The sequence below is a fragment of the Rhodococcus indonesiensis genome (assembly GCF_047782815.1).
Lineage (GTDB): Bacteria > Actinomycetota > Actinomycetes > Mycobacteriales > Mycobacteriaceae > Rhodococcus > Rhodococcus indonesiensis.
Map to the genome: position 1 here is coordinate 3,416,102 of NZ_CP180630.1, position 55,753 is coordinate 3,471,854.

At 70.1% G+C, this 55,753-nt stretch carries 54 protein-coding genes, 3 tRNA genes, 1 other RNA gene and 1 pseudogene (2 of these 59 cut by a window edge); 20 read left to right on the plus strand and 39 right to left on the minus strand.

Annotated features, from left to right (window positions below):
• The 8 genes from nrdF to ACM26Y_RS15770 form a co-directional block, all read right to left on the minus strand.
• Window positions 1–446, minus strand: the beginning of a protein-coding gene (nrdF, locus tag ACM26Y_RS15735; RefSeq protein WP_416061332.1) for a class 1b ribonucleoside-diphosphate reductase subunit beta. It extends 562 nt beyond the left edge of the window; only the first 446 of its 1,008 coding nucleotides appear in the window; its start codon is at window positions 444–446; its stop codon lies off the left edge, out of view.
• Window positions 447–490: 44 nt separating this feature from the next.
• Window positions 491–2,656, minus strand: coding sequence for a class 1b ribonucleoside-diphosphate reductase subunit alpha (gene nrdE / locus ACM26Y_RS15740; RefSeq protein ID WP_054373946.1), 2,166 nt, complete (start codon window positions 2,654–2,656; stop codon window positions 491–493).
• 98 nt (window positions 2,657–2,754) lie between these two features.
• Window positions 2,755–3,183 carry a class Ib ribonucleoside-diphosphate reductase assembly flavoprotein NrdI gene (nrdI, locus tag ACM26Y_RS15745; RefSeq protein ID WP_003936943.1) on the minus strand — a complete coding sequence of 143 codons (429 nt, stop codon included), beginning with the start codon at window positions 3,181–3,183 and terminating at the stop codon, window positions 2,755–2,757.
• Between the two features lie 69 nt (window positions 3,184–3,252).
• Window positions 3,253–3,483 (minus strand): redoxin NrdH, encoded by a 231-nt coding sequence (locus ACM26Y_RS15750; protein WP_003936942.1) that lies wholly within the window; start codon window positions 3,481–3,483, stop codon window positions 3,253–3,255.
• Between the two features lie 193 nt (window positions 3,484–3,676).
• Window positions 3,677–5,791, minus strand: a complete 2,115-nt coding sequence (locus ACM26Y_RS15755; RefSeq protein ID WP_416061333.1) for a xanthine dehydrogenase family protein molybdopterin-binding subunit — start codon at window positions 5,789–5,791, stop codon at window positions 3,677–3,679.
• A complete protein-coding gene (locus ACM26Y_RS15760; RefSeq protein WP_289378572.1) occupies window positions 5,788–6,777 on the minus strand; it encodes an FAD binding domain-containing protein in 990 nt (329 codons plus the stop codon). Before ACM26Y_RS15760 ends, ACM26Y_RS15755 begins: the two co-directional genes overlap by 4 nt.
• Window positions 6,774–7,322 carry a 2Fe-2S iron-sulfur cluster-binding protein gene (locus ACM26Y_RS15765; protein ID WP_289378571.1) on the minus strand — a complete coding sequence of 183 codons (549 nt, stop codon included), beginning with the start codon at window positions 7,320–7,322 and terminating at the stop codon, window positions 6,774–6,776. The genes ACM26Y_RS15760 and ACM26Y_RS15765 overlap by 4 nt, the downstream gene beginning before the upstream one ends.
• A gap of 140 nt (window positions 7,323–7,462) precedes the next feature.
• On the minus strand, window positions 7,463–8,023 hold the full coding sequence (locus tag ACM26Y_RS15770) for an NAD(P)H-dependent oxidoreductase (protein ID WP_289378570.1): 561 nt from the start codon (window positions 8,021–8,023) through the stop codon (window positions 7,463–7,465).
• 87 nt (window positions 8,024–8,110) lie between these two features.
• Between ACM26Y_RS15770 and ACM26Y_RS15775 the strand changes: the two genes are divergently transcribed.
• Complete coding sequence (locus ACM26Y_RS15775; RefSeq protein WP_371383643.1) at window positions 8,111–8,740, plus strand: TetR/AcrR family transcriptional regulator; 630 nt, start codon at window positions 8,111–8,113, stop codon at window positions 8,738–8,740.
• Window positions 8,741–8,745: 5 nt separating this feature from the next.
• Window positions 8,746–9,534: an META domain-containing protein gene (locus ACM26Y_RS15780; RefSeq protein WP_040782647.1), complete on the plus strand. Its 789-nt coding sequence runs from the start codon at window positions 8,746–8,748 to the stop codon at window positions 9,532–9,534.
• Between the two features lie 9 nt (window positions 9,535–9,543).
• Here ACM26Y_RS15780 and ACM26Y_RS15785 read toward each other — a convergent pair whose 3' ends face one another.
• Entirely contained in the window at window positions 9,544–10,092 is a 549-nt protein-coding gene (locus ACM26Y_RS15785; protein ID WP_003936935.1) for a nucleosidase, read from the minus strand.
• A pseudogene (locus ACM26Y_RS15790) lies at window positions 10,089–10,854 on the minus strand (fructosamine kinase family protein). Before ACM26Y_RS15790 ends, ACM26Y_RS15785 begins: the two are co-directional and overlap by 4 nt.
• A gap of 75 nt (window positions 10,855–10,929) precedes the next feature.
• Between ACM26Y_RS15790 and nadE the strand changes: the two are divergent.
• Entirely contained in the window at window positions 10,930–11,769 is an 840-nt protein-coding gene (nadE, locus tag ACM26Y_RS15795) for an ammonia-dependent NAD(+) synthetase (protein ID WP_054373953.1), read from the plus strand.
• Window positions 11,770–11,801: 32 nt separating this feature from the next.
• Here nadE and ACM26Y_RS15800 read toward each other — a convergent pair whose 3' ends face one another.
• Both ACM26Y_RS15800 and moaA read right to left on the minus strand, forming a co-directional pair.
• The gene (locus ACM26Y_RS15800) at window positions 11,802–12,059 is read right to left on the minus strand and encodes a MoaD/ThiS family protein (RefSeq protein WP_289377614.1); all 258 of its coding nucleotides are present in this window, start codon (window positions 12,057–12,059) and stop codon (window positions 11,802–11,804) included.
• Window positions 12,052–13,113 (minus strand): GTP 3',8-cyclase MoaA, encoded by a 1,062-nt coding sequence (gene moaA, locus ACM26Y_RS15805; protein ID WP_003936931.1) that lies wholly within the window; start codon window positions 13,111–13,113, stop codon window positions 12,052–12,054. Before moaA ends, ACM26Y_RS15800 begins: the two co-directional genes overlap by 8 nt.
• 119 nt (window positions 13,114–13,232) lie before the next feature.
• On the opposite strand from moaA, the gene glp reads away from it, so the two are divergent.
• The 4 genes from glp to ACM26Y_RS15825 all read left to right on the plus strand — a co-directional run bounded on the left by glp (window position 13,233) and on the right by ACM26Y_RS15825 (window position 17,508).
• Window positions 13,233–14,423: a gephyrin-like molybdotransferase Glp gene (gene glp / locus ACM26Y_RS15810; protein WP_416061334.1), complete on the plus strand. Its 1,191-nt coding sequence runs from the start codon at window positions 13,233–13,235 to the stop codon at window positions 14,421–14,423.
• The gene (gene moaCB / locus ACM26Y_RS15815) at window positions 14,420–15,466 is read left to right on the plus strand and encodes a bifunctional molybdenum cofactor biosynthesis protein MoaC/MoaB (RefSeq protein WP_416061335.1); all 1,047 of its coding nucleotides are present in this window, start codon (window positions 14,420–14,422) and stop codon (window positions 15,464–15,466) included. The genes glp and moaCB overlap by 4 nt, the downstream gene beginning before the upstream one ends.
• Window positions 15,459–15,905, plus strand: coding sequence for a molybdenum cofactor biosynthesis protein MoaE (locus ACM26Y_RS15820; RefSeq protein ID WP_416061337.1), 447 nt, complete (start codon window positions 15,459–15,461; stop codon window positions 15,903–15,905). Before moaCB ends, ACM26Y_RS15820 begins: the two co-directional genes overlap by 8 nt.
• Before the next feature lie 175 nt (window positions 15,906–16,080).
• Window positions 16,081–17,508 (plus strand): DEAD/DEAH box helicase, encoded by a 1,428-nt coding sequence (locus ACM26Y_RS15825; RefSeq protein WP_416061338.1) that lies wholly within the window; start codon window positions 16,081–16,083, stop codon window positions 17,506–17,508.
• Between the two features lie 28 nt (window positions 17,509–17,536).
• Here the strand turns inward: ACM26Y_RS15825 and ACM26Y_RS15830 are convergent, their stop codons facing one another.
• From ACM26Y_RS15830 to ACM26Y_RS15840, 3 genes are all read right to left on the minus strand, one after another.
• Window positions 17,537–18,559: a CobW family GTP-binding protein gene (locus ACM26Y_RS15830; RefSeq protein WP_416061339.1), complete on the minus strand. Its 1,023-nt coding sequence runs from the start codon at window positions 18,557–18,559 to the stop codon at window positions 17,537–17,539.
• A 61-nt stretch (window positions 18,560–18,620) separates the two neighbouring features.
• On the minus strand, window positions 18,621–19,271 hold the full coding sequence (locus tag ACM26Y_RS15835) for an MBL fold metallo-hydrolase (RefSeq protein ID WP_416061340.1): 651 nt from the start codon (window positions 19,269–19,271) through the stop codon (window positions 18,621–18,623).
• Entirely contained in the window at window positions 19,268–20,353 is a 1,086-nt protein-coding gene (locus ACM26Y_RS15840; protein ID WP_003938108.1) for an S-(hydroxymethyl)mycothiol dehydrogenase, read from the minus strand. The genes ACM26Y_RS15835 and ACM26Y_RS15840 overlap by 4 nt, the downstream gene beginning before the upstream one ends.
• Window positions 20,354–20,601: 248 nt before the next feature.
• Here ACM26Y_RS15840 and ACM26Y_RS15845 point away from each other — a divergent pair, with 248 nt between their 5' ends.
• Both ACM26Y_RS15845 and ACM26Y_RS15850 read left to right on the plus strand, forming a co-directional pair.
• Window positions 20,602–20,916, plus strand: a complete 315-nt coding sequence (locus ACM26Y_RS15845; protein WP_416061341.1) for a WhiB family transcriptional regulator — start codon at window positions 20,602–20,604, stop codon at window positions 20,914–20,916.
• A gap of 40 nt (window positions 20,917–20,956) precedes the next feature.
• Window positions 20,957–21,505: a gluconokinase gene (locus ACM26Y_RS15850; protein ID WP_416061342.1), complete on the plus strand. Its 549-nt coding sequence runs from the start codon at window positions 20,957–20,959 to the stop codon at window positions 21,503–21,505.
• On the opposite strand, the gene ACM26Y_RS15855 is transcribed toward ACM26Y_RS15850, so the two are convergent.
• A complete protein-coding gene (locus ACM26Y_RS15855) occupies window positions 21,489–22,736 on the minus strand; it encodes a LuxR C-terminal-related transcriptional regulator (RefSeq protein ID WP_416063687.1) in 1,248 nt (415 codons plus the stop codon). The two genes, ACM26Y_RS15850 and ACM26Y_RS15855, sit on opposite strands and share 17 nt — an antisense overlap.
• Window positions 22,737–23,007: 271 nt before the next feature.
• On the opposite strand from ACM26Y_RS15855, the gene ACM26Y_RS15860 reads away from it, so the two are divergent.
• Window positions 23,008–23,793 (plus strand): IclR family transcriptional regulator, encoded by a 786-nt coding sequence (locus ACM26Y_RS15860; protein ID WP_416063688.1) that lies wholly within the window; start codon window positions 23,008–23,010, stop codon window positions 23,791–23,793.
• Window positions 23,786–25,288 (plus strand): AMP-dependent synthetase/ligase, encoded by a 1,503-nt coding sequence (locus tag ACM26Y_RS15865; RefSeq protein ID WP_416061343.1) that lies wholly within the window; start codon window positions 23,786–23,788, stop codon window positions 25,286–25,288. The genes ACM26Y_RS15860 and ACM26Y_RS15865 overlap by 8 nt, the downstream gene beginning before the upstream one ends.
• On the opposite strand, the gene ACM26Y_RS15870 is transcribed toward ACM26Y_RS15865, so the two are convergent.
• The 17 genes from ACM26Y_RS15870 to prfB all read right to left on the minus strand — a co-directional run bounded on the left by ACM26Y_RS15870 (window position 25,289) and on the right by prfB (window position 37,593).
• A complete protein-coding gene (locus tag ACM26Y_RS15870) occupies window positions 25,289–25,705 on the minus strand; it encodes a hypothetical protein (RefSeq protein ID WP_416063689.1) in 417 nt (138 codons plus the stop codon).
• A gap of 403 nt (window positions 25,706–26,108) precedes the next feature.
• Window positions 26,109–26,181: transfer RNA gene (locus tag ACM26Y_RS15875), tRNA-Ala, on the minus strand.
• A 76-nt stretch (window positions 26,182–26,257) separates the two neighbouring features.
• Window positions 26,258–26,333: transfer RNA gene (locus ACM26Y_RS15880), tRNA-Ala, on the minus strand.
• 146 nt (window positions 26,334–26,479) lie between these two features.
• Window positions 26,480–27,226, minus strand: coding sequence for a DsbA family protein (locus ACM26Y_RS15885; protein ID WP_003938115.1), 747 nt, complete (start codon window positions 27,224–27,226; stop codon window positions 26,480–26,482).
• 37 nt (window positions 27,227–27,263) lie between these two features.
• On the minus strand, window positions 27,264–27,752 hold the full coding sequence (locus tag ACM26Y_RS15890) for a MauE/DoxX family redox-associated membrane protein (RefSeq protein ID WP_003938116.1): 489 nt from the start codon (window positions 27,750–27,752) through the stop codon (window positions 27,264–27,266).
• A gap of 26 nt (window positions 27,753–27,778) precedes the next feature.
• Window positions 27,779–28,987 carry an MFS transporter gene (locus tag ACM26Y_RS15895; protein WP_054374280.1) on the minus strand — a complete coding sequence of 403 codons (1,209 nt, stop codon included), beginning with the start codon at window positions 28,985–28,987 and terminating at the stop codon, window positions 27,779–27,781.
• Window positions 28,988–29,049: 62 nt separating this feature from the next.
• Window positions 29,050–30,681 (minus strand): phosphoglucomutase (alpha-D-glucose-1,6-bisphosphate-dependent), encoded by a 1,632-nt coding sequence (gene pgm / locus ACM26Y_RS15900; protein WP_416061344.1) that lies wholly within the window; start codon window positions 30,679–30,681, stop codon window positions 29,050–29,052.
• Window positions 30,682–30,759: 78 nt separating this feature from the next.
• The gene (gene crcB, locus ACM26Y_RS15905) at window positions 30,760–31,104 is read right to left on the minus strand and encodes a fluoride efflux transporter CrcB (RefSeq protein ID WP_054374313.1); all 345 of its coding nucleotides are present in this window, start codon (window positions 31,102–31,104) and stop codon (window positions 30,760–30,762) included.
• Window positions 31,101–31,457: a fluoride efflux transporter FluC gene (locus ACM26Y_RS15910; RefSeq protein ID WP_416061345.1), complete on the minus strand. Its 357-nt coding sequence runs from the start codon at window positions 31,455–31,457 to the stop codon at window positions 31,101–31,103. Before ACM26Y_RS15910 ends, crcB begins: the two co-directional genes overlap by 4 nt.
• 67 nt (window positions 31,458–31,524) lie before the next feature.
• Window positions 31,525–31,893, minus strand: a transfer-messenger RNA (tmRNA) gene (gene ssrA / locus ACM26Y_RS15915).
• 101 nt (window positions 31,894–31,994) lie between these two features.
• Complete coding sequence (locus ACM26Y_RS15920) at window positions 31,995–32,825, minus strand: EamA family transporter (RefSeq protein ID WP_416063690.1); 831 nt, start codon at window positions 32,823–32,825, stop codon at window positions 31,995–31,997.
• A gap of 20 nt (window positions 32,826–32,845) precedes the next feature.
• On the minus strand, window positions 32,846–33,319 hold the full coding sequence (gene smpB, locus ACM26Y_RS15925) for an SsrA-binding protein SmpB (RefSeq protein ID WP_010594668.1): 474 nt from the start codon (window positions 33,317–33,319) through the stop codon (window positions 32,846–32,848).
• Window positions 33,320–33,413: 94 nt separating this feature from the next.
• The gene (gene ftsX / locus ACM26Y_RS15930; protein WP_416061346.1) at window positions 33,414–34,319 is read right to left on the minus strand and encodes a permease-like cell division protein FtsX; all 906 of its coding nucleotides are present in this window, start codon (window positions 34,317–34,319) and stop codon (window positions 33,414–33,416) included.
• 55 nt (window positions 34,320–34,374) lie between these two features.
• Window positions 34,375–35,064, minus strand: coding sequence for a cell division ATP-binding protein FtsE (gene ftsE, locus ACM26Y_RS15935; RefSeq protein WP_054374284.1), 690 nt, complete (start codon window positions 35,062–35,064; stop codon window positions 34,375–34,377).
• A 31-nt stretch (window positions 35,065–35,095) separates the two neighbouring features.
• A complete protein-coding gene (locus ACM26Y_RS15940; RefSeq protein ID WP_416061347.1) occupies window positions 35,096–35,557 on the minus strand; it encodes a hypothetical protein in 462 nt (153 codons plus the stop codon).
• Window positions 35,554–36,375, minus strand: coding sequence for a mechanosensitive ion channel family protein (locus ACM26Y_RS15945; protein WP_238586405.1), 822 nt, complete (start codon window positions 36,373–36,375; stop codon window positions 35,554–35,556). Before ACM26Y_RS15945 ends, ACM26Y_RS15940 begins: the two co-directional genes overlap by 4 nt.
• 93 nt (window positions 36,376–36,468) lie before the next feature.
• Window positions 36,469–37,593, minus strand: coding sequence for a peptide chain release factor 2 (gene prfB / locus ACM26Y_RS15950; protein ID WP_416061348.1), 1,125 nt, complete (start codon window positions 37,591–37,593; stop codon window positions 36,469–36,471).
• Between the two features lie 79 nt (window positions 37,594–37,672).
• Here prfB and hisN point away from each other — a divergent pair, with 79 nt between their 5' ends.
• From hisN to ACM26Y_RS15965, 3 genes are all read left to right on the plus strand, one after another.
• Window positions 37,673–38,467, plus strand: coding sequence for a histidinol-phosphatase (gene hisN / locus ACM26Y_RS15955; protein ID WP_289377632.1), 795 nt, complete (start codon window positions 37,673–37,675; stop codon window positions 38,465–38,467).
• A gap of 90 nt (window positions 38,468–38,557) precedes the next feature.
• A complete protein-coding gene (locus ACM26Y_RS15960; RefSeq protein ID WP_416061349.1) occupies window positions 38,558–39,952 on the plus strand; it encodes an acyl-CoA dehydrogenase family protein in 1,395 nt (464 codons plus the stop codon).
• 43 nt (window positions 39,953–39,995) lie between these two features.
• On the plus strand, window positions 39,996–41,204 hold the full coding sequence (locus tag ACM26Y_RS15965) for an acyl-CoA dehydrogenase family protein (protein ID WP_054374296.1): 1,209 nt from the start codon (window positions 39,996–39,998) through the stop codon (window positions 41,202–41,204).
• Window positions 41,205–41,287: 83 nt separating this feature from the next.
• Here ACM26Y_RS15965 and ACM26Y_RS15970 read toward each other — a convergent pair whose 3' ends face one another.
• Window positions 41,288–41,773: a potassium channel family protein gene (locus ACM26Y_RS15970; RefSeq protein ID WP_416061350.1), complete on the minus strand. Its 486-nt coding sequence runs from the start codon at window positions 41,771–41,773 to the stop codon at window positions 41,288–41,290.
• Between the two features lie 143 nt (window positions 41,774–41,916).
• On the opposite strand from ACM26Y_RS15970, the gene ACM26Y_RS15975 reads away from it, so the two are divergent.
• Entirely contained in the window at window positions 41,917–43,560 is a 1,644-nt protein-coding gene (locus ACM26Y_RS15975) for an acyl-CoA synthetase (RefSeq protein WP_289377634.1), read from the plus strand.
• Window positions 43,561–43,612: 52 nt separating this feature from the next.
• On the opposite strand, the gene ACM26Y_RS15980 is transcribed toward ACM26Y_RS15975, so the two are convergent.
• Window positions 43,613–43,689, minus strand: a tRNA-Met gene (locus ACM26Y_RS15980).
• A 434-nt stretch (window positions 43,690–44,123) separates the two neighbouring features.
• Here ACM26Y_RS15980 and ACM26Y_RS15985 point away from each other — a divergent pair.
• Complete coding sequence (locus tag ACM26Y_RS15985; RefSeq protein ID WP_416061351.1) at window positions 44,124–44,648, plus strand: transglycosylase family protein; 525 nt, start codon at window positions 44,124–44,126, stop codon at window positions 44,646–44,648.
• Between the two features lie 65 nt (window positions 44,649–44,713).
• On the opposite strand, the gene ACM26Y_RS15990 is transcribed toward ACM26Y_RS15985, so the two are convergent.
• The gene (locus ACM26Y_RS15990; RefSeq protein ID WP_416061352.1) at window positions 44,714–47,710 is read right to left on the minus strand and encodes a UPF0182 family protein; all 2,997 of its coding nucleotides are present in this window, start codon (window positions 47,708–47,710) and stop codon (window positions 44,714–44,716) included.
• A gap of 156 nt (window positions 47,711–47,866) precedes the next feature.
• Between ACM26Y_RS15990 and ACM26Y_RS15995 the strand changes: the two genes are divergently transcribed.
• The gene (locus ACM26Y_RS15995) at window positions 47,867–48,472 is read left to right on the plus strand and encodes a PPA1309 family protein (RefSeq protein WP_416061353.1); all 606 of its coding nucleotides are present in this window, start codon (window positions 47,867–47,869) and stop codon (window positions 48,470–48,472) included.
• A gap of 14 nt (window positions 48,473–48,486) precedes the next feature.
• On the opposite strand, the gene ACM26Y_RS16000 is transcribed toward ACM26Y_RS15995, so the two are convergent.
• Window positions 48,487–49,512 (minus strand): PDZ domain-containing protein, encoded by a 1,026-nt coding sequence (locus ACM26Y_RS16000; protein WP_040782872.1) that lies wholly within the window; start codon window positions 49,510–49,512, stop codon window positions 48,487–48,489.
• 88 nt (window positions 49,513–49,600) lie between these two features.
• Here ACM26Y_RS16000 and ACM26Y_RS16005 point away from each other — a divergent pair, with 88 nt between their 5' ends.
• The 3 genes from ACM26Y_RS16005 (at window position 49,601) to ACM26Y_RS16015 (ending at window position 53,419) form a co-directional block, all read left to right on the plus strand.
• Window positions 49,601–51,097 (plus strand): zinc-dependent metalloprotease, encoded by a 1,497-nt coding sequence (locus tag ACM26Y_RS16005; protein WP_289377637.1) that lies wholly within the window; start codon window positions 49,601–49,603, stop codon window positions 51,095–51,097.
• Between the two features lie 95 nt (window positions 51,098–51,192).
• Window positions 51,193–52,041 carry a TOMM precursor leader peptide-binding protein gene (locus ACM26Y_RS16010; protein WP_416061354.1) on the plus strand — a complete coding sequence of 283 codons (849 nt, stop codon included), beginning with the start codon at window positions 51,193–51,195 and terminating at the stop codon, window positions 52,039–52,041.
• Between the two features lie 46 nt (window positions 52,042–52,087).
• Window positions 52,088–53,419: an ABC1 kinase family protein gene (locus ACM26Y_RS16015; protein WP_416061355.1), complete on the plus strand. Its 1,332-nt coding sequence runs from the start codon at window positions 52,088–52,090 to the stop codon at window positions 53,417–53,419.
• A gap of 16 nt (window positions 53,420–53,435) precedes the next feature.
• On the opposite strand, the gene ACM26Y_RS16020 is transcribed toward ACM26Y_RS16015, so the two are convergent.
• Window positions 53,436–53,714, minus strand: coding sequence for a WhiB family transcriptional regulator (locus ACM26Y_RS16020; RefSeq protein WP_003937333.1), 279 nt, complete (start codon window positions 53,712–53,714; stop codon window positions 53,436–53,438).
• Between the two features lie 384 nt (window positions 53,715–54,098).
• Window positions 54,099–55,753, minus strand: partial view of an ATP-dependent DNA helicase UvrD2 gene (locus ACM26Y_RS16025; RefSeq protein ID WP_416061356.1) — the 3' portion only. It continues 478 nt past the right edge of the window; only the last 1,655 of its 2,133 coding nucleotides appear in the window; its start codon lies off the right edge, out of view; the stop codon is at window positions 54,099–54,101.

Consider the following 55,753-nt stretch of genomic DNA (forward strand, 5'->3'; position numbering starts at 1 on the left):
CGCTGCAGGTGCTCGTTCTCCTCGGACCAGCGGAAGGCGTCGTCGATCTGCCGGCTCGAGCACAGCGTCGAGAAGATCTGCGAGTAGCTCTTCGCGTGCACCGACTCCATGAAGGCGATGTTGGTCAGCACCGCTTCCTCGTGCGGGGTGGCCGCATCGGGGATGAGCGAGACCGCACCGACCGTGCCCTGGATGGTGTCGAGGAGCGTCAGGCCCGTGAAGACCCGCATCGTCAGCTCTTGCTCGTATTCGGTGAGGGTGCCCCACGACTGGATGTCGTTGGAGACGGGCACCTTCTCGGGCAACCAGAAGTTGCCGGTGAGACGGTCCCAGACCTCGGCGTCCTTGTCGTCGGGAACGCGGTTCCAGTTGATCGCGGAGACGCGATCGATGAGTTTGACGTGGGCGCCGTGGGACGGGGAATGCGCGCGGGGTGCGGAGGTCATCTGTCTTTCCCTACCTGAGTTTCGATGTGTACCGGCAAGATTCGTCACAGCATGCAGGACACGCAGTTCTCCACCTCGGTGCCCTCGAGCGCCATCTGCCGCAGTCGGATGTAGTACAGCGTCTTGATTCCCTTGCGCCAGGCGTAGATCTGGGCCTTGTTCACGTCGCGGGTGGTGACGGTGTCCTTGAAGAACAACGTCAGCGACAGGCCCTGGTCGACGTGCTGGGTGGCCGCCGCGTAGGTGTCGATGATCTTCTCGTACCCGATCTCGTACGCGTCCTGGAAGTACTCCAGGTTGTCGTTGGTCAGGTAGGGAGCCGGGTAGTAGACGCGACCGATCTTGCCTTCCTTGCGGATCTCGATCTTCGACGCCACCGGGTGGATGGAGCTGGTGGAGTTGTTGATGTACGAGATCGACCCGGTGGGCGGCACGGCCTGCAGGTTCTGGTTGTAGATGCCGTGCTCCTGGACCGACGCCTTCAGGGCGCGCCAGTCGTCCTGCGTGGGAATCGCCACGCCGGCGTCGGCGAAGAGCTGCCGCACGCGGGCGGTGGCCGGCTCCCACACCCGGTCGGTGTACTTGTCGAAGAACTCGCCCGAGGCGTACTTCGACTCGGGGAAGCCCTTGAAGTACGTACCCCGCTCGACGGCGAGCCGGTTCGACGCGCGCAGCGCGTGGTAGAGCACGGTGTAGAAGTAGATGTTCGTGAAGTCGACGCCCTCTTCGGAGCCGTAGAAGATGCGCTCCCGGGCGAGGTAGCCGTGCAGGTTCATCTGCCCGAGTCCGATCGCGTGGGAGTCGTTGTTGCCCTGCTCGATCGACGGCACCGAGTAGATGTGGGTCTGATCCGACACGGCGGTCAGCGCCCGGATCGCCACCTCGATGGTGTGCGCGAAGTCCGGCGAGTCCATGGCCTTGGCGATGTTGAGCGATCCCAGGTTGCACGAGATGTCTTTGCCCACATGGCTGTAGGACAGGTCCTCGTTGAAGGTGGAGGGCGTGGAGACCTGCAGGATCTCCGAGCACAGGTTCGAGTGGGTGATCTTGCCCTTGACGGGATTTGCCCGGTTGACGGTGTCCTCGAACATGATGTACGGATAGCCGGATTCGAACTGCAGTTCCGCGACGGTCTGGAAGAACTCGCGGGCCTTGATCTTCGACTTGCGGATGCGCTTGTCGTCGACCATCTCGTAGTACTTCTCGGTGACGTCGATGTCGGCGAACGGCACACCGTAGATGCGCTCGACGTCGTACGGCGAGAACAGGTACATGTCCTCGTTGCGCTTCGCGAGTTCGAACGTGATGTCGGGGACGACGATGCCCAGCGACAGGGTCTTGATGCGGATCTTCTCGTCCGCGTTCTCGCGCTTGGTGTCGAGGAATCGGTAGATGTCGGGGTGGTGCGCGTGCAGGTACACCGCGCCGGCACCCTGGCGCGCCCCGAGCTGGTTGGCGTAGGAGAACGAGTCCTCGAGCAGCTTCATGATGGGGATGACGCCGGAGGACTGGTTCTCGATCTGCTTGATCGGCGCACCGTGCTCACGGATGTTGCTGAGCAGCAACGCTACTCCGCCGCCACGCTTGGACAGCTGCAGCGCCGAGTTGATCGAGCGGCCGATGGACTCCATGTTGTCCTCGATCCGCAGCAGGAAGCAGGAGACGGGTTCGCCGCGCTGCTTCTTGCCGGAGTTGAGGAACGTCGGGGTGGCGGGCTGGAAACGGCCCGAGATGATCTCGTCGACCAGGTGGGTCGCGAGCTGCTCGTCACCGGCGGCCAGGGTCAGCGCGACCATGCAGACGCGGTCCTCGAACCGCTCGAGGTAGCGCTTGCCGTCGAACGTCTTGAGCGTGTAGGAGGTGTAGTACTTGAACGCGCCCAGGAACGTCGGGAAGCGGAACTTCTTCGAGTAGGCGTGTTCGAAGAGTTGCTTGACGAACGGCCGGGAGTACTGCTCGAGCACCTCGGGTTCGTAGTAGTTCTCCTCCACGAGGTAGTCCAGCTTCTCGTCGAGGTTGTGGAAGAACACCGTGTTCTGGTTGACGTGCTGCAGGAAGTACTGGCGGGCGGCGGCGACATCCTTGTCGAACTGGATCTCGCCGTCAGGTCCGTACAGGTTCAACATCGCGTTGAGCGCGTGGTAGTCGAGTCCCTTGAGGGACTCGTCGATCTTGGCGCTCGCTGCCGGCGCGGCATCGGTGACGGTCACGGTGCTTGCTCCCACTGTGAGTAGACGGGTTCGCCGCGCCCGTATCCCCGACGGTGGCGCAGCGTTGATGGAGTGGACGTTGTGTGGGTGGGTCGCGGTCAGGCCGACTGCAACGACTGCGCCCAGAACTGTGTCAGGCCCTCGCGGACGCGCTCGACGTCCTCGGCGGTACCCATGAGTTCGAACCGGTAGAGGTACGGAACTTTACACTTCTGGGACACCACATCTCCAGCGTAACAATAGGATTCGCCGAAGTTGGTGTTGCCGGCGGCGATGACCCCGCGAATCAGCGCACGGTTGTGCGGATTGTTGAGGAACCGGATCACCTGCTTGGGAACGAAATTCGTGTCCCGGCCGGTTGCGGTGGTGCCACCGCCGTAGGTCGGCAGGATCAGCACGTACGGTTCGTGCACCGCGAAGGCGCCGTCCCGGTCGTGCAACGGGATCCGGGTGGCCGGCAACCCCAGTCGCCGGACGAATCGGTGCGTGTTCTCCGATGCGCTCGAGAAATACACCAACGAGGTCATGGATGTCTCACATCACTTCGCTCGGGTCCGGCGACCGGCCGCAGGGGCGGTGGGTCGGCTCGCGACGGGTCAGGCGGCGACGGCGAGGGCCTTGATGCGGTCCGGACGGAAGCCCGACCAGTGCTCGTCACCGGCGACCACCACGGGGGCCTGCAGGTAGCCGAGGGCCATCACGTAGTCCCGCGCTTCGGGGTTCTCCGAGATGTCGACGACGGAGTACTCGATACCGGCCTTGTCGAGGGCTCGGTAGGTGGCATTGCACTGGACGCAGGCAGGCTTGGTGTAGACGGTGATGTTCATGACTTCCCCTTTTCGGCAACCTGACGACTGACTGCACAGCAGTGCCTCGAGGCCCGTCGTATCACTGCGATCCCGCTTCCCCGAGGGACCGGAAACGATCAAGCCTTCCAGCGCTCTAGACACTACACCTAGTGGCCGACAGAATCATAGAACGCGAGATGTTGTGAGTTACAGCCGTGATATTCCCAGGTCGTCACTCGCCCGCAGCGCTGTCGGGCAGGTGCGCGAGCACGTCCTCGAGGTGCGCCGGCAGCCGGCGCACCCGCGCCCCGGTGGCGTGCCACAGGGCGTTGACGACCGCCGCCGCGCTGCCGACGATCCCGATCTCCCCGACCCCGCGTGACCCCATCGGGGTGGCGTGCAGGTCGTCCTCGTCGAGCCAGGTTGCGTCCACGTCCCCGATGTCGGCATGGGTGGGGATGTGGTACTCCGCCAGATCGTGGTTGACCACGTGCCCGGTGCGGGCATCGCGGATGCTCTCCTCGTGCAGCGCCATGGAGATGCCGAAGCACATCCCGCCGATCAGTTGCGAACGTGCGGTGCGGGGATTGACCACCCGCCCTACCGAGAACACGCCGTGCATCCTCGGTACCCGGATCTCGCCGGTGTCGACATCCACCCGTACCTCGGCGAAATGCGCACCGAACGACTGGATTCGGTAGTGCTCGAGCGCGGGATTCTCCTCGGCCGTCGCCGAGGCCTCGGCACCGGGTTCCGGCCGGTCACCGTGCCGCTTGCGGAAGGCGTGGGCCGCGGCGACGATCGCGGTGCCCCACGACGAGGTGCCGGAGGACCCGCCGGCGACCGTGGCGTTCGGCAGGGCCGAGTCACCGATCTCGAGATGGATGTCCTCGGGCCCGCATCCGAGCGCGTCGGCCGCGATGAGGGTGAGCGCGGTCCACGCACCGGTCCCGATGTCCGCGGCACCCGTGCGCACGGTGTAGCGACCGTCGCCGTCGTGGCGGATCTTGACCTCGGTGCCGGGGTTGAGCAGGTGCGGATAGCTCGCTGCCGCGACTCCGGTGCCGACGAGCCACCGGCCGTCGCGGCGGGTGCCGGGAGTACGGTCGGCCGGATCCCAGCCGAACACCCGCGCACCTTCACGCAGGCACTCCACGAGCCGTCGCGACGACCACGGACGCCCGGATTCGGGGTCGGCGGGCGGGTCGTTGCGCACTCGCAGCTCGATGGGGTCGAGCCCGCACGCCACCGCGAGCTCGTCCATCGCGACCTCCCCCGCGAACATCCCCGGCGCTTCCCCCGGCGCCCGCATCCAGTAGGGAGCAGGCACGTCGAGTGCGACGATGCGGTGCGAGGTACGCCGATACGGGGCGGCGTACATCCCCCGCGACGACACCGCCGTCTGCTCCGCGTACTCGCGCACGTGCGAGGACTGCGAGAAGGCCTCGTGCACCACCGCCTCGAGCCGCCCTTCCCGACTCGCCACCAGCCGGACGTGCGAGACGGTGGGCGGTCGGTAGCCGACATAGCCGAACATGTCCTGCCGGGACACCGCGAACTTGACCGCCCGACCGGGCAGCAGCCGCGCCGCCATCGCCGCTACGACGTCGTGGGCATGCGGTGCTCCTTTCGAGCCGAAACCGCCGCCCACGTAGGGACTGACAACCCGCATCTGCTCGGGGCGCAGCCCGAGCACGGGCGCCAGCGTGGAGACGACGCCGTGAGGGCTCTGCGTGGAGTCGTACAGCGTCAACGACCCCCGGGACCACAGCGCGACGACGGTGTGCGGTTCGAGCGGGTTGTTGTGCTCCTCGGGCGTGGAATACCAGCCGTCGACGACGACGCCGTCGCGTTCCGCGACCTCGACGGCCGCGGCGTCGCCCTGTTCCGCGTCGGTGGGGTAGCCGCCGTTGGCCTGTTCGGGGGCGTAACTGCGCGGATGATCGGGCCGGAATACGACGTCGTGCGGTGCGGACTCGTACTCGACCTGCACCAGTTCGCTTGCGTGTCGCGCGACCTCGGGTGTCTCGGCCACCACGGCGGCGACGATCTGCCCCCGGAAGGCGACGGCCGGGTCCTGCAGGACCGCGTACTCGGCCTCCGAGGTGTCCGCCAGCCTGGGGGCACTCCAGGGGGTGAGGACGGCGAGCACGCCGGGCAGGGCCTGCGCCGCGGCGGTCTCGACGCGGGTCACCGTTCCCCGCGCCACGGTTGCCGTGATCGGGACGAGGTAGGCGGGGTCGTCGAACGGGTGCTCGTACGCGTAGGGTGCGGCGCCGGCCACCTTCAGCGGGCCGTCCACCCGCGCCGTCGACGTGCCGATCGGGCGCTGGGCCGAGGGGGTCATGCGACTGCCTCCGAAGTGAGTTCGCGCAGTACCGACACGAGGGTGCGGCGCAGCAGCGGCACCTTGAACTCGTTGCCGTCGAGGGGCCGGGCATCGGCGAGTTCCGCGTCGGCGGCCGCAGCGAAGACGGCGTCGACGGGGGCGCTGCCCAGCAGGACGTGCTCGGCCCGATGGGCGCGCCACGGCCGGTGCGCGACGCCGCCGAGAGCGATGCGGCATCCCGTGATCAGCCCGTCGGCGACCGTCAGGTCCGCCGCCACCGAGACGAGCGCGAACGCGTACGACGCCCGGTCGCGCACCTTGCGATACGTCGAGACGGCGCCCTCGGGGGCGGGGATCTCGACGTCCAGGATCAGCTCCTCGCGCTCGAGCACCGTGTCGCGCTCGGGGCTGTCGCCGGGAAGCCGGTAGAGCTGCTCGACGGGGATGCACCGCTCCCCCTGCGCGCCGAGCACCGTCACCTCGGCATCGAGCGCGAGCAGCGCCACCGCCATGTCCGACGGATGGGTGGCGACGCAGTGTTCGGAGGCGCCGAGCACGGCGTGGTAGCGGGTGTAGCCACCGAGTGCAGTGCAGCCGCTGCCCGGGGCACGCTTGTTGCACGGAGTCGACGGGTCCCGGAAGTACACGCAGCGGGTGCGCTGGAGCAGGTTGCCGGCGGTGGTGGCCATGTTGCGCAGCTGCGGGGACGCACCGGCCAGCAGGGCCCGGGACAGGACCGGGTACCGACGGCGCACGACCGGGTGGGCAGCCAGGTCGCTGTTGCGCACGTTGGCACCCACCCGCAGTCCGCCCTCGGCGGTCTCCGCGACGACGTCGAGCGGCAGACGGGAGACGTCGACGAGCACGTCGGGCGCGGTGACACCGAGTTTGAGGTGGTCCACCAGGTTGGTGCCGCCGGCAAGGTAGGCGGCACCGGGGTGGCCGGCGACCGCGGCAACCGCGGCGGCGGGATCGGTGGGCGTCTCGTATCGGAACGTCTTCACGAGCAGTGCCCCTCCCCGCTCGCGACGTGCCGGAGCGCTTCGACGATGTTCGGGTAGGCCGCGCACCGGCACAGGTTTCCGCTCATGCGTTCGCGGATCTCGTCGTCGGTGAGTTCCGGATCCTGGGTGAGGTCCGCGGTGACATGGCTCGGGGCGCCCTTGGCCATCTCGTCGAACATGCCGACGGCGGAGCAGATCTGGCCCGGCGTGCAGTAGCCGCACTGGAACGCGTCGCATTCGACGAACGCCTGGGGCAGATGCGACGGCCCGTCGTCCGCGATTCCGGCGGCGGTGACGACGTCGGCGCCGTCGTGCGCGACCGCGAGCGACAGACAGCTCACGATACGTCGGGAGTCGAGCAGGACCGTGCACGCGCCGCACTGACCGTGGTCGCAGCCCTTCTTCGGGGAGTAGATCCCGAGCCGGTCGCGGAGGGCGTCGAGGATCGTCGTGCGCACGTCGACGGTGCAGCGGCGCTCACGGCCGTCGACGCGCAGGGTGATCGTGTGCTCGTGTTCGCCGGGACTGTCGCTCTCGTGCGCCATGGGCTCCTCCGTCGCGATGGGGACTGGCGAGGTATTCCCCGCAGCATGCCCCGGCAATCACGACCGCGGGCGCGAATCGGGCACGGACACCGACGGCCCCGGACCGTGCGCGGTCCGGGGCCGTCCGAGACGTGGTCGGCTCAGGCGTCGACGAGCTCCCGGCGGGCGGCGGCGAGCTCGGACAGCAGCGCGGAGATCTGCTCGGCGACCTCGGCGTTCTCCTTCGGGTGGGCGTCGCCGAACTTGTCGAGGGTGCCCGCGATGGACAGCTGCAGGCCCGTCCGGCCGCCGGCGATGCCGAGCGCCTTGACAGTCTCCTCGAGCGCCCACTTGGCGCCGTTGCCGCTCGGCGAGGCACTGATCACGGCGGCGGGCTTGCCGGCCAGGGCACCGGCGCCGTACGGGCGGGAGAGCCAGTCGATGGCGTTCTTGAGCACGGCCGGGATGGTGCCGTTGTACTCGGGGGTGACGAGCAGAAGAGCGTCGGCCTCGCTCGCCGCGACGCGCAGCGCCTCGGCGGCGGTGGGGGCGCCCGTCTCGCCGTCGAGGTCCTCGTTGTAGAAGGGCACCTCGGCGAGGCCTTCGTACACGGAGACCTCGACGCCCTGCGGCGCGACGGCGGCCGCGGTCTCGGCGAGGCGGCGATTGACGGAGCCGGAGCGCAGGCTGCCGACGAGAGCGAGAACGCGGGTCTGGGACATGGGAGTGTTCCTTCGGTTCGGGTGTCCGTGTCTGACTCCACTCTAAACGGACTACGGTCCACTTATGTTCCCGGGCGGTACTGTGACGTGGTGAACATTCCGCTGCTGCCGCTCGCCGGAGACGAGGGCGTCGAACGGTGCGACGCCGCCCGCAATCGGCGGCGGCTCCTCGAGGCGGCCTCGCTCCTCGTCGCCGAACGCGGCGTCGACGCGGTCACGATGGATGCCGTCGCCGCGCGCGCCGGGGTCGGCAAGGGCACCGTCTTCCGGCGCTTCGGCTCCCGCGCAGGACTCATGCGCGCGCTGCTCGACCACTCCGAACAGGCCCTGCAGCAGCAGTTCCTCACCGGTCCCCCACCGCTCGGCCCCGGCGCCGATCCCGTCGACCGTCTCGTCGCGTTCGGCCGGGCCCGTATCCACCTCGTGGAGGTGCAGGGCGAGGTGCTGCGGGCCGCCGAGAGTTCTGCCGAAGCGCGCTTCAATGCCCCGGCGCGAGCGGTGAGCCTGACCCACATCGAGATCCTGTTGCGTACCGCCGGGGTCGACGGCGACCTGCCTCTGCTGGCCCAGTCCCTGTTCGCCCCCCTGGAGGCCACCCTGGTCCTGCATCAGTGGCGTGATCTCGGGTATTCGCTCGACCGGCTCGCCGACGGGTGGGCGGACCTCGCGCGGCGCGTCGTCGCGGCACCGGCCCGCGCCGGGCGGACGGTACGGTGACCGGCATGCTGCGGACGCTCGGGCTCTCGGTGCTCCTCGCGCTGGCGGCGACAACGGCCGCCTGTGCGGGCGACGGCGCGGCCGCCCCGCCCCAGGACCCCGCCCTGCTCACGGGACGGGCATTCGTTTCGACCGCCGTGTCGGGCCCACCGATCCCCGGCGGCGGACCCCTCGTCGTCGAGTTCCCCGAGTCGGGCCGGATCGCTGCGACCGCCGGCTGCAACCGCTCGGTGGGCTCGGTCGATCTCGCCGACGGCGTGCTGCGCGCCGACCGGCTCGCCAGCACTCTCATGTCGTGCCCGCCGCCGCTCGACGGCGCCGACACCTGGCTGTCCGATCTGTTCGCCGCGCAGCCGCGCTGGCACCTCGACGGCGACATGCTGACCCTCGACGGCGGCGACGTGTCCGTGTCCCTGCTCGACCGCACGGTCGCCGACCCGGACCGTCCCGTCGTGGGCACGCAGTGGGTGCTCACCGAACTCGTCACGGCCGCCGCGGTGTCGACCTCCCGGGCCCTCGAGGAGGCCGCGCCCACGCTGACCGTCGCCGACGACGGCACGGTCTCGGGCAGCACCGGCTGCAACCGGTTCACCGGCCACGTCACCGTCGGAGACACCTTGACGTTCGGGCCGCTGGCGACCACCCGCGCCGCGTGCCCCGACCCGGAGCTCGCGCGCATCGAGTCGACCGTCCTCGCCGTGCTGTCGGGCGAGGTGCGCTACGCGGTCGACGGCGCGCGGATGCGACTGACCGGCGCGGACGGCGTCACCGGTCTCGGGTACACCGCCCGCTGACGAGCCGGCTCAGTACTGCTCCACCAGCCACTGGGCGAGTTCGCGGGCGCTGGCGTCGACCCTGGCCGGCCAGTCCAGCGCGGTCTCGTCCGCGTGGTCGCTGACGTGCTTGACCAGCCGGCACGGCGCGCCCATGCGGGCCGCGGCGAAGGCGATCGCGAAACCCTCCATGTCGACGAGGTCGGCGCGGGCGGCGAGCGCATCCCGCACCTGCGCGTCCGAGACGAAGGAATCGCCCGTGGCGAGCACCGTCCCGTCCCCGCCCTCGAGTTCGACCACGTCCTCGACCGGATAGCCGAGGCTGCGCAGCACCTCGCTGCTGATGTCGTGGTTGATCACCGCCGACGGCAGGTAGAGCCCGCCGTGCTGCATGTGCAGCGCCCCGGCGGTCCCGAGGTTGACCACCGTGGGCGGCGTCCCGAGCCGGTGCCGCGCCAGCGCCTCGGTCACCGCGACGGCGGCGTGCACCTTGCCGATGCCGGTGATCACCGTCTCGTAGCGCGCCGGGACGTGCGCCGCCTCGGACCTCGTGGCGGCGACGACGAGAATCTCGGTCAACTCTGCTCTCCCAGCGCGAGGGTCGCGAGCGCTGCCCGGTGCAGCGCCCGCCCGTACCCTGCACCGTAGCCCGCCGCGTGCACCGCCAGCGGATGCAGCTGATGCATCGGCACGCGCTCGCGCCACCCCTCCCGCAGCGGGCACGTGGCGTCGTAGGCCGCGACGATCTCGTCGAGGTGGGGACAGCCGAACAACTCCAGCATCGCCAGATCCGTCTCCCGGTGACCGCCGTGCGCCGCCGGGTCGATCAGCACCACACCCGCGGCGGTCCACAGCACATTGCCGTTCCACAGGTCACCGGGCGGGCGACTCGTCGTCGTCGAACTCGCCGGCGGCGACGCGCGCGCAGGCCTTCTCGATGTCCGGCAGCTGCGTCGCGGTGACGCTGCCCGCGTCGACCGCGATCCGCAGGAACGGCTCGACCCGTTCCGTCACGTAGAACTCGCCCCAGCTCGCGTGGACGGTGCTGCTCATCGGGCGCTTGCCGATGAACAGCTGGCCGTCGAATCCGTCCGGCGGACAACCGAATCCGCGGGCGCCCGCAGCGTGCATGCGGGCGAGGCGCGCACCGAACCCCCGAGCCGCCGCCGCGCTGGGGGCCACCTCGGTCAACCGCTCGAGATCGATGTGGTCCGCCCCGACCTCGCGGACGGCGACGACGGACATGCCCGCGGCCGCGAGCCAGGCCAGGCCTGCGGCCTCGGCGCGGAAGAAGTCGGGGTGGGCCCCGGCCCGGTGCTTGCGGAAGAGGTCGCTGCTCATCGTCACGAGTGTGCCCGCCGCGTACCGGACATGTCACCCGAGCACACCGCCGGACGTCCCGCTAGGGTTCGAACGATGACGAACCTTCGCGCGCAGATCATCGAGGAACTCGGCGTCCGGCCGACGATCGACCCCCAGGCGGAGATCCGGTCCCGCGTGCAGTTCCTGAAGGACTACGTCGTGTCGAGTTCCACCAAGGGATTCGTTCTCGGCATCAGCGGCGGCCAGGACAGCACGCTCGCCGGCCGTCTCGCCCAGCTCGCCGCGGAGGAACTGCGCGCGGAGGGACACGAGGCCGAGTTCGTCGCCGTACGACTGCCCTACGGCGAACAGGCCGACGAGCACGACGCGCAGGTCGCCATGGAGTTCATCGGCCCCGACCGCTCGTTGCGGATCAACGTCAAGCCCGGTGCCGACGCCTCCGCCGCCGAGGCCGGGCAGGCCATGCACGAGATCTACGGCAACGGATCGCAGCTCAGCGACTTCGTGCGGGGCAACATCAAGGCCCGTGAGCGGATGATCCTGCAGTACGCCATCGCCGGTCAGCTCGGGCTTCTGGTCGTCGGGACCGACCATGCCGCCGAGGCGGTGACCGGGTTCTTCACCAAGCACGGCGACGGCGGCGTGGACCTGACCCCGCTCAGCGGCCTGACGAAACGGCAGGGTGCGGCGCTGCTCCGCGAACTCGGGGCTCCCGACAGCACGTGGCAGAAGGTCCCGACCGCGGATCTCGAGGAGGATCGGCCGGCCCTTCCGGACGAGGTGGCCCTGGGCATGACCTACGCGGAGATCGACGACTACCTCGAGGGCAAGGACGTCACCCCGGCGCTCGCCGAGAAGCTCGAACGGACGTACCTGAACACCCGCCACAAGCGGACCGTGCCGGTGTCGCCGCTCGACACCTGGTGGCGCTGACGGGGAGCCGGCACCGGGCGGGGCCGGTCCCGTCAGCCGCCGGCGAACGGGGGCAGCACGTCGACCGCCGGGCCGGCGGCGCGTCCGAGGTCACGAGTGAGTTCGGAGTCGACCAGGAACGCCGCCACCGACAGCACGCGCGCCATCTCGGCGCCGTGCCGGTCGACCAGCGCCGCCTTCAGCGCCCCCAGATCCGCCGTCGGCGGCAACGCCACCGTCTCCTTCTCCACCCCGGCCGCATCCGCCGCCGCGGCGAAATACCGCACCTCGATACCCGTCGTGTCAGCCACCGATTGCTCCCATACTGCGCTGCGGCGGCGTGAAGTCCGCCGCGTCGATGCCGTGCCCGGCCCACTTGTTCCACATCGCGCCGCGCCACAACGCGGCGAGTTCGTCGTCGCTCGCCCCGCCCCGCAGTGCCGCCCGCAGGTCCGTCTCCCGATCGCTGAACAGGCACGAGCGCACGGTGCCTTCCGAGGTCAGGCGGGTGCGGTCGCAGTCGGAGCAGAACGACCGGGTCACCGACGCGATGATGCCCACGGTCGCCGGACCACCGTCGACGGCCCACCGCTCGGCCGGCGCGGACGGATCCTCCCGCCCCACCTCGGTGAGGGCGAAGCGGGCGGAGAGCAGGTCGAGCAGCCGCTGTGCGGGGACCATGTTCGCCCGGGCCCACTCGTGGTCGGCATCGAGCGGCATCTGCTCGATGAACCGCAACTGCACGCCCTCGTCCAGGCACCACGCCAGCAGGTCCGCAGCTCCGTCCAGGGTCTGCGGCATCAGCACGGCATTGACCTTCACCGGCGCGAATCCCGCCGCCTTGGCGGCACGGATCCCGTCCAGCACCGAATCGAGCCGGTCGCGCCGGGTCAGCTGGGCGAACCGCGCGCGGTCGACCGAATCCAGCGAGATGTTGACCCGCGTCAGACCTGCCCGCGCCAGCGCATCGGCCCGGTGGGCGAGACCGACAGCATTGGTGGTCACCGCCAGCGGCACCCCGGGCACGACGCGGGCACAACCGGCGACGATCTGCTCGAGGTCCCGCCGCATGAGCGGTTCGCCGCCGGTGAAGCGGACCTCCCGGATTCCGAGGTGGTGCACGCCCACGGCCACGAGGCGGACGATCTCCTCGGCGCTGAGCAGCCGCTCACGCGGGATCGCCGGCAGGCCCTCCTCCGGCATGCAGTACGTGCATCGCAGCGAGCACTTCTCGGTGATCGACACCCGCAGGTCGCGGGCGACACGCCCGAAGCGGTCGAGCAGCACAGGGGTGTCCGGCCGGTCGGAGACGTCCTCGGCCGCGGCGGGGCGCACCACCGGGATCCCCACGTGCACCGCCGTCATCGGGCCTCCCTCCTCATGACCCTCAGTATGCCGTTACGGGCCCCCTCGCGCGGCGGGAGCGAAATCCACGACTCGACGAGGGCGCACGGCGCCGCGTCCGGTGTGCCTAGGATTGACGCATGGCGGGCGGCAGGCGGTCGGTGGAGGAGCATGCGCGACACGTGGCGACGTTGCTCTCCCCGTTGCTGATCCGCGGGGCCGAATCGGTCCCGCTCCTCGATGCGCTCGGGCGGGTACTGGCCGAGGACCTCGTCGCCCCGATCGACCTTCCCACCTTCCGGAACTCGCAGATGGACGGGTACGCGGTCGACACGGCGTCGGTCACTACCACACCGGTGACCCTTCCTGTTCGTGCCGTCCTCGCGGCCGGTGACGGCGAGACGGCGCACGTGCCGGGAACTGCAACCAAGATCATGACCGGGGCGCCGCTGCCCGTCGGCGCCGATGCCGTCGTCCCGGTCGAGGACACCGTGACCGACGACGGGGGCCACGTCACCGTGTGCACGGCGCCCGCCCCGGGCGCGTTCGTGCGCGAACGCGGCAGCGACATCGGTCGCGGCCGTCCCCTGCTGCCGGCGGGGACCGTCGTCGCCGCCCGGCACGTCGCGGCCCTCGCCGCGGTCGGTCTCACCCACGTGCCCGTCCGCACCCGACCGCGCGTGGCGGTGATCTCGACCGGCAGCGAACTGGTGCCCGGTGGCAGCGTTCTCACGACGGGCAGGATCCACGACTCGAACGGGCCGGCTCTGGCCGCCAGCGCGGCCGCCAACGGCGCACTGGTGGTCTCGGTGGATCGCAGTGGCGACGACGCGGAGGTGTTCGCCGCGAAACTCGCGCACGCGACCTCCGTGGCCGAAGTGGTGTTCACCTCGGGCGGAGTGTCGAAAGGCGACTTCGAAGTCGTCAAGGACGTGCTCGGCCCGCGCGGTGCCGAGTTCGTGTCCGTGGCGATGCAACCCGGTGGACCGCAGGGCACGGCGCGGGTGGATGCGGTACCGGTGCTCACCTTTCCCGGTAATCCGGTCAGCGCGCTGGTCTCGTTCGAGGTGTTCGCCAGGCCGGTGCTGCGGTCCGCCGCGGGCCTGCCCGCGATCGATCCCGAGAAGCGCTCTCTGGCAACAAGTCTCGTCTCCGTTCCCGGCAAGCGTCAGTTCCTGCGCGGACGGCGCGACGGCGACGCCGTGGTGGCGATCCCCGGCGCCGGGTCCCACCTGATCGCCGCGATGGCCACCGCGGATGTCCTGCTCGACATCCCCGCCGACACCACGGGTCTCGAACCCGGAGAACTCGTAAGGGTGCTGCCGCTATGACCGAACCGCACGACGTCCCCACGCCCGACAGCGGCGTTCTGAGCCACCTCGACGACAGTGGCCGCGCCCGGATGGTCGACGTGTCCGGCAAGTCCGACACCGCCCGCGTCGCGGTCGCCGCCGGCGAACTCGTCACCACCGCGGAGGTGGTGTCGCTGGTGCGGGCCGACGACATGCCCAAGGCGGACGTGCTCGCCACCGCGCGAATCGCCGGGATAGCCGCGGCCAAGCGCACATGGGAGCTGATTCCGCTGTGCCACCAGCTGGCATTGTCCTCGGTGCAGGTCACCTTCGGGTTCACCGACACCGCGATCACGATCGAGGCCACGGCAAAGACGAAGGGCCCCACGGGCGTCGAGATGGAAGCCCTCACCGCCGTCGCGGTGGCCGGGCTGACGCTGCACGACATGGTCAAGGCCGTCGACCCCGCCGCGGTCCTGAACGGGGTGCGGCTGCTCTCGAAGGCCGGCGGCAAACGCGGGCACTGGCAGCGCCGTGAGGAGGAGGCCGCCCCTGCCGAAGAGGCCGTGACCGTCGCGCCGGAGGACGACGATTTCGTCGAACAGACGGGTGCGCCGGCGACGGTCCTCGTCGCCTCCACGGGTGTGGCCGCCGGTACGCGGGAGGACAGGACGGGCCCGCTGATCGCGGAGTTTCTCGAGACGCGCGGCTTCACGGTGCGGGGTCCGCTGGTGTACGCCGACGCGGACATCGCGTGGGGACTCGAGGACGCGCTCGCCGGCGATCCCGCCCTCGTGATCTCCACCGGCGGGACCGGCGCTTCCCCGACGGATGCGACGCCGGAAGCGACGCTGGCACTGCTGGACCGCGAGCTGCCGGGCGTCGCGGAGGCGATCCGTCTGCGTGGCCTGCAGGTCACCCCGCACGCGTCGCTGTCGCGCGGTGTGGCCGGACTCGTCGGCCGCACGGTGGTGGTCAATCTGCCCGGCTCACCGAGGGGCGTGAAGGACGGGCTGGCGGTGCTCGAGCCGATTCTCGGCCACCTGCTGGCTCAGGTCGCCGGAGGAGGAGCGCATGAGTGAACTGCTGGCGCGGATCTCGAGCGAACCGCTCGATCCGGGAACCGTGGACGCCGCCGTGGCCGGCCCCGAGCACGGCGCGGTCGTGCTCTTCAGCGGCGTCGTGCGCAACCACGACGGGGGGCGCTCGGTCAGTGCGCTGGAGTACCAGGCCCATCCGGAGGCGGAGCACTTCCTGCGCCGCTGCTGCGAACAGCTGGCGGCCGATTCGGGGCTGCCGGTCGCCGCGGTGCACAGAGTGGGCGATCTCACCGTCGGCGATCTCGCGCTGGTGGCCGCAGTGGCGGCACCCCACCGGGTCGAGGCCTTCGCCGTGTGCGCTGAACTGGTCGAACGCATCAAACGCGAGGTTCCCATCTGGAAGCGGCAGCGTTTCGACGACGGCCTGTCCGAGTGGGTCGGCCTCGACGCGTGCGCCGACGAGCATCCCGGCGTGGGGTAGGCTGCGGTAGTTCGGGCATCACGACGATGCCCACCGTCGTGGGATACCGGCGGGCCGGGATCGTGCCCGGCTCCGCATGCAACACCGGCATCGGCTTTCCTTGCGGCGATCCACTGCGCCCTCCGAGAGCGTCTCGGAGTGCGTGCACGCTGCATCGAAAGGCAGTTCTGTACCCATGACCGTTTCCTTCTCCGACCTCGGCGTCCCCCGGACCCTGGTGGCCTCCCTGAACGACAGCGGCATCACCAGCCCGTTCCCGATCCAGGTCGACACGCTGCCCGACACGCTGGCCGGCCGTGACGTGCTCGGCCGAGGCCGCACGGGCAGCGGCAAGACGCTGGCGTTCTCCATTCCGCTCACCGCGCGCCTGGCCGGCGGCGCCACCCGCGCGGCGGGCCGCCCGCGTGGACTGGTGCTGGCCCCCACCCGCGAGCTGGCAACGCAGATCGCCGCGGTCGTCGAGCCTCTCGCACGGGTGGCCGGGCTGCGGGTGACCACCATCTTCGGCGGAGTCTCGCAGAACCGTCAGGTCGACGCGCTGCGCCGCGGCGTGGACATCGTGATCGCCTGCCCGGGCCGGCTCGAGGACCTGATGCGGCAGAAGTTCGTCACCCTCGACGCGGTGGAGATCACCGTGCTCGACGAGGCGGACCACATGGCCGACCTCGGCTTCCTTCCCGGCGTGACGCGGATCATGAACGCGACACCGAAGGACGGTCAGCGCCTGCTGTTCTCGGCCACGCTCGACAACGGGGTCGACAAGCTCGTCAAGCGGTTCCTGCGCGACGAGGTGCTGCACTCGGTCGACGAGGCGCACTCCCCGGTCGCAGCGATGACGCACCACGTGTTCGACGTCGACAACGCCGACACGAAGAAGGACCTCGTGCGGACCCTGGCTTCCGGCACGGGCCGTCGAATCCTGTTCATGCGCACCAAGCATCAGGCGCGCAAGCTCGCCCGTCAGCTCACCGAGTCCGGCATTCCCGCCGTCGATCTGCACGGCAACCTGTCGCAGAACGCGCGCGACCGCAACCTCGCGGCGTTCTCCTCCGGGGAGGCGCGAGTGCTCGTGGCCACCGACGTGGCGGCCCGCGGCGTCCATGTCGACGACGTGGAACTGGTGGTGCACGTGGACCCGCCGGCCGAACACAAGGCGTACCTGCACCGTTCGGGCCGCACGGCCCGCGCCGGAAGCACCGGCGACGTCGTGACCGTGGTCCTGCCGGAACAGCGCAAGGATCTCGCCGTCATCATGCGCAAGGCTGCGATCAAGGTCACCCCGGTGCGGGTGACGGCGAAGTCGGAGCACGTGCTGGATCTGGTCGGCGAGATCGCCCCGCACGTGGCGCCGTCCGCCAAGCAGGCCGCGCCGGCCCCCTCGGGCGGTGGATCGCGACGGCCAGCCCGACGCGGCGGCAGCGGAGCGACCGCTCAGCGCGGCGCCCGGCAGCACGGCGGCGGTGCCGCCCGACAGCACGGCGGCGGTGCCGCCCGGGAGCAGGGCGGGTCGCGACGGGAACAGCCGGCCCGGCAAGAGCGCGCCGGTCAGGCCGGCCGCCGTCGTCGCCCGAACCGCCCGTCGGCGACTGCCGCGCGGGGATAGACCGGCAGACAGGTTCCCGGACCCGCACTCAACGCGGCGTGAACCGGTGCACGGCCAGCATCGCGTCGGCCGGCACCGGTTCGGTGGGTACGCACGCGGCGAGCCGGGCGCGTACCGCATCGGGATCCAGATCGGCACCGATCACGACGAGCCGGGTGGTGGCAGGGGCGTCGCCCGTACGCCGCACGGGCTCGAAGCGGATGTGGTCGCCCACAGTGTGCAGCAGGTAGGTGCGTGTCCGACCTCCGGCGACGACGTGGACGTACCCCTTGATGCGGAACACCCCGGCCGGCTGGTCCTCGAGGAAGCCGACGAGGGCGCGAGGGTGCAACGGTACCGGCGAATCGAAGTCCACGGCGTCGTAGCCGTCGTGCAGATGCGTGTGCTCGCCGTCGTGTTCCTCGTACAGCAACTGGTCGAGGCTGAGCTGTTCGCCGGGTTGCGGCTCGGGACGTTCGGGAATGTCGAACAACAGCGCCGGATCGATGCGCCCGTGCACGGTGGACACGATCGCGGCGCGGTCGTTGAGGCGGCACAGCGTTTCCAGCAGTTCGTCGTGCACGTCGCCGTCGATGCGGTCGGTCTTGTTGAGCAGCACGAGATCTGCCAGCGCGACGTGCTGGTCGAGTTCGGGGTGCCGCTCACGAGTGCCGCCGAATTCGGCCCCGTCGACGACGAGGACCAGCCCGCCGTAACCCACGTACTCGTTGCCCGACCCCACGACGAGCCGGATCATGTTGCGCGGCTCGGCGAGTCCACTGGCCTCGACGACGATGACGTCGATGTCCGAGGCGCGGTGCGCGAGCCGGTCGAGCATCGCGTCCATGTCGGCGACGTCGACGGCGCAGCACAGACAGCCATTGCTCAACGAGACCATCGAGTCGACCTGCCCCGCGACCATCATCGAGTCGATGTTGACCGCGCCGAAGTCGTTGACGATCACTCCGATTCGTGCGCCACGGTTGTTCCGCAGCAGGTGGTTGAGCAGGGTCGTCTTCCCGGAGCCCAGAAAGCCTGCGACGATCACCACGGGGATCCGCTCGTTCGCCATGAAGCGAGCGTAGCGGTGCGTCCCGCCGCGCGGTCCGGCGACGGGACGCACCGCAGCCGGGTCAGCTGCCCCGGCGGATCCACTCCTCGAGGTGCGGGGACTCGGTGCCGATCGTGGTGCCGTCACCGTGACCGGTGTGCACCGTCGTCTCGGCGGGCAGGGCGAACAGCTTGTCGCGGATCGAGCCGATGATGGTCGGGAAGTCCGAGTACGAGCGCCCGGTCGCCCCCGGCCCGCCGGAGAACAGGGTGTCGCCGGTGAACAGCTCACCCGCCTCCGGCAGGTACAGGCACGTCGAGCCGGGCGAATGCCCGGGGGTGTGGATGGCCTGGATATCGGTGCCTGCCACCGTGATCCGGTCCCCGTCTTCGAGCGACCGGTGTGCCACACCGGGGTGGGTCATCTCCCAGAGCACGTCGTCGGCCGGGTTGAGCAAGATCGGCGCGTCGAGCTTCTCGGTCAGCTCGGGCGCGACGGTGACGTGATCGTTGTGCCCGTGCGTGCACACGATCGCCACCACCTTTCGCCCCGCGACGGCGTCGATGATCGGCTGCGCGGTGTGTGCAGCGTCGATCACGACCACCTCCTCGTCGTCGCCGACGAGCCAGATGTTGTTGTCGACCTCCCACTCGCCGCCGTCGAGGGCGAAGGTGCCGTGGGTGACCACCCGGTCGATACGCAGGCGGTGCCGACCCCCCGTCGCTTTGGTCACAGGACCACCACCGAGCGCAGCACCTCGCCGCGGTGCATGGTCTCGAACGCCTTCTCCACCTGGTCGAGGGCGATGCGTTCGGTCACGAACTTCTCGAGCGGCAGCCGGCCCTGCTGGTAGAGATCGACCAGCATCGGGAAGTCCCGCTCCGGCAGGCAGTCGCCGTACCAGGAGGACTTGAGCGATCCGCCGCGGGAGAAGAAGTCGATCAGCGGCATCTCGAGGGTCATGTCCGGGGTGGGCACGCCGACGAGCACCACGGTGCCGGCCAGATCACGGGCGTAGAAAGCCTGCTTCCACGTCTCCGGGCGGCCGACGGCGTCGATGACCACGTCGGCGCCGAAGCCGCCGGTCAGCTCCTGAATCGCCTCGACCGGGTCGGTCTCGGCGCCGTTGACGGTGTGGGTCGCGCCCAGGTCGGTGGCCCACTCGAGTTTCCTCGGGTCCCGGTCGACCGCGATGATCTTGTTGGCCCCGGCGAGGCGGGCACCCATGATCGCGGCATCGCCGACGCCTCCGCAGCCGATGACCGCCACCGAGTCTCCGCGGGTGACCCCGCCGGTGTTCACCGCGGCACCCAGTCCGGCCATCACTCCGCAGCCGAGCAGGCCGACGACGGCCGGGTCGGCGCTGGGATCGACCTTGGTGCACTGCCCGGCGTGCACGAGGGTCTTGTCGGCGAACGCGCCGATGCCCAGGGCCGGGGTCAGTTCGGTGCCGTCCTCGAGAGTCATCTTCTGCGTCGCGTTGTGGGTGTCGAAGCAGTACTGCGGGCGGCCGCGCTTGCAGGCGCGGCACTGCCCGCACACGGCCCGCCAGTTGAGGACGACGAAGTCGCCGACCGCGACCGAGTCGACGCCCTCGCCGACGGACTCGACGACCCCGGCCGCCTCGTGGCCGAGCAGGAACGGGAACTCGTCGTTGATGCCGCCCTCCCGGTAGTGCAGGTCGGTGTGGCACACCCCGCACGCGGCGATCGCGACGACGACCTCGCCCGGCCCCGGATCGGGGATGACGATCGGCACGACCTCGACGGGAGCGCCCTTCGCGCGGGCGACGACGCCCCGTACCTGCTGTGGCATGACTGCCTCCTTCTCCTCGGTGCTCACGCGACGTATCGCGGTATGCGCACACGCTATCGACGGCGGGACGACCCGGTACCTGATCGAAGGAGGGGCTTCACCTGACCGAAAGACCAGCCCGCACTTTCAACTCGAAAATGCATAAGTAGCGTTGATCGGGCACGGAAGTCGGGCTAAGCTGCGATATGACCGCCCTCACAGGGCGCAGCGTCCAGGCGAGGCGACCCCTCGCAGGCCCGAGGAGTGCAATGTCGATCGCCAACACGGTGACCCTCCCCCACCCCCGCAGCGAGAGCTGGGATTGGCAGCTGCACGCTGCGTGCCGCGGCCACGAGTCGTCGGCCTTCTTCCATCCCGACGGGGAACGTGGGCACGCGCGCGAGCTGCGCGAGTACCGCGCCAAGCTCGTCTGCGCCCGGTGCCCGGTTCTCGAGCGCTGCCGCACCCACGCCCTGGAGATCGGGGAACCGTACGGCGTCTGGGGTGGAATGTCGGAATCCGAGCGCCGCTCGCGCCGGGCCGCCGTGAACCGGTCCACCCGGTGGGGCATGCTGGGGCGCTGACGAGCGCCCCGGCGCCCGGCGTCGACCGACGGAGGCATATATGAACTCTCCCGCCCGTTCCGGCCCACCAATTCTCGTGATCATGGGTGTGTCCGGTTCCGGCAAGTCGACCGTCGCGGCACTCGTCGCCGACGCCCTGGGGTGGGACCTGCTCGAGGGCGACGACCTGCATCCGCGTTCCAATGTCGAGAAGATGGCCGCCGGCCGGCCACTCCGCGACGCCGACCGGGCACCGTGGCTCGCGTCGATCGGCGAATGGATCCGGGACCACACCGCGCGGGGCCGGCCTGGAGTGGTGACGTGCTCCGCACTGCGCCGCAGCTACCGCGACGACCTGGCCGGTGCGAACGTGGTCTTCGTGCAGTTGGCAGGCACGCGCGAACAGATCCGGGAACGACTGCGCACACGGCGCGACCACTACATGCCGGCCGACCTCCTGGACTCGCAGTTCGCCGCGTTCGAGCCGCTCGAACCCGACGAAGCGGCGATCGTCGTCGGCATCGGCGACGAGCCCGCCGCGATCGCCGCCGAGATCGTCGGGCGCGCAACCGAATGGATGCACGGGACGGACGTCAGCCCGCGGCCTTGATCCCCGCCTCCGCACCGAGCGCCGCCGCTTCTCCGCGGGTGCTCACGCCGAGCTTGCGGAGCACCGACGCCACGTGGAACTTGACCGTCGACTCGCTGACGCCGAGCCGCTCGGCGATCATCCGGTTCCGTCGGCCCGCGACGAGGTGCTCGAGCACCTCCACCTCCCGGGGCGCGAGCACCGCCAGCGCCTCGAGTGCGGAGCTACCGGCCACCGGTGCGGGCATGTCGAGCGGTAGCCGCGCCGCGACACGGCACCCCCACCCCGGCGTGGACTCGGCCTCCACGGTGCCGCCGAGGGTCTCGGCCCGGTCCCGCAACTGCCGCGCGAGGTCGGCCGCGTCGGCCTCGCCGTCCCCGTCGTCCCGGATGTCGATCAGCAGGTCGCCGCCGTGACAGTTCCAGGCCACCCGGATGCGGCCGAGATCCGCCTGCGCGGACATCGCAAGCACCGCGCCGCGAGCGAGAGCCCGCGCCGCGTGCGCGACCTCTCCGGGCAGCGCCCGCCCGTCCACGGGCGGGGCGACCATCTCGAGGACCACCTCGCGATGCCGGAGCAGACCACGCAACTCCCCGTGCAGCCGGGCGAAGGCCGTGGTCACTGCTTCCTCGGCGAGCTCACGGTGACGGTCGACGGCCGAGCGGAGCCCGATGAGGGCATTGGTGGCGGTCTCCCGCGCGGTGACGCGTGCCCGGGTGTCGTCGAGATCCCTCGACCGCAGCGTCGCGAGGATCGACTCGAGTGTCATCGCATGAGCCTCGGTGAGCTCGGCAACGGTCCGTGCGCGTTCGGACGAGGCGGCACGCGATTCGGCGAGATACGCCGGGCTGGCGTTGCGGACCTGGAGCTGGATGCCGGTGGCCACGACGGCGAACAGGGCCCGGACCAGCTCGAGCGGAATCGAGGCGGTGCGGGCACTGTCCGGGACAAGCACGAGCAGCGTATCGGTCGCATCGAGGATCACCCACACGTCGCGGTCCCGGCCGGCGATCCGGGCCGGGCCGCGACGGATCTGCCCGGTCGCGAGCTCGCTCCGGATGCGGTCGAGTTCGGCGATGGTCACCCGGTCGACGACTCCGGGGTCGCCGGCCACCTTGCGCGGCCGGCCGGTGCATTCCCGCGTGAAGATCACCAGGGCGGTGTGCGGGACCAGGTCGGTGAGCAGCGCCGAGAAGCGCTGGCCGATCTCGGTCAGCGGCCCGACCAGCACGTCCCGCAGGTGGGTGATCATCGTGTCGGGGGTCGGGATCGTGGTGCTCACTCCGGCCACGATAGCGCGGGCGCTCCGAGAACCGGCTCCCCCGCTCGGCGGGAGGTCACCCGGATACGCGCGTCGGCGAACCGGGTGCATGCCCCGCTGCGGCGCTGCTGCTCACCGCGCCGGATCGAGGCGGCCGGGATCCGATGCCGCAACCGGACAATGCGCTCGAGAGCTGGACTAGCATTCCGCTCAGAGTCGTACCGGCCCGGCCGGAGCAGTTCCCGAGGAAGTGGTGAGCACCGTGACCCCTACCGGCACCGCCCGCCCGGCCACCGGTTCCGTCACGGTACGCGCGCTCACCCTCCTCGAGGCGTTCACCCGTGCGCAGCCCAGCCTGACCCTGAGCGAGATCTCCCGGCGCACGGGTCTGCCGCTCACCACAGTGCACCGGCTGGCCGGGGACCTCACGGAATGGGGCGCGCTGGAGCGCGACTCGTCCGGCCGCTTCAGCGTCGGGCTCCGGCTGTGGCAGGTCGCGGCCCTCGCACCCCGGGGTGCGCTGCTGCGCGAGCTGGCACTGCCGGTGATGGAAGACCTGTCGCAGATCACCCAGGAGAACGTGCAGCTCGGCGTGCGCGAGGGCACCGAGGTGGTGTTCGTCGAACGGCTGGGCGGTCAGCGAGCGGTCAAGACCCTCACCCGCGTCGGCAGTCCCTTTCCCATCCACGCGTCCGGCCTGGGACTCGTGCTGCTCGCGTTCGCGCCGCGCGCCGTTCAGGAGGAGGTGCTGGCACGGCCACTGGAACGGTTCACCGAACGCACCCTCACCTCACCGGACGAGCTGCGCCGGGTTCTGGCCGAGGTGCGCCGCTCCGAGATCGCGGTGAGCGACCGCCAGGTGACGATGGAGGCAGTCTCGGTGGCCGCACCGATCTTCGAGCGGCCCGGAATCGCCGTCGCGGCACTGTCGATCGTCGCCGCCGCCGACACCGCGCAGGTCACCGCGTTGTCCCAGCTTGTCCGCGCCGCGGCGCGTGCGATCGGCCGCTCCCTGCGACCCGGCGGATTGACGAGTAGCGATGGCTGAACCCGCCCGCACCGTGCCGCGGTTGCTGTTCGACCGGATCGCCCGCACGCCCCACGCGGAGGCGTTCCGGCATCCCGCGGGTGGCGACTGGTCGAGCGTGTCGTGGACCGAGGTGGGCAGCCGGGTCACTGCGCTGGCCGCCGGGTTGATCGGCCGGGGCATCGCCCCGGGCACGCACGTCGCCGTCTGCGCCGCCACCAGCTACGAGTGGATCCTCGCCGACCTGGCGATCGTGTGTGCGGGAGCGGTCACCGTGCCGATCTACCCCGCGACCCCGCCGGCGGACGTGGCGGCGCTGCTGCGGCACTCGGGCAGCGTGCTGACGTTCACGGACCGGCCGCTGCCCGCCACGCCGGTGCTGTACCTGAATCGGCTCGGCGAACTCGAGGACGAGGGCCGGCGCCTCCTGGCTGCCGACTCCGGAGCGGTGGCGGCCCGCATCGCGGGCGTGACGCCCGACCACCTGGCCACCCTGATCTACACCTCCAGTTCCGACGGCACCGCCAAGGGTGCATGCCTGTCACACGCTGCCGTCGCCTACGAAGCCCGGGCCATGGCCCACCTGGGGATGCTCACGCCCTCGGACCGGCAACTGCTCTGGCTGCCGCTCTCCCACGTCTTCGGGCGCGCGTTGCTGTTCGTGGGCGTGCATCTGGGGGTGCCGACGTTCGTCGACGGCCGTGCCGACCGGGTCGTGCAGCACCTCGTCGAGGTCAGGCCGACCTTCCTCGGATCCGTTCCGCATGTACTGGGCAAGATCCGCGACGGCGTCGAGTCCGGCGCCGCGGATCTGGGTCGACTGCGGTTCGTACTGTCCGGGTCGGCCCGGCTCGCCCGCCCATTGGCCGAGTGGTTCGAAGGGGCCGGTGTGCCGGCCCTCGAGGGCTACGGCATCACCGAGACGGCGGGGCCGTCCTGCGTCAACCGCCCGGACAGCCGGCGTCTCGGCTCCGTGGGCCGGCCCCTGCCCGGCACGCAGGTGCGTATCGCCCCCGACGGAGAACTGCTCGTGCGCAGCCCCGCGGTGATGGCCGGGTACCACGACGATCTCGAACGCACCGCGGCCGCCGTCGACCGCAACGGCTGGTTCCATACCGGCGATCGCGGCGCCGTCGACGACGACGGATTCGTCACACTGCGGGGCCGCAAGAAAGAGGTGTTCAAGACCTCGACCGGCAAGTACGTCGCGCCGGCTGCCCTCGCACGCCGGTTCCGGGCACTGCTCCCCGACGCGGACCTGGTCGTGGCAGGTGAACTCCGGCCCTACTGCGTAGGACTGATCGTCCCCCAGTCGGACCGGCCGATCCCACCGGCGGAGGCCGCGGCAGCCGTCGACCGGCTCAACGCGGATCTCGGCCGCTGGGAACGGATTCGCCGGTTCATCGTGCTGCCCACACCGCTGCCATCGACGGACGTCGACGCGCACGGGCACCCGCTGCCGGAGCGGGTGCTCGCGCGCTGCGCCGACGTCGTGCAGCGTCTGTACGAGGATTGATCAGGGACGGTAGCCCGGCTCGGTGCTTCCGGCACCCCAGGTGCGATCGGCATCCCAGGTGGACACTGCCCAGATCACCACCACGTCGATCGCGATGATCGCGAGCGACCAGCCCGGGTAGTACGGCAACCACAGGAAGTTCACGATGATCGACAGCGCCGCGATGACGATCGCGGCGACGCGCGCCCACGTCGCGCCCGTGACGAGCGCGAGACCGATCACGGCCACCAGGATGCCCAGGATCAGATGCACCCAGCCCCATGCCGTGACGTCCCAGGAGAACGTGTACTCCTGTCCCACGACGATGATGTCGTCCTTGGCGATCGCGGCGATGCCCTGCAGGAACTGCAGAACACCGACCGTGGCGAGCAGGATGCCGGCCGCGATCGACGTGCCGGCGGCGAAGCCCTGCTTCAGGCCGGAGCCGGTCGCCGGCCCCGAGCCGTGGCGGACAGCGGCGGTGGGACCGCCACCCTCGTGGGCACCACCGGCATGGCGTGCGGACGCACCCGCTGCCGCGGTGGAACCCGAACCGGCAGCCGCACCTGAACCAGCAGTGGCACCTGAACCAGCAGTGGCACCTGAACCAGCAGTGGCACCTGAACCGGCAGTGGCACCCGCACCGGGCGCGGCACCGGCAGAAGAACCCGGGGTAATGTTCGAACCTTCGGACACGACAGCTCACCTCTCCCGTTTTCGAAGCGATCCATCACAGTGTGCGCCGCTACGAGAGAGCATGAAGCAGGTTCCGAGGGGAAAATGTCGGCATTGCCCGGGATACCGGCCCGATCGCAGAATGATCAGGGCGTCCCGGAGAGAGTGGAGCTAAGGGGACTCGAACCCCTGACCCCCACACTGCCAGTGTGGTGCGCTACCAGCTGCGCCATAGCCCCTGAACAAAACCGCACCACCCGAGGTGGGCCTCTCACGACAAGAGGCGAGAGCATTCACTCTCGCCTCGTGTCGTGATGGTGGAGCTAAGGGGACTCGAACCCCTGACCCCCACACTGCCAGTGTGGTGCGCTACCAGCTGCGCCATAGCCCCGTACCTTCACCTGGGATCAACTCCCCGGTGCGAAGAGAAAATTACACCATCGCCGTCGACGACAACAAATCGCCTGGTCAGTGCGGACCGAGGAGGCGACCGGCGAGGCGACGGTGGTCGGTCGTCCGACCACCGTCGCCGCCGCCTCAGCCGAGCTCGGCCACCCAGTTGTCGTTACCGAGGGCGTCGATCACCGTTCCGTCGTGCACCACCGCGGGGGTGCCGGACGCGCCCGTCGCCGCGAGCGCCTGCCGCCCCGCCTCCGCGTCGGCGGCCGCCTGCTCGACACGTGCACCGTCGGCGATGCACTGCGCCGCGTCGTCGGACGCCCCGGCGTCCCGCGCCATCTGTGCCAGCTCGGCATTGGTGAGGTCGCTCTCGCCCCGCTCGGCGGGCTGGTTCTCCGGCGAGAGCAGCGCCGCATGGAACGCGGAGAACGCCGTCGCGTCCCCGCTCTGCGCAACGCACTGACCGGCCGCGACCGCGCGGGTCGAGTAGTCGCCGCTCGCGGAGAGCTGATCGAGGAACGCGAGCATGTGGTACCGCACAGCGAGGTCGCCGGCGTCGATCGCCTGCGCCAGTTCCTGACCGTGCTTGTGCTCGAGCTCGGCGCAGTACGGGCACAGCGGGTCTTCGAACAGGTCGATCGTGGTCGCGGCGTCGGGGAGACCGAGGAGGACGACCCCGTCGTCCTGCAGCTCCACCTGCACCGCGGCGTTCTGCACCGCCCCGTAGCCCTCGTTGCGCGCCTTACTTCGGTTCGCCTGCCACAGCACGCCCCCGATGACCAGCACCGCGATCACCACGACCGCGATCCCGCCGAGGATGAAGGTGGATTTGCTCGACGTCGGCTCCGGCGTGTACTTGACCGGTTTGACCTTCTTGGCGCTCACGAAATCTGCCCTTCGCTGTCCGGGAATCGATGCGGGATCACTCTGCCATCGCGGGCTGAGTGCGTGCTGAGAGCCTCGCCCGGGAGCCGGGACCGAGCGCGAGCGGACTGCGGGGGAACACCGTCAGCCAGGCGGCCAGGGCGAGGAAGCCGAGGTCTCGTGCGATTTCTCCGGCGTAGTCCCAGCCGTCCACGTCGGCGGCCCCACCGCCCCCGAAGCACCCGCAGTCGATCGACAGCCCGCGCGCCCATACCGACGCGATCACGACGATCAACGTCAGCAGCGCGGCCGCACCCACGACTGCTGCCGCGCGCACCGCGAGCCCGATCAGCAGCAGCAGACCGAGCACGAGCTCGAAGATCGGCAGCCCGGCCGCGACGGGCCGCACGAGGACCTCGGGCAGCAACTGGTACGCGCGGACGGCCACAACGGTCTGAGAGGGATCGACGAACTTGATCCAGCCGGAGATCAGCCACACGGCGGCGAGACCGAGCCGGGCGATCAGGCTGAGCAGGGGAATCCACACCTCATCGACAGTACCGAGGTCGGCGCTCAGCGCTCCGTGGCTTCGGTCACCGCGGGTTCCCGGACAGGCCGCGGCGCCAGCGCCCAGGGCACGGCCACCAGCAGCATGACGGCACCGGTCACGGCGAACGCGGCCCCGTACGACAGTTGCTGCGCCAGGACTCCGGCAGCGACCGGTCCGATCACCGCGCCCACGTCGGCGGTCATCTGGAAAGTCGCCAGCACCGGGCCGCCGCGCGCCTTGCTGCCGACCACGTCGGCGACGGACGCCTGCTGGGCCGGGTTCATCAGGCCCGACCCGACGCCGGCCAGCAACGAGGTCGCGAAGAACAGCGCGAGGTTCGTGGTCAGGCCCATCGCGATGGTGCTGGTCCCGCACACCACGAGCCCCAGCAGGACGAACGGGCGGCGGCCGAACCGGTCGGACAACCGCCCGGAGACCATCAGGACCAGGGCGTTGCCCACGGCGAACACCGTCAGCGCCACTCCGGCCAGGCCGGCGTCGCGTCCGAGCACCTCCACCACGAACAGCGGCACCATTGCCACCCGCACGCCGAAGACGACCCAGCCGTTGGCGAAGTTCGATCCGAGCGCGGCCCGGTACACCGGCGACCGCAGAGCCTCCCGCAACCGCATCGCCGGCATGCTGCCGCCCGAGTCCGGTGCGGCGAGTGCGGAGTGCCGCAGGCTCACGAACACGACGGCCGCGGCGACGAGGAGGGCCACCGCGTAGATCAGGAACGGTGCCCGCAACCCCAGACCTACCAGGGCGCCACCGACGAGCGGGCCGCCGATGTTGCCGAGCAGGAAGCTCGTCGCGTAGAGCCCCGACACCCGGCCCCGCGCGTTCGGCGGGGAGATGCGGATCAGCAATCCGAGCGCCGAGACGGTGAACATGGTGGAGCCGATCCCGCCGAGCGCCCGGAACAGCAGCAGCTGCCAGTAGTCCGTCGCGAAGGCGCAGGCGCCGGTCGACAGCGCCACGATGAGCACACCGGCGGTGTACACCGGCCGCTCTCCCAGCCGCTGCACGAGATTCCCGCTGGCGGGGGCGAACAACAGCCGCATGGCCGCGAACGCGGAGATCACGACGGATGCCGCGGTGACCCCCACCCCGAAACTGCGTGCGAACTGCGGCAGTGCGGGCGCGACGAGACCGAAGCCGAGGGCGATGACGAAGGCCGCGCTGACCAGGACCCAGATCTCCCGCGGCAAGGCGGCGTCGCGTGTTCGCATGATGGGCCCGATGTTAGCGACGCGCACGATCGGTCCGGCAGGCGCGTCCCGCCGGTGCGGACTCAGCCGAGAACGTGGGACACCAGGTCGCGCGCCGCGTCCTGGACCTGCGCGAGATGGTCTGGACCGAGGAACGATTCGGCGTAGATCTTGTACACGTCCTCGGTGCCTGACGGCCGGGCCGCGAACCACGCGTTCTCCGTGGTGACCTTCAGTCCGCCGATCGAGGCGCCGTTGCCCGGCGCGGCGGTGAGGGTCGCGGTGATGGGCTCGCCGGCCAGTTCGGTGGCGTCGACCTGTTCGGGTGCGAGCTTCGCCAGCACGGCCTTCTGCTCACGCGTGGCGGGCGCGTCGACCCGGGCGTACGACGGGTCGCCGTAGCGTTCGGCGAGTTCGGCGTAGCGCCGGGAGGGGGTCGTGCCGGTCACGGCAGTGATCTCGGACGCGAGCAGGGCCAGCAGGATGCCGTCCTTGTCGGTCGTCCACACGGAGCCGTCGCGCCGCAGGAACGATGCGCCGGCGCTCTCCTCCCCGCCGAATCCGAGGGTGCCGTCGAGTAGACCGGGAACGAACCACTTGAAGCCCACCGGAACTTCGAGCAGGCCCCGGCCCAGGCCCGCGGCCACCCGGTCGATCATCGACGAGCTCACGAGGGTCTTGCCGACCTTCGCCTCGGCGGACCATCCGGACCTGTGCCGGTACAGGTAGTCGATGGCGACGGCGAGGTAGTGGTTCGGGTTCATCAGCCCCCCGTCGGGGGTGACGATGCCGTGCCGGTCGGCGTCGGCGTCGTTGCCGGTGGCCAGGTCGTAGCGGTCGCGGGTGCCGATCAGCGACGCCATCGCGTTGGGCGACGAGCAGTCCATCCGGATCTTGCCGTCGGTGTCGAGGGTCATGAACCGCCACGTGGCGTCGACGAGCGGATTGACGACGGTCAGGTCGAGCCGGTGCCGCTCGGCGATCTCGCCCCAGTAGTCGACGCTCGCGCCGCCGAGGGGATCGGCACCGATGCGCAACCCCGCCTCGCGGACGGCGTCGAGGTCCAGGACGTTCGGCAGGTCGTCGATGTAGGCGGCGAGGAAGTCGTGCCGGCCGGCGTCGGCGAGCGCCCGGACGACGGGAACCCGGCGCACCCCGTCCAGTCCCGCGGCGAGCAGTTCGTTGGCGCGCGCCGCGATCACCGACGTCGCGTCCGTGTCGGCCGGCCCACCGTGCGGCGGGTTGTACTTGAATCCGCCGTCGCGGGGCGGGTTGTGCGACGGGGTGACGACGATCCCGTCGGCGCGGACCCCGGATCCGGCGGCGTTGTGCCGCAGGATCGCGTGACTCACGGCCGGGGTGGGTGTGTAGCGGTCGCGGGCGTCGACGACCACATCGACGCCGTTGGCGGCGAGCACCTCGAGCGCGCTCGTCCATGCCGGTTCCGACAGCGCGTGGGTGTCGCGGCCGAGGAACAGCGGCCCGGTGATCTGCTGCGCCGCCCGGTATTCGACGATCGCCTGAGTGGTGGCGAGGATGTGCTGCTCGTTGAAGGCGCCGTCGAGGCTCGATCCGCGGTGACCCGAGGTGCCGAAGGCAACCTGCTGCAGCGGATCCTGCGGGTCCGGCGTCACCGTGTAGTACGCGGTGACCAGGTGCGCGAGATCCTCCAGATCCGCGGCTGCCGCCGGTTGTCCCGCTCGTTCGTGCGCCATGTGACCTCCTCGTCCACCCGACCCTGCCCTGCTCATCTTGCCCGGCCGGCGTGCACCGCGCGCGCCGATCGTCGGCGGTCAGGACGTGAGGGCGAACCCGGCCCAGGCCGCGGCCGTACCGGCCAGCACGCTCACCACCGCATATGCCGTCGCCGTGACCGGGCGGCGCACGCGTACGAGACCGACCGATTCGACGGCGAACGTCGAATAGGTGGTCAGGCCGCCGCAGAATCCGGTGCCGAGCAGCGCGAACGTTGCCGGTGCCAGCGCGGCGCCGGACAGCAGGCCCAGCAGCAGGCAGCCGAGGACGTTGACCGTCAGGGTCGCCACCGGAACGCTGCGAAAGGAGCGGACGTGCCGGCCCGCGAGGTAGCGCAGGACCGCGCCGGCACCGCCGCCGACGGCGACGAGCAGGACGGTCATCGGGTCGCCGACCGGTGCCGCCACGCCTCACCGGCGGCCATACCGAGGCGTGCCGCCGTGAGTGCCCCGACGAGGGTCACGGTCACGTAGACGGCGGCGGTCGCGGGGTGGCGGACGGCGTCGACGGCGAACGTGGAGAAGGTGGTGTAGCCGCCGAGTACCCCGACACCGAGGAACAGGCGCCACAGCCGATCGGGACCGAGCAGAGCGGCGACGAGACCGAGCAGCAGCGAACCGGCGACGTTGACCGCCGCGATCGTCCAGATGCCGGGGAACTGCACGGCCAGTGCGTACCGGGCCACGGCGCCCATCGCTCCCCCAGCGGCGACCACAGCCGTCGGCTTGTACTCCATGCCGGTAACCGTAGAGGTCCGGCGAATGCGAAGGACCCCGGCCGGGTGGCCGGGGTCCTTCGCGTTCCGGTGGAGCTGCCGGGAATCGAACCCGGGTCCTCCGCCGCCTCGCCAGGGCTTCTCCGTGTGCAGTTCGCTATGCCTCTACTTGGATCTCCCGGTCCCGCGAACAAGCCGAGATGACGATCCCAGTCGCTGTTTGCTGTCCCGTCCGGCTCCGCGACCGAGCCGTACGGTGAAGCTCCCTAGTCGATGCCAGGATCCGGGGCGGGAGCACACCCGGTCTGACAGAGACGCGCTCGCTTAGGCAGCGAGGGCGTACTCGCGCTGAGTAGACTCGGCGCTTATTGGTTTGCAGCGACGCTTACGGTGGTCTCTTGCCTGCACCGACACGCTTCCCCTAGCTCAACGTACGCAGTCGAAACCGTTCAGCCCCGTACGTACCTGCGACCTTCACAGGACTACCCACTCTAACGCGCGGACCCCCCTCCGTCATTCCCATTTCCTCCGAGCCGTGAATGACGTGGATCACAGCCGTCAGGCGGCCGCGGTGATCATGCCGACGGCAGTGAGGGCGAGCACCATGCCGGCCATCTGGCCACGCCCGATACGCTCGCCCAGCACGATCATCGCCAGCAGCACGGTCGCCGCCGGGTACAGCGCGCCGATCACGCTGACCAGCGACAGCATCCCGCCCTGGAAGGCGAACATCAGCGCACCGTTGGCGATGACGTCCAGGACCGCGACCGCGACGATGTGCGGATACACCCGCCCCGGCGGCCGGATCAGCTGCCGCATCCCCATGGCCACGGCCCACACCACGAGCGTCGCGGTGAGCCGCGACATGCCGAGGGGCCACAGGCCGGTGCCTTCGGGGACGCGGTGCAGCGCGACGAACATCAGTGCGAACGCGACTCCGGAGCCGACGGTCAGCCACGCCACGTTCGCGGTGAAACGTGGTTGCGCGTCCCCGGCGACACTCTCCTTCGATTCCCTGCTGACCAGCACCACGGCGACGAGGGCGATCGCGATGCCGGCGTAGGCGACCGCCCCGGGCCGCTCCCCCGTCGCGATGCCGACGAGCACCGGGATGCCGGCCACGAGCACGGCGGTGAGCGGGGACACCACAGACATCGGACCTGCGGCGAGCGCGAGGTAGAACCACCAGATCGCGACGCCGCCGGCCACACCGGCCGCCGCGCCCCAGCCGAGCGACCCGGCCGTGACGCCACCGCCGACGAGCGGCGCGACGGCGAGCACCAGTAGCAGCGACAGCGGGTACGACACGAGCACGAACCGCAGCGCGGCCACCTGCCGGGACGCGACTCCGCCGAGGAAGTCGCTCACCCCGTAGCCGACCGCGGCCACCAGGGCGAGCACGATCGCCGTCAGCGCATGCCCTTCACCCGCCGGCCGAGTTCGCGGGTCACCTCGCGCTCGGCGGTGCGACGGGCCAGATCCTGGCGCTTGTCGTAGTCCTGCTTGCCCCGGGCCAGCGCCAACTCGACCTTCACCTTGCCGTCGGAGAAGTACATCGACAGCGGCACCAGGGTCTGGTTGCCCTCGCGGGTCTTGCCTACGAGGTTGTCGATCTCCCGGCGGTGCAGCAGCAGCTTGCGGGTGCGCCGCGGCGCGTGGTTGGTCCACGTCCCGTGCCCGTACTCGGGGATGTGCAACCCGCGCAGCCACACCTCGCCGTCGTCGACGGTGGCGAACGCGTCGACGAGCGAGGCCTTGCCCTCACGCAGGCTCTTGACTTCGGTGCCCAGGAGTGCGACTCCGGCCTCGTACGTGTCCAGAATGGTGTAGTTGTGCCGCGCCTTGCGGTTGGTGGCAATGACCTTGCGGCCCTTTTCCTTCACTTTCGGGCCCCTCCGGTCCTCGATGCGTCCGACAGATCTGTGTACAGCATAGGTAGCGGAGACAACCGGATATTCCCGGCGCACCGGCGGGGAGCTATTCGCGCACGTACAGGCGCAGGGTGACGTAGGCGGTCAACGCCGCCATGCCGACGCCCACCAGCACCAGGATCGGGGAGACCAGCAGGACGTCGCTGTTGGAGATGCGGGCGACGATGTTGGCCTCGTAGACCTCCGAGAGCACCTCGTCGACGAAGGCGCCCTTCGCGGCGAACAACCCGGCGATGGCCAGCGCCGCGCCGATCACGGCCGCCACGACGGCCTCGAGCAGGAACGGCAGCTGGGTGTACCAGCGGGTCGCGCCTACCAGCCGCATGATGCCCACCTCGGTGCGGCGGGTGAACGCGGCGATCTGCACCATGTTCGCGATGAGCAGGATCGCAGCGACCGCCTGGACCGTGGCGATCGCGAACGCGGCGTTGCGCACGCCGCCCAGCACGCTGAACAGCCGCTCGACGAGGTCCTTCTGGTTGAGGACACTGTCGACCCCGGGTCGGACGGCGAACTGGTCCTCGATCACCCCGAACCGGTCGGGGTCGGAGAGCTTGATCTTGAACGAGGCCGGGAAGCTCTCGGGGCTGACGAGTTCGGCGAGTTCCGGCTGGTCCTTGAAGACCCGCTCGGTCGCGTCGGCGACGGCGTCCTCGCGGTTGAGGTACTGCACCGATACCACTGCCGGGGTGTTCTCCAGATCCGAGCGCAGGGTTCGGCAGATGTCCTGCTCGCAGTCCGGGTCCAGGGTCGAGATGTCCTCGGTGAGGAACAGCTGCACCTCGACCCGGTCGAGGAAGATCTGCTGGGTCTTGTCCGCCATCTGCACGACGAGCAGGCCCGCGCCGAACAAGCCGAGGGAGATCGCGGTGGTCAGGATCATCGCGACGGTCATGGTCAGGTTGCGGCGCAGGCCGGTGACGACCTCGCTCAGGATGAAGCTGGCACGCATGGAGTGTCGAAGTCCTTCGGTTGCCGGAGGGGCGAGTGCGATGGAGCGGGAGCGGTCAGCGGCCGACGCCGTAGACGCCGCGCGCCTCGTCGCGCACGACCCGTCCGAGGTCGAGCTCGACCACCCGGCGCCGCATCGAGTCGACGATGTGATGGTCGTGAGTGGCCATCAGCACGGTGGTTCCCGTGCGGTTGATGCGTTCGAGCAGCATCATGATGTCCTGGCTGGTGTCCGGGTCGAGGTTGCCGGTCGGCTCGTCGGCCATGAGCACGAGGGGCCGGTTCACGAACGCCCGCGCGATCGCGACGCGCTGCTGTTCGCCGCCGGACAGCTCGGTGGGCAGGCGGTCCGCCTTACCGGACAGGCCGACGAGGTCGAGCACGTCGGGCACAGTGCGGGCGATGACCGACCGCGGCTTGCCGATCACCTCGAGCGCGAACGCGACGTTCTCGGCCACCGTCTTGCGCTGCAGCAGCCGGAAGTCCTGGAACACGCAGCCGAGGTTCTGCCGCAGCCGTGGCACCCGCCGGGCCGAGAGCCGGTTGACGTGGAAGTCCGCCACGTGGATGTCACCCGACGTGGGGGTGTCCTCGCGGAGGAGCAGCCGCAGGAAGGTCGACTTCCCGGAACCGGACGGCCCGATGAGGAAGACGAACTCGCCCTTGTCGATCTCGACGCTCACCTTGTCGAGAGCCGGCCGGGTCGACGTCTTGTACGACTTGGACACATTCTCCAGGCGGATCACGCCGCCATGCTAGCCGTTATCGGACGGTGACCTAAGGAACCGACTCGCCGGTAGGTTCGGTGGGGGACGAATTGCCGAGACCGGGAATCGGGATCTCGGGCAACCGCAGGCCGGGCTGGGTCGTCGTGGTCGTCGGGGCCGGGGCACCGGGCACCGCCTCCGAGCCGCGTCCGCCCGGCGTCGATCCCGGGCCCGTCGGCGTCGGGCCGGTCGTCGTCGGAGTCGGTTCGGTGGTAGTGGGGGCGGTGGTGGTCGGCACGGGCTCGACCGGGGTGGGCTCGACCGTCGTGGGCTCCGGCACGTACGGCACGTACGGCACGTCGCTGACGACGACCGCTCCCGGCGGCGCCGCCGCGCTCTGCTCGTCCTCCGGATTCAAGTACACGTACAGCAACCACAGGCCGACCCAGAGCAGGCACAGGGACAACGTGGTGGTGCGCACCCGGCCGCCGAGAACGTGGTCCGGGATGTGGAATCGGCGTCGCTCGCTCACTGCACCGCCTCGATGCCGTGGATGGGAGTGGAGGTGTCGAGCTGGGGGTTGACGGTCATCCCCCGGCGGCGCAGCGCCAGCGCGACCCGCACCCGGAGTTCGCGGCCCACCTGGAACTGCTTGCCGGGCAGGGTCCGGGCCACCATGCGGACGCTGACCTGGTCGACCTCGAGGCTCTCGACACCCATCACGGTCGGCTCGTCGAGCAACAGTTCGTTGAGCTTCTCGTCCTCGAACGCCGCGACGCCGACCTCGTGCAGGATGTCGTTGACCTCGGCGATGTCCGCGGTGACCGGGATCGGCACGTCGACGACGGCACGGGCCCAGTCCTTGGACAGGTTGACGGCCTTGTTGATCTGCCCGTTGGGCACGGTGATGACCTCGCCGGCGGCGTTGCGCAGTTTCGTCACTCGCAGGGTGACGTCCTCGACCGTGCCGACCGCGTCGGCGGAGGCACCGGTGACCGAGATCTGGACGGTGTCACCGAACCCGTACTGCCGCTCGGTGATGATGAAGAATCCGGCGAGGATGTCCTGGACGATGCGCTGGGCGCCGAAGCCGAGCGCGGCACCGAGCACCGTGGCCGGCGCCACGAGGCTGCCGATGGGTAGCGCCAGGTAGTCGAAGACCTTCAGGGTCGCGATGATGTAGACGAACGTGATCACCACCCACGTGATCACCTGCGCCACCGAGTGGCGGTGCTTGGTGACTTCCGAACGCACCAGAGCGTCGGACTGCTGGTAGGTCTCGTCGATCCGCCGTGTGATCCGGCCACCGACCCAGCTCACGAATCGCGCGACGAGCGCGGCGCCGAGCACGGTGAGCGCGATCTGCAGACCGCTGCTCGACAGCCAGTCGAGAATCCTGCTACCGGGAAACAGGGGTCGATCCTCCGTGTCGCTGGTTCTGGTCTACTGGTTCTGCTTCTGGTTCTCGCGCATGCGCCACCGGATGCCCTCTTCGAGGAACCCGTCGATCTCGCCGTCGAGGACGGCCGCCGGGTTGTTCACCTCGTGCTCGGTGCGCAGGTCCTTGACCATCTGATAGGGGTGCAGGACGTAGGAGCGCATCTGGTTGCCCCAGGAGCTCCCGCCGTCGCCCTTGAGGGCGTCCATCTCCGCGCGCTCCTCCTGCCGCTTGCGTTCGAGCAGCTTGGCCTGCAGCACGCGCATCGCCGAGACCTTGTTCTGCAGCTGCGACTTCTCGTTCTGGCAGGTGACGACGATCCCCGTGGGGATGTGGGTCAGGCGCACCGCGGAGTCGGTGGTGTTGACGGACTGCCCACCCGGGCCGGACGAGCGGTACACGTCGACGCGGATGTCGTTCTCGTCGACGTCGATGTGGTCGGTCGTCTCGACGACCGGCAGCACCTCGACCTCGGCGAACGACGTCTGGCGCCGGCCCTGGTTGTCGAAGGGGCTGATGCGCACGAGTCGGTGGGTGCCCATCTCGACCGAGAGGGTGCCGTACGTGTAGGGCGCCTTGATCGCGAAGGTCGCGGACTTGATGCCCGCCTCCTCCGCATACGAGGTGTCGTAGACCTCCACCGGGTAGCCGTGCTTGTCGGCCCATCGGATGTACATGCGCATGAGCATCTCGGCCCAGTCGGCAGCGTCGACGCCGCCGGCGCCGGCGCGGATGTTGACCAGCGCGTCGCGCTGGTCGTACTCGCCGGAGAGCAGGGTGCGCACTTCCATCGCCTCGATGTCGGTGCGCAGGGCGGCGCGCTCGGTGTCGGCGTCGGCCAGCGCGGTGGTGCGGTCCTCCCCCTCCTCGCCCTCGGCGAGTTCGTAGAGGACCGGCAGGTCGTCGAGTCGCGAGCGCAGCTCCTCGACACGCCGCAGTTCGCCCTGGGCGTGCGAGAGCTGGCTGGTGACCTGTTGCGCGTGCTCCTGGTCGTTCCACAACTCCGGGTCGGCGGCCTGGTGCTCGAGCTCGTCGATGCGCCGGCGCAGCTCGTCCACGTCGAGGACCGCCTCGACGGTCTCGAGGGTGGTCGCCAGTTCGGCCAGGTCTGCGGAAACATCGGGATGCACGATTCTCAAGGCTACCGGGTGTGCGGCGCGACCTCGCCACCGCTCGGGGCCGGGTGGGCTCTGGACTAGCGTCTGGGGCATGAGCACCGACTTCTCGGCCGATCTGGATCTCGCCCTGCGCCTCGCCGACGAGGCGGACGCCATCACCCGCACCCGGTTCGGCGCCCTCGATCTGACCGTCACCGACAAGCCGGACCTGACCCCGGTATCGGATGCGGATCTCGGCGTCGAACGCGCCGTGCGCGGCACCCTCGGCGCCGAGCGCCCGGGGGACGCGATCCTCGGCGAGGAGTTCGGCGGCGACGCCGTGTTCACCGGCCGCCAGTGGGTGGTCGATCCCATCGACGGGACCAAGAACTTCGTGCGCGGTGTGCCGGTGTGGGCCAGCCTGATCGCCCTGCTCGACGACGGTGTGCCGGTGGTGGGCGTGGTGAGCGCCCCGGCTCTGAACCGCCGCTGGTGGGCCGCGGCCGGCGCGGGGGCGTGGCTGGCTTACGACGGCGCGCAGCCTCGTCGGCTCACGGTCTCGCAGGTCGCCGAGCTGTCCGCCGCGTCGCTGAGTTTCTCGAGCCTGTCGGGCTGGCGCGACCGCGGCCGGCGCGACGAATTCGTCGCGCTCACCGACGAGGTGTGGCGGGTACGGGCCTACGGCGACTTCTACTCGTACTGCCTGCTGGCCGAGGGTGCGGTGGACATCGCCTTGGAGCCCGAGGTGTCCCTGTGGGACCTGGCTGCGCTGGACGTGCTGGTCCGGGAGGCGGGGGGCCGGTTCACGAATCTCGACGGCGCGACGGGCCCGCACGGTGGCAGCGCGGTCGCCACCAACGGAGCACTGCACGACGGTGTGCTCACCCGCCTGCGGCAAGCCCGGTAGAGCACTCACCACCAACTTACTCGATAGTAGACAGCAATCTTACTCCGCAGTAAGATTGGGACTGTCCGTCCCCACATCGAGAAACGTCTGGTGATCATGAGCAAGCAAGACAGTGTGGCCCGGAACACCCCCCGCGACACGTCCGCCGTGGGCCTGAACCCCCTCCGGCGGGACGCCATGGGCGCGGCGATGCGGGTGCTCACCCGGATCACCGGTTCGGAACTCGCGGACCGGTACAACCTCCGGCAGGCCATCGACCGGGTGACCTACCAGTCCACCAAGACCGGCTTCAAGACGCTCGGCGCCGCCACCCGCACCTTCAAGAAGGTCACCGGCGGATCCGGCGCACCGCAGCGCCTCGACACCGCCGTCCGCACCGACCTGTTCGACCTGACCCCCACCGACGATCAGCAGATGATCGTCGAGACCGTCCGCGAGTTCGCCGCCGAGATCCTGCGGCCCGCCGCGCACGACGCGGACGAGGCAGCCGCCGCCCCCGCCGACCTTCTCGCCCGGGCCGCCGAACTCGGCATCACCCTCGTCAACGTGCCCGAGGCGTTCGAGGGAGTCGCCACCGAGCGCGGCGCCGTCACCAACACGCTCGTCGCCGAGGCACTCGCTCACGGCGACATGGGGCTGGCCCTGCCGATCCTCGCGCCGAGCGGCGTCGCGGTCGCCCTCGCCCAGTGGGGCACCGAGGAGCAGCAACGGACGTACCTGCCCGCGTTCGCCGGTGACGACGTCCCGCAGGCCTGCGTCGTGATCACCGAGCCGCGGGCGCTGTTCGACCCGTTCGCGCTGCAGACCAAGGCGGTGCGCTCCCCCAGCGGCTACCGGCTGAACGGTGTCAAGTGCCTGGTGCCGGCCGCGGGCAGCGCCGAGCTGTTCGTCGTCGCCGCCGAACTCGACGGAAAGCCGTCGCTGTTCCTGGTCGAGTCCGACAGCAAGGGCGTCGTGATCGAGGCCGACCCGTCGATGGGGCTGCGCGCCGCCGGGCTCGGCCGGCTGCACCTGACCGACGTCGCCGTCCCGCAGAGCGCCCTCCTCGGCGACGCCGACGCCGATGTGCGCGCCGAGCAGTACGCGGACGCCGTGCGCCTCGCCCGGCTCGGCTGGTCCGCCCTCGCCGCGGGCACCGGGCAGGCCGTGCTCGACTACGTCGTCCCCTACGTCAACGAACGGCAGGCGTTCGGCGAACCGGTCAGCCATCGGCAGGCCGTCGCCTTCATGGTCGCGAACATCAAGATCGAGCTCGACGGGATCAGGCTGGTCACGCTGCGCGGCGCGGCCCGGGCCGAGCAGGGCCTGTCCTTCGCCCGCGAGGCAGCGCTGGCCCGCAAGCTCGCCACCGACAAGGGCATGCAGATCGGCCTCGACGGCGTCCAGTTGCTCGGCGGCCACGGCTTCACCAAGGAACACCCTGTCGAACGCTGGTACCGCGACCTGCGCGCCGTGGGCGTCGCCGAGGGCGTCGTCCTCGTCTGAACCGCCCGACCCGGCAGCGTCCCCTCACATTTAGGAACACGCGATGATCAATCTCGAACTTCCCAAGAGGCTCAAGGCGTCGGCGAACCAGGCCCACCAGGTCGCCGCGCAGATCTTCCGTCCCGTCTCCCGCAAGTACGACCTCGCCGAGCACGTCTACCCGGTCGAGCTGGACACGATGGCGGCAATGGTCGAGGGCCTCAACGACTCCGGTCAGGGCGCCTCGGGCGCGGCGCTCGGCCGCGGCGACGAGCCGAAGAAGCAGACCGGCAACGTCAACGGCGGCAACATGGCGTCGCTGCTCAACGTGATCGAAACCTGTTGGGGCGACGTGGGTCTGACTCTCTCGATCCCCTACCAGGGCCTCGGCAACTCGGCGATCGCCGCCGTCGCCACCGACGAGCAGCTCGAGCGCTTCGGCAAGGTGTGGGCGTCGATGGCCATCACCGAGCCGAGCTTCGGCTCCGACTCCGCCGCCGTGACCACCACCGCCGTCCTCGACGGCGACGAGTGGGTCCTCAACGGTGAGAAGATCTTCGTCACCGCCGGCGAGCGCTCGACCCACGTGGTCGTGTGGGCGAGCGTCGACAGGTCGAAGGGACGCGCGGCGATCAAGTCGTTCGTCGTCCCACGGGACGCCCCCGGCCTGAGCGTGGCCCGCCTCGAACACAAGCTCGGCATCAAGGCCTCCGACACGGCCGTGCTGGTGCTCGACAACTGCCGGATTCCGAGGGACAACCTGCTCGGCAGCCCCGAGGTGAACGTCGAGAAGGGGTTCGCGGGGGTCATGCAGACCTTCGACAACACCCGTCCGATCGTCGCCGGTATGGCCGTCGGCGTCGCCCGCGCGGCGCTCGAGGAACTGCGCGGCATCCTCGCCGAGGCCGGCGTCGAAGTGTCCTACGACGTCCCGGCCTGCAACCAGCACGCAGCGGCCGCCGAGTTCCTCGCGCTCGAGGCCGACTGGGAGGCGGCCTACCTGCAGGCGCTGCGGGCCGCGTGGATGGCCGACAACAAGCAGCCGAACTCGCTCGAGGCGTCGATCTCCAAGGCCAAGGCCGGCCGCACCGGCACCGCGGTCACCCTCAAGGCCGTCGAGCTGGCGGGCACCTACGGCTACTCCGAACGTCCGCTGCTCGAGAAGTGGGCGCGCGACTCGAAGATTCTCGACATCTTCGAGGGCACGCAGCAGATCCAGCAGCTCATCATTGCGCGACGGTTGCTGGGCCTGTCGAGCGCCGAACTGAAGTAGCCGGTCACAGACCACTTCTCCGAGGGGTCGGGCCCCCGCCGTACTCACCGACGGCGGGGGTCCTCTCGCGCTCCGGCCGGCCGCTATACGCGCGAGCCGGCGGGATCGTCCTCACGCGCGCGGAGGAGTTCGTTGCGGAGGGCGACCACCTCGGCCGTCAGCGCGGTGACCTGCGCCCGAGTCGCCGCCTGGCTCGCCTCGTCCTGCTCTCCCACCCGCTCGACCAGCCAGGACGCGAGCGTGGCCGTCACGACACCGAGCAGGGCGATACCCGCGATCATCAGGGCGGCCGCGATCAGTCGTCCGGTCGCCGTGACGGGGGCGAAATCGCCGTAGCCGACCGTGGTGACCGTGACCGCCGACCACCGCAATGCATCGGGATACGTCGTGATCGTCGCGTCCGGGGCGGTCCGCTCGGCGTCGAGCATGGCGAGCGAGGACACGATCAGGAGGAGCGCCGTCGAACCGGACGCATAGACGATCACCCTTCCGCGTAGGGCCGTACCGACCGAACGGTGCACGACCCCGAGCAGAGTGACCAGCCGCAGCAGGCGCAGCGGCCGCAACATGGGATCCTCCCATCACCGTCGCTCGGGCCGGGATCACTTCCCGTCCCGGGCAGCCCGAGAATTCGGACGAATGTCCATCTCTGTGAAGTGCATCACCACTAGGGTTGCGGTGACGAATCCGGCACGAGCTCGAAGGGGACAGCATGCCCGGGCAGGACCTCAAGGACAAGATCACCGCTGCCGTCGGGGAGGTGACCGACACGCTGGGCGCCGTGCGGGTACTCGCCCGCTCCGGACTGCTGCACTTTCCCCGGGTCGACCACGGAATCGGCACCCTCGTCGCGGTGAGCCGCTACGGCCCGTTCGCCGGACCGGTACATGCCCACGCCGCGCGCGGCTACGACGCCGTCGCCCTCGTCGACGAGCGTGGCCGGCTGAGCTACCAGGAACTCGAGGGGCAGTCGAATGCGCTCGTACGGGCACTGCAGGCCGACGGGGTCGCGGCGGGCGACGTGATGGGCCTGATGGCCCGCAACCACCGTGGACTCGTTCTCACCATGCTTGCGGCCGCCAAGCTCGGCGCGAAGCTGGTCATGATGAATACCGGGTTTGCTCCGCGCCAGCTCGCGGACGTCGCGGAGCGTGAAGGAGTCGGTACGTTCGTCTACGACGCCGAGTTCGCGGCGGTGGCCGAAGCCCTGCCGCCGGATGTGCGCACGTACAGCTCGTGGCTCGAGGGCGAGGAGCCGGGACCACCCGGGATCGAGTCCGTGCTCGCACAGTTCGACCGGTCCACTGTTCCCGCACCGAGCACGCTCGGCGGTTTCGTGCTGCTCACCAGCGGCACGACCGGCACCCCGAAGGGTGCCCCGCGCGAGCGCACGTCGCCGCTCGCCTCGGCGCAGTTCCTGGACCGGGTACCGCTACGGCCGGGACAGACGATGCTGATGGCGGCGCCGGCGTTCCACGGGACCGGAATCTCGCAGTTCGGACTCGCCCTGGCGCTGGGTCAGACGGTGGTGTTGGAGCGGCGGTTCGATCCGCTCGAAACGGTTCGCCTGATCGAACGGCACCGGGCGAACGTGCTCGTCGTCGTACCGACGATGCTGCAGCGGATTCTGGACCTGGGGGGCGAAGCGATCGGCCGGTTCGACACGTCGAGCCTGCAGATCATCTTCTCCGCCGGCTCGGCGCTGTCGCCGGACGTGTGCCGGCGCACCCGCGAGTACTTCGGCGACGTCCTGCACAACCTGTACGGATCGACCGAATGCGCAGTGGCCACCGTCGCCACACCCGAGGACATCCGCCGGGCGCCGGGTACGGCCGGACGGCCGCCTGTGACGTGCCGGGTGGAGTTGTACGACGAGGAAGGCAACCGCATCACGGCACCCGGCAAGGTGGGCCGGATCTTCGTCGCGAGCGGGCTGAGCTTCGACGGTTACACGGACGGCCGGGACAAGGAGCGGATCAACGGTCTGCTCTCGACAGGCGACGTCGGGCACTTCGACGAGGCGGGACTGCTGTTCGTCGACGGCCGGGACGACGACATGATCGTGTCCGGTGGCGAGAACGTGTACCCGCTGGAGGTGGAGAACCTTCTCGTCGAACGGGACGACGTGTTCGATGCCGCGGTGGTCGGGGTGGAGGATCCGGACTTCGGTCACCGGCTGCGCGCCTTCGTTGTGCCGGCCGAAGGCTCCGCGCGCGACGCCGAGGAGATCAAGGAGTACGTCAAGGCGAACCTGGCACGTTACAAGGTTCCGCGTGACGTCGTCTTCCTCGACGAACTGCCGCGCAATGCGACGGGGAAGCTGCTGCGACGCGTACTTGTCGACATGAAGCCCTGATCTCATGCGGAAGGGCCCGGCACCGGATCATCCGGTGCCGGGCCCTTCGGCGTGGTAGCGGGGACAGGATTTGAACCTGCGACCTCTGGGTTATGAGCCCAGCGAGCTACCGAGCTGCTCCACCCCGCGTTGCAGAAACGAAGTTACACGGCGCGGTGAACGGAATGCAAATCGCCTGGGCGAAGGTCTTTTTCGCGCGTCATCGCGTGTCCTGGACCACACTCGTCGCATGATCCCCCTCACATAACGGAGGCATAACGATCGCGTGACGGGTCGGCCGACATGCCGCGACGACCTGCGCAAACGCCGGTCGCTCGTCCCACCTGATGGACACCCGGGGCGTTGTTGCGGCCGGTGGCCCGGGTCGCGACGGCTCGGTACGGTCGGCCGCGGCTCGAAACCACCGAGCCGACGCCGTCCCGCCGCCGCCGAGCTGCCCCGCGGGAGTCGGTACGACGGAACCTTCAGGGGGCAGCGACGCGACCCGGCCGACTGTCCGCACCGCCACGACCGAGCGGTGCCCCGGGTCCGGCGTCGGCGAGCGCGGAGAGGATTCATCCCGCATGACCACTTTCTTCAGCAAGCGCGGCCTCGGCACGGCCTTTGTCACCGGCGCCCTCGTGGCGGTGCCGTTCGGCCTCGCCACCGGTACCGCCTCCGCTGCCCCGCACAACTGGGACGCGGTGGCAGAGTGCGAGAGCGGCGGCAACTGGTCGATCGACACCGGCAACGGCTACTACGGCGGTCTGCAGTTCTCGCAGAGCACCTGGGCAGCCAACGGCGGCACCGGCAGCCCGCACACCGCTTCGAAGGCCGAGCAGATCCGCGTCGCGGAGAACACGCTGCAGACCCAGGGCCCGGGCGCGTGGCCGGTCTGCGGTCAGTACCTGACTACCGAGAGCGAAACCACGCCCGCCCCCGCTCCCGAGGCACCCGCCGCCCCGGCACCCGCAACCCCGGCACCCGAGGCCGCGCCGGTCGACCAAGCCGTGGAGCAGGCACTCGGTATCGCCGGCGAGTTCGCCGCGCAGCACGGCTTCGCTGCGCAGTTCGACCAGGCAGTCGGCATCGCACTGACCGGCCGCTGATTCGTCCGCGAACGACGGGGCCCCGCGCACGATGTGCGCGGGGCCCCGTTCCGGTCACGGCAGGATCAGCCACCCGTGGACTGGTACGCCTCCACGGCGGCCTGCACCCGTTCCAGCGCTCGGCCGTACGCCGCGAAATCGCCGGTGCTCTGGGCCGCGCTGAGCTCGGCGAGTGCCGCGTCGAGTTCGGCGACTGCCGCCGTCCGATCCGCCGGCGCCGGCGCGGGCGCCGGGTTCGGTGCCGGAGCGGGAGCCGGTGCCGCCGCCTGACCGTCCTGCGGTGTCCCCTGTGCCCCGTCGGCCGGTGCCGGGGGCGTCGACTCGCCACCCGGTGCGGTGGCCGCACTACCGACGCCGCCACCGAAGACCTGGTCCAGCGCCGCGGCAAGGGTGGGGGCATAGCCGATCCGTACGCCACCGGCGGGCCCGGGCTCGCGATAGCTGACGATCACCCGGGACAGCTGCGGGAAGGTGGAGGTGTTTCCCGTCGCCGAGTTGCGTTCCGTGTACATCGGCTGCACGTACAGGATGCCGCCCTGGGCGATGGGCAGCGTCAGCAGATTGCCGTACTGGATCCGGTTGGACCGCTCGAGCAAGGTGCGTTCCGACGCGACGCGCGTGTCGGAGATCATCGCGTTCTGCGTCTGTGCGGGACCGAACGTCTGGGTGTCGGTCGGTAGTTGGAGGATCGTGAACTTGCCGTAGTTGTCCGGATCCGAGTTCACCGAGATGTACGCGGACAGGAACTGCCGGTTGAAGCCCACCATCGCGGAGGTGAGCCGGAACGACGGGCGGGCCGTCTCCTCGTCACCGATCAGCACGTAGTAGGGCGGCTGATTCGCCGTCGTCTCCACCGTCGGGTCACTCGGCACCGACCAGAACGCGTTGTTGGTGAAGAACTCGCGCGGATCGTCGACGTGGTACTTCGCGAGCATCTCGCGCTGCACCTTGAACAGGTCCTCCGGGTACCGGAAATGCGAACGGAGCTCGTCGGAGATCTGATCCTGCGGGGTCACCGCATCGGGGAAGACACCCATCCACGCCTTCAGGACCGGGTCCTGGTCGTCGACCTGGTAGAGGGTCACGGTGCCGTCGTACGCATCGACTGTCGCCTTCACCGAGTTCCGGATGTAGGAGACCTCCTTGCGGGGCAGCAGCCGGCCGGTGTTCTGGTCGACGCTGTCCTCGACGAGACCTTCCAGGGAACTGCGCTGCGCGTACGGGTAGTTGTCGAGCGTGGTGTAGGCGTCGACGATCCACACGATGCGGCCGTCGACGGCCGCGGGATAGGCGTCGCCGTCGGCGGTGAGCCACGGTGCGACCTTCGTCACCCGGTCCCGCGGATCGCGGTTGAACAGCAGCTTCGACTCGCTGCCGATCGCGCTCGAGAAGAGGATGTTGCGTTCGGCGTACTTGGAGGCGAACGCGAGGCGGTTGAACCAGTTGCCGATCGACACGCCGCCCGAGCCGGTGTAGGTGTACTGCGCGGTGTCGGTGTCGTATTCGCGCGGGGCCTCGCCCTCGGCGGCACCGACGATCGCGTAGTCGGGCTCCTCCTGCGCGATGACCTCACCGAAGTAGATCCGCGGCTGTTCGACCGGGATCACCTGGTCTCCGGACTCGAGCGACGCGATGTCGCTGACCATGTACACCGGGTAGCCGCTGTTGCTGTTGGCGGCCTCCTCGGCGGACTCGCTGGCAGCGGCGTTCACCCGGTTGGCGGGGGCGGCGACCAGGCCGTTTCCGTGGGTGTACACCGTGTGCCTGTTGATCCAGTCGGTCTGGTTACCCGTCAGGCTCGACGGCGACAGTTCACGGGCGGCGACGATGTAGTCCTCGCGCTGCCCGTCGATCTCGTACCGGTCGATGTCCAGCGACGGCGGGAACCCGTAGAAGTTCTTCAGCTGCTGCTGCTGGGTGAAGGTGCGCGGCAGCACGTTGGGGTCGAGCAGACGAGTGTTGGCAATCGTGGTCACGTCCGCCGGCACATTGCGCGGTGACGTGCTCCCCACACCGGGATAGTCCTGGTACTCCACGGTCTCGTCCGTGATGCCGTAGGCCTGACGCGTCGCCGCGATGTTGCGCTCGATGTACTCGGCCTCCTTGACGGCGGCGTTCGGCCGGACGGAGAACTGCTCGACCACCAGCGGCCACACCGCTCCGACGAGGATCGACGAGAGCACCAGCAGCGCGGTCGCCATCGCCGGGATACGCAGGTCGCGCAGCACGATCGCTGCGAAGAACGCCGCCGCGCAGATGACGGCGATCGCCATCAGGATCAGCTTTGCGGGCAGCACGGCGTTGATGTCGGTGAATCCCGCACCGGTGAACGTGGGCTCCTTGCGCCCGCTCCACAGCAGTGCGTACCGGTCGAGCCAGTACGCGACCGCCTTGAGCGCGACGAAGATGCCGGCCAGCACGGCCAGCTGGATGCGGGCGGCGCGGGTGAGACTGCCGCCGCGGCCGGCGAGCCGGATACCGCCGAAGATGTAGTGGGTGACCAGAGCGGCGAAGAGCGCCAGGATGACGGCCACGAACATCCAGTTCAGCAGGAACCGGTAGAAGGGCAGGTCGAAGGCGTAGAAGCCGACGTCCAGTCCGAACTGCGGGTCCGTGGTGCCGAACGAGCCGCCGTTGAAGAACATCTGCACGGTCACCCAGCTCGCCTGCGCGATCAGGCCGGACAGCAGACCGAGCACGATCGGGATGCCGAGGCCGAACGTGCGCAGCCGGGACATCACCGTGGTGCGATACCGCGAGATGGGGTCGTTGGGCCCGGAGGCGGGCACGAACACGGGGCGCGATCGGTACGCCAGCAGCATGGCGAGCCACACCACGGCGCCCACGAACAGACCCACGACGACGAACAAGACGATCCGGGTCAGCAGCACCTTCACGTACACGTCACGGAAGTCGACCTCGCCGAACCACAGCCAGTTGGTGTAGGCGTCCACCAGTCGGGGACCGACCAGCAGCAGCACCGCGGCCACCACGGCCAGGCTCAGCAGAATCTTGCTGCGTTTCGACAGCGAAGGTACTCCGGTGGGGGGCCTCATGCCCACGTGCCACACTCCCAATTCTCCGGCGACGCGGACGCGCCGCAGCTGTTCACCTCGACTGTCACCCACGGCACTCGTGGTGACCGTTTCGCCCCACTCTACGGAATGAGGCCGCCACCACGCCGCGGCGGCGACGAGACCGGGCGACGGTGCAAGGATATGCCCGTGAGCGACAGTCATCCCGTCCCGTCCGAAGACGCCCTGCGCCGGTGCGTCGGTGAGATCGTCGACTTTGTCGACGCCGGTGGCTGGGGACAGCCACCACAGATGTTCGCGCTGGTGCCGACGGCCCTGCTGGCGGCGTCGGAACCGACGCTGCTCGACCAGCTCGACGCTGGCCACGAGTACACCCCGGTGGAGCAGGACGCCTTCCCGGAGGACGTCGAGGGCGGCAGTCCCGCCCTCGACGAGTTCCTCGCCACCACCAGCTGGCCCGAGTCCGTCGCCGGCTGTGCCCTGGTGCAGGAGATCGTGGTGCTGCCGCCGAGCGCGGAGTCGGATCTCGACGACGCGCTGGTCCCGTTGCTGGCGGATCCGCACGCCGCCGACGAGGCCGCCCGCGTCGCGGCGCACGGCCATCCGGAACGGCGCGATGCGCGACTGATCGCGGCGGTGTTGCGGGACGGTCCGTCGCTGTCGCTCCTGCAGTTGCGGCCCACCGACGATGACGACCCGTTCGCCGGGATCGAACTGCGGACCTACGACAACCTCGCGCCCAACGTGGTAGCCGCGCTGTACGCGACCCTCGAACCGGGCGACGACTAGCGCCCGTCCCGCGTCTACTCGCAGCTCGGCGCGTCGCCCCCGTCGGCGAGCGAGCCGAGCGCACCGATCGCACCCTCGAGGGTCTCGACCTCGACCAGCCGCATCCCGTCGGGAGCAGCGCTGCGCGCCTCCGCGCAGTTGTCGGCGGGCACGAGGAACACCGTGGCGCCGTCCTCCGACGCCGCGACGAGCTTGTGGGTGATGCCGCCGATCGGGCCGACGGCCCCGTCGGAATCGATGGTGCCGGTCCCCGCGACGACGGCGCCGCCGCTGAGTTCGCCGGGACTGAGCTTGTCGACCACCGCGAGGCTGAAGATCAGCCCCGCCGACGGCCCGCCGACATCGGCGAGGTTGAACGTCACGTCGAACGGCACGTCCGGCACCTCCTCAGGGCTGATGCCGAGGAAACCCTCCTCCGGATCGTCGGGGCGGGCGCCCACGGTCACCGTGACGGTCTGCTCGACACCGTCCCGCACGATCCCGACGTCGACCGGCGTACCGGGGGCGACGGCGGCGACGGCGCGCTGCACGCTGCCGGCGGTGGTCACCGGCTCCCCGTCGACGGTGACGAGCCGGTCGTCCTCGCGCAGCACCCCGGCGGAGGGACCGGACTCGCCGACCCGGGCGACACGCAGGACGACGGGCAGGTCGAGATGGTGCAGGGCGGCGAGTTCCGCGCTGCGTTCGGACTGCTCGAACTGGGCGGCGTCCGCCTCCTTGACCTGTTCCCGGGTGGCGGTGGGCGGGTAGATCTGCTCGCGCGGGGCGATTCCGTACCGGCTGCCGAGCCACGCCGTGAGGGCCTGCGCCACGGTCAGCCGGTCGCTGACACCGACCGTCGTCATCACAAGCTCGCCGGTGGTCGGGTCGGTGTCGGTGCCCTCGATGGCGACGACCGCCTTGCCGTCGATCTCGCCGAGGGTGTCGAACGTCGGGCCGGGACCGAGCGCCACGTAGGGCACCTTCACATTCAGCGCCACCGTCACCAGCAGCAGCGCGGGGAACAGCACCGCCAGGATCGTCACGAGCCGTCGATTCACCCGGCCAGGGTATCCGGAGCGGCGGTGTTCGCGGTCAGCGTGATCGCGGGGGCCACCGCTGCGCGGTGGGCCTTGTACCGTTGACGGCATGAGCGACACGCCTTTCGGATTCTCGAATCCCGACGACGACCCGGACCGCAGGAAGGATTCCGGTTCCGGCGCCGAGGGATCCGGTGCCGAGGGTGCCGGCGCGGCAGGCGGCGGGTCCCAGGGCGGCACCCCCGGCGGGTTTCCCTTCGGGTTCGGTGTGCCCGGCGCAGGCGGTGCCCCGTTCGGGGCGGGTGGCGACAACCCGTTCGGAGCGCAGGGCTTCGACCCGGCAGCGCTCGGTCAGATGCTGACGCAGTTCGGTCAGATGCTCAGTGGCATGGGCAGCGCAATGGGGTCCGGCGGTTCGGGACCCGTCAACTACGAGGTGGCCGCCAAGCTCGCCCGCCAGCAGATCGGCTCCGTCACGCCGGTCTCGTCCGGGTCGGCGGACGCCGTCCGGGACGCCGCGCACCTGGCAGAGCTGTGGCTCGACGGCGCGACCACGTTACCCGCCGGCGCGACCCGCACCGTCGCCTGGACGCCCGTGGACTGGCTCGACAACACGCTCGAGACGTGGAAACGGCTGTGCGATCCCGTGGCCGAGCAGGTCAACGGCATGTGGGTCCAGGGTCTGCCGGAAGAGGCCCGGACGATGGCCGGGCCGATGCTCGGGATGTTCTCCCAGATGGGAGGCCTGGCGTTCGGATCCCAGCTCGGACAGGCGCTCGGACAGCTGGCCAAAGAGGTCCTGACCTCGACCGACATCGGTCTTCCCCTCGGTCCTGCGGGCACCGCGGCGTTGATGCCCGCCGCGATCGATGCCTTCGGTGAGGGGCTCGAGCAGCCGGCACAGGAAGTTCTCGTCTTCCTCGCCGCGCGAGAGGCGGCACACCAGCGGCTCTACAGCCATGTGCCGTGGCTGCGATCGCGCCTGCTCTCCACCGTCGAGGACTACGCGCGCGGCATCCGGATGGACTTCTCCGCGATCGAGGACCTCGCCCAGGGCATCGACCCCACAGCGCTGACGGACCCGTCGAAGATCGAGGAACTGCTCAAGGGCGCGGCGTTCGAGCCGCAGACCACCCCTGAGCAGAAGCAGGCCCTCGAGCGCCTCGAGACGTTGCTCGCTCTCGTCGAGGGCTGGGTCGAGACCGTGGTCGCCGATGCCCTCGGCGACCGACTGCCCGGGGTGGCCGCGTTGAGCGAGACCCTGCGCCGCCGCCGCGCGAGCGGTGGCCCCGCCGAGCAGACCTTCGCCACACTCGTCGGTCTCGAGCTGCGGCCGCGGAAACTGCGCGAGGCCGCCGCCCTGTGGCGCCGCCTCACCGCCGATGCCGGGACGGAGGCACGGGACAAGGTGTGGGCCCATCCGGACCTGCTGCCGGACTCGTCGGACCTGGACAACCCGGCCGCCTTCCTCGATCGGATCATCGGCGGCGAAACGACCACGTTCGACGATCCGATCGCGCAGCTGCGCGAGACCGAGGCACGCGAACGCGCCGAGCGGGAGAAGGGCGACTCCGGCGAGTCCGCCGATCCCGACGAATCCGCCTGAGCACGCTTCGGCGCAGGTAGATCCCGGTTCTTCCCTGTGGACAACCGGCCTCGAGCACCCCGGGGCGCGGTCCGGGTTGCCGCAGACTGGCGGGCATGACCACGGCCACGCACCAGCCCGGACCTGCGCTCGATCCTGCCCTCGAAGTGCTCCGCCGCCCGGACGGCTCGGTCCAGCTCGGGTGGGGTCCCGACACCGCCGCAGTCCTCTCGCCCGGCAAAGACCTCGACGCATTCGGTCTGTCGACGGTGCTGAATCTGCTCGACGGTCGTTCGTCGCGTGCGGAGATTCTGGTCCGCGCCGCGCGGGCCGGGCTCGCGGACGATGCCGTCACCGTCCTGCTCGACGAATTGACCACCGTCGGCGCGGTCCGGGATCCGGGCGGGACCGTACCGGTGGCTCCTCGGGTGCGGGTGCACGGGCGCGGCCCCCTGGCGGATACGCTGGTCGCCCACCTGACGGTCTCAGGCACCCGGCTGAGCAGGTCCGCCGCCTATACCGGCGACAGTGACGTGGCCCGATGGGACGTGCGGTGCGTGCTCCTCGCCGACGCACTGGTCCCCGACCCACGGCTCGTCCGGGAGCTGATGCGGCACCGCGTGCCGCACCTGCCCGTGCTGCTGCGCGACGGCCGTGGCATCGTCGGGCCGTTCGTCGTCCCGGGTCGCACGAGCTGTCTGCGATGCGCAGATCTCACCCGCACCGACCTCGACCCGCACTGGCCGCAGCTCGCGGCTCAACTGTGCGACCGCGTCGGCTGTGCGGAGCCCTCGGCGGTGCTGGCGACCGCGGCTCTCGCCCTCGGCGAGCTCGACGCGATTCTCACGACCGCGGCGCCCGCGACACTGGACCGCACCCTCGAGGTGGACCTGCGCAGTCATCGGCTCGCGTCGCGGCGCTGGTACCGGCACCCGGAGTGCGGGTGCGCAGCCCCGCCCGCGTGAAGCGGGGTCGCCCCCGGCGCCCCGCGCCGGGAGGACGGCGTCAGGCATGATGGGGGGCGTGGCCGAAATCCCCCGTAGAAGCAGTTCCCGCACCGCCAAGCTCGCCAGCATCCCCCTCGGGATCGCCGGTCGTGCCGCGGTGGGGTTCGGCCGGCGTCTGGCCGGCGGGGACCGCGAGGAGATCGATGCGGAGCTCGCGGCGAAGGCGGCCGAGCAGCTGTTCACGGTGCTCGGAGAGCTCAAGGGCGGAGCCATGAAGGTCGGCCAGGCACTGAGCGTGATGGAAGCCGCGGTACCGGAGGAGTTCGCCGAACCGTACCGGGAGGCGCTGACGAAGTTGCAGTCGGCCGCTCCGCCGCTGCCTGCCAAGACGGTCCACCGTGTCCTCGATCAGCAGCTCGGCGCCGGCTGGCGGGAACGCTTCGCCTCGTTCGACGACGTTCCCACCGCCTCGGCGAGCATCGGACAGGTCCACCGGGCGACGTGGGCGGACGGCCGCGAGGTCGCGGTGAAGGTCCAGTACCCGGGTGCCGACGAGGCACTGCGCGCCGATCTGCGCACCCTGTCGCGGTTCGCGGGTCTGTTCGCGACGGTGATGCCGGGCACGGACGTGCGGGCGGTGCTCGACGAGCTGACCGCCCGCACCGAGGAGGAGCTCGACTACCGGATCGAGGCCGACAATCAGCGGGCCTTCGCCAAAGTGTTCAGCGACGATCCTCGGTTCGTCGTGCCGCGGGTGGTCGCCAGTTCCCCGAAGGTCTTCGTCACCGAATGGCTGACGGCGACACCGCTTTCCACGATCATCGCGGAGGGTACCCGCGAGCAGCGCAACCGGGCCGGCGCGCTGCTGGCCGAATTCCACTTCGCCTCCCCGGCGCAGGTGGGACTGCTGCACTGCGACCCCCATCCGGGCAATTTCATGCTGCTCGACGACGGCCGGCTCGGCGTCATCGACTTCGGTGCCACGGCCGCGATGCCGAACGGGTTGCCACCGGTGCTGGGCCGGATGGTGCGGCTGGCCCTCGAAGAACGCTTCGACGAGCTGACCACTCTGCTCTACGAGAACCGGTTCGTCCTGCCGGGCAGGGAGGTCACCGAGCAGGAGATCGCGGACTACCTGCGCCCGTTCACCGACCCGATCCACACGGAGTCCTTCCACTTCACCCGGGCCTGGCTGCAGAAGGCGGCGGGCACCGCCACCGACTTCTCCGGATCCAACTTCCGGACCGCGCGGGCATTGAACCTGCCGCCGGAGTACGCGAACATCGTCCGCGTACTCCTCGGCTCGGTCGGCATCTGCGCCCAGCTGGATGCGCACGCCCCCTACATGCGGATCCTGTCGGAGTGGCTGCCGGGATTCACCGACTCGGTGGACTGACGTCCCGGCAACCCGGTCAGGCGCACACGAGTTCCTTGCGGGGACGCCCCCGCGGGCGCTTGCGGGCGACGACGACGCCCCGTTCGAAGATCTCGCCGCCCCACACACCCCACGGCTCGGCTCGGTCGAGTGCCGCGGCGAGGCAGTGGGCTCGGATCGGGCACCGGCCGCACAGCGTCTTGGCCCGCTCCAACTCGGCCGGTGATTCGGCGAACCACAGATCCGGGTCGTCGCCGCGGCAGGGCAACTCGCGCACGCGCGTCGTTCGGTCGACGTCGAGCGTTGCGGTTTGCACGATGGATGTCTCCTTTGTCTGGTTCGGATGCGAGGGGCGAACCGGGCAGAAGACGAAGAAGGCCACGGTCCGCTGGGCGGTGTCCGTGGCCGGAAGGCGAATCGAAGATTACCGGGGCTGACCTCGGTGGCTTCGGGACACGGACGAAAGGGCGGCTGCGCGCACGCGGGCGACGCGCGGAATGCACGCACCGGCGGCGACGGGGGCGCCGGCGACGGGGGCGGCGACCACCACTGCAGCTGCATCCAAGCCGAGCATCGGGGCCACCTCCTGACGTCGTCCGCGCACGGGCCTTTCCCGTGACATCGACCTCCAGCCTAGAAACTCGGCCGTCGATCGCACAACCCATTTTCTACCTGCGGTTTTGCCGCATCCGTGGAACCGCTACAAATCGAGGGTGTCGGCCGCGCGTTCCCCACGCACGACAGCGAGCACGTCCGCTCCGAACTGCTCGAGTTTCTTCGCCCCGATACCGGGGATGGCGACGAGGGCGCGGTCGTCGCCCGGCCGCTGCTCGGCGATCGCGATGAGCGTGTTGTCGCTGAACACCACGTACGCGGGGACCTTCATCTCCTTGGACCGCTCCCGGCGCCAGTCCTTCAAGGCCACCAGCAGCGATTCGTCCAGGTTCGACGGGCAACCCTCGCAGCGTCCGAGCATGGTCGCGGACGATCCCATGAGGGGCTTGCCGCACACGCGGCACTGCGGCCGCTTCCGCTTCGGCGACGCGGGAGCCGCAATCCGGGAGGCCGGCGAATCGTCGGGGATCAGACCGTGCAGGAACCGTGATCGCCGCCGCGACCGGCGACCGCCCTCGGTGCGCGAGAGCGCCCACGACAGGTGCAGGTGCACGCGGGCGCGGGTCACCCCGACGTACAGCAGTCGGCGCTCCTCCTCGATCCCGGCCTCGTCGGGCGGTGTGGAGCTGTCACCGACGACGTGCACGATGGGCAGTGTCCCGTCGGTGAGCCCGACGAGGAAGACTGCGTCCCATTCCAGGCCTTTGGCCGCGTGCAGCGACGCAAGTGTGACGCCCTGCACCGTCGGTGGGTGCCGCGCCTCCGCCCGCGCCGCGAGGTCGCGCAGCAGGCCGTCGAGATCGAGGTCGGGCTCGTGCCCGAGGAGTTCCTCGGTGAGCTGCACGAGCGCCCGCAGCGATTCCCAGCGTTCACGCGCCTGCGCACCGGCAGGTTCGGTGTCGCTCAGCCCGAGCGGGGCGAGCACCGCCCGCACCAGCGTGACCAGGGCGGCACCGCGATCGGCGCCCTCGGGCAGGTCGTCTCGGGCCTGCGCCTGACGCAGCGCCCCGACCGCCTGCCGAACCTCTGCCCGGGTGAAGAAGCCCTCGCCGCCGCGGACCTGGTACGGGATACCGGCTTCGGTGAACGCCTGCTCGTAGGCCTCGGACTGAGCGTTGATGCGGTAGAGCACGGCGATCTCGGCGGCCGGTACCCCCGAACCCAGCAGTTCGGCGATCGCCTTGGCGACGGCCCGCGCCTCGGCGGGTTCGTCGTCGTACTCGGCGAACGCCGGCTCCGGTCCGGGCGGGCGCTGGCCGACGAGCTGGAGCCGGGTCCCGGCGATGCGCCCGCGCGCCGCGCCGATGACCCGGTTGGCAAGGGACACGACCTGCGGGGTGGAACGGTAGTCACGTTCGAGCCGGACCACGGTCGCGTCCGGGAACCGGCGGGAGAAGTCGAGAAGGTACTGCGGGGTGGCACCGGTGAACGAGTAGATCGTCTGGTTAGCGTCACCGACGACGGTGAGGTCGTCGCGGTCGCCGAGCCACGCGTCGAGCACTCGCTGCTGCAGGGGCGTGACGTCCTGGTACTCGTCGACGACGAAACAGCGGTAGCGGTCGCGGAACTCCTCGGCGACGGCGGTGTGCTCCTCGAGCGCGGCGGCCGTGTGCAGCAGCAGGTCGTCGAAATCGAGGTAGATGCCGTCGTCGCGCACCTTGAGCGACTCGTAGCCGGCGTAGACGGCGGCGACCCGCCCAGCGTCGGCGGGAGGTTCCCGCCGGGCGCGGGCCACCACGG

What these genes read in the sequence shown, in the direction of transcription:
- nrdI (WP_003936943.1), bottom strand. Translation starts at nt 3,183, where the DNA reads ATGACCTCGTTGGTGTATTTCTCGAGCGCATCGGAGAACACGCACCGA.
- ACM26Y_RS15750 (WP_003936942.1), bottom strand. Translation starts at nt 3,483, where the DNA reads ATGAACATCACCGTCTACACCAAGCCTGCCTGCGTCCAGTGCAATGCC.
- ACM26Y_RS15755 (WP_416061333.1), bottom strand. Translation starts at nt 5,791, where the DNA reads ATGACCCCCTCGGCCCAGCGCCCGATCGGCACGTCGACGGCGCGGGTG.
- ACM26Y_RS15765 (WP_289378571.1), bottom strand. Translation starts at nt 7,322, where the DNA reads ATGGCGCACGAGAGCGACAGTCCCGGCGAACACGAGCACACGATCACC.
- ACM26Y_RS15770 (WP_289378570.1), bottom strand. Translation starts at nt 8,023, where the DNA reads ATGTCCCAGACCCGCGTTCTCGCTCTCGTCGGCAGCCTGCGCTCCGGC.
- ACM26Y_RS15780 (WP_040782647.1), top strand. Translation starts at nt 8,746, where the DNA reads ATGCTGCGGACGCTCGGGCTCTCGGTGCTCCTCGCGCTGGCGGCGACA.
- nadE (WP_054373953.1), top strand. Translation starts at nt 10,930, where the DNA reads ATGACGAACCTTCGCGCGCAGATCATCGAGGAACTCGGCGTCCGGCCG.
- moaA (WP_003936931.1), bottom strand. Translation starts at nt 13,113, where the DNA reads ATGACGGCGGTGCACGTGGGGATCCCGGTGGTGCGCCCCGCCGCGGCC.
- glp (WP_416061334.1), top strand. Translation starts at nt 13,233, where the DNA reads ATGGCGGGCGGCAGGCGGTCGGTGGAGGAGCATGCGCGACACGTGGCG.
- moaCB (WP_416061335.1), top strand. Translation starts at nt 14,420, where the DNA reads ATGACCGAACCGCACGACGTCCCCACGCCCGACAGCGGCGTTCTGAGC.
- ACM26Y_RS15820 (WP_416061337.1), top strand. Translation starts at nt 15,459, where the DNA reads ATGAGTGAACTGCTGGCGCGGATCTCGAGCGAACCGCTCGATCCGGGA.
- ACM26Y_RS15825 (WP_416061338.1), top strand. Translation starts at nt 16,081, where the DNA reads ATGACCGTTTCCTTCTCCGACCTCGGCGTCCCCCGGACCCTGGTGGCC.
- ACM26Y_RS15830 (WP_416061339.1), bottom strand. Translation starts at nt 18,559, where the DNA reads ATGGCGAACGAGCGGATCCCCGTGGTGATCGTCGCAGGCTTTCTGGGC.
- ACM26Y_RS15840 (WP_003938108.1), bottom strand. Translation starts at nt 20,353, where the DNA reads ATGCCACAGCAGGTACGGGGCGTCGTCGCCCGCGCGAAGGGCGCTCCC.
- ACM26Y_RS15845 (WP_416061341.1), top strand. Translation starts at nt 20,602, where the DNA reads ATGTCGATCGCCAACACGGTGACCCTCCCCCACCCCCGCAGCGAGAGC.
- ACM26Y_RS15850 (WP_416061342.1), top strand. Translation starts at nt 20,957, where the DNA reads ATGAACTCTCCCGCCCGTTCCGGCCCACCAATTCTCGTGATCATGGGT.
- ACM26Y_RS15855 (WP_416063687.1), bottom strand. Translation starts at nt 22,736, where the DNA reads ATGATCACCCACCTGCGGGACGTGCTGGTCGGGCCGCTGACCGAGATC.
- ACM26Y_RS15865 (WP_416061343.1), top strand. Translation starts at nt 23,786, where the DNA reads ATGGCTGAACCCGCCCGCACCGTGCCGCGGTTGCTGTTCGACCGGATC.
- ACM26Y_RS15895 (WP_054374280.1), bottom strand. Translation starts at nt 28,987, where the DNA reads ATGCGAACACGCGACGCCGCCTTGCCGCGGGAGATCTGGGTCCTGGTC.
- pgm (WP_416061344.1), bottom strand. Translation starts at nt 30,681, where the DNA reads ATGGCGCACGAACGAGCGGGACAACCGGCGGCAGCCGCGGATCTGGAG.
- crcB (WP_054374313.1), bottom strand. Translation starts at nt 31,104, where the DNA reads ATGACCGTCCTGCTCGTCGCCGTCGGCGGCGGTGCCGGCGCGGTCCTG.
- ACM26Y_RS15910 (WP_416061345.1), bottom strand. Translation starts at nt 31,457, where the DNA reads ATGGAGTACAAGCCGACGGCTGTGGTCGCCGCTGGGGGAGCGATGGGC.
- ftsX (WP_416061346.1), bottom strand. Translation starts at nt 34,319, where the DNA reads ATGCGTGCCAGCTTCATCCTGAGCGAGGTCGTCACCGGCCTGCGCCGC.
- hisN (WP_289377632.1), top strand. Translation starts at nt 37,673, where the DNA reads ATGAGCACCGACTTCTCGGCCGATCTGGATCTCGCCCTGCGCCTCGCC.
- ACM26Y_RS15965 (WP_054374296.1), top strand. Translation starts at nt 39,996, where the DNA reads ATGATCAATCTCGAACTTCCCAAGAGGCTCAAGGCGTCGGCGAACCAG.
- ACM26Y_RS15970 (WP_416061350.1), bottom strand. Translation starts at nt 41,773, where the DNA reads ATGTTGCGGCCGCTGCGCCTGCTGCGGCTGGTCACTCTGCTCGGGGTC.
- ACM26Y_RS15975 (WP_289377634.1), top strand. Translation starts at nt 41,917, where the DNA reads ATGCCCGGGCAGGACCTCAAGGACAAGATCACCGCTGCCGTCGGGGAG.
- ACM26Y_RS15985 (WP_416061351.1), top strand. Translation starts at nt 44,124, where the DNA reads ATGACCACTTTCTTCAGCAAGCGCGGCCTCGGCACGGCCTTTGTCACC.
- ACM26Y_RS15995 (WP_416061353.1), top strand. Translation starts at nt 47,867, where the DNA reads ATGCCCGTGAGCGACAGTCATCCCGTCCCGTCCGAAGACGCCCTGCGC.
- ACM26Y_RS16005 (WP_289377637.1), top strand. Translation starts at nt 49,601, where the DNA reads ATGAGCGACACGCCTTTCGGATTCTCGAATCCCGACGACGACCCGGAC.
- ACM26Y_RS16010 (WP_416061354.1), top strand. Translation starts at nt 51,193, where the DNA reads ATGACCACGGCCACGCACCAGCCCGGACCTGCGCTCGATCCTGCCCTC.
- ACM26Y_RS16015 (WP_416061355.1), top strand. Translation starts at nt 52,088, where the DNA reads ATGATGGGGGGCGTGGCCGAAATCCCCCGTAGAAGCAGTTCCCGCACC.